Source organism: Idiomarina sp. UBA3162, assembly GCF_002364475.1.
Classification (GTDB): domain Bacteria; phylum Pseudomonadota; class Gammaproteobacteria; order Enterobacterales; family Alteromonadaceae; genus Idiomarina.
Genome location: NZ_DEYI01000003.1, coordinates 47,363 through 97,632 on the forward strand (window position 1 = coordinate 47,363; position 50,270 = coordinate 97,632).

Below are 50,270 nucleotides of genomic sequence, written 5' to 3' on the forward strand. Positions count from 1 at the left end.
CGGCTCTATTCGCTCCATCAAGGTTTGACTGAGCCTGCTACTGCACAACGGATTGAGCGATTGCAGGACAGCCGTCTTATTAGCGAACGTGACCGCCAGTCGTTACTCGAAGCTTGGCAGTTTTTAACGCAACTGAGGCTCGACCACCAGCTGCGCGTTTGGCATACCGATGAGCCTAAAAATGCCATTGACCCCGATAGTTTAAGCACACTGTCGCGGCGGCAACTCAAGACCGCGTTTAAAATTATAAAGCAAGCGCAACAGGGCGTAGGGCTTAAGTTTAGTCGGCAGGGGTATTGATGGGTAACCTGATGAGTATAAACAAGCTCCGTCAATCATGGACAAAGCACAGGCAGTTGCAGAAGCCCTGGCAGGATCATACCTATATAGCAATTGATATCGAGACCACGGGTCTTGATCCTATTAATGACCAAATCTTGTCAATCGCTTGGGTTCCAATAAAGCCGCCGATGATCTTAATTGGTGAAGCACAGTACCATGAATTTTGCGTAGACCCCGATGTCGATTTACAACAAAGTCCCACGATTCATGGATTAACAAAGGCTCAGCTAAGTAGCGGGGGTGATGTTAAAAAAGTCTTAAAAGACTTGGAAGAAAAACTTTACGGGTGTGTTATGGTGTGCCATCACAGAAGCCTTGACTGGTCTTACCTTCGTGACAACAGGTTAACAGAAAATTTACATTTTAAGCCTTTGGGCGTTTTTGACACGCTGAGTTTCGAAAAAAACAAAATGTCTTTTGACAATGAACTTCAATTGCACAACTCGTCGTTGACCTTAGGGGCCTGTCGGTCAAGGTATGGGCTACCAATGTATACAAGTCACCATGCGATGGATGATGCGATTGGGTGTGCTGAATTGTTTTTATCGCAAGCCATGAAAATCAAGCCTCACAACGAAAAATTACGCTTCCTACTGAAACAGGCCAAGTAATTAACATCAAAGCCAATTTATTTAAACATATTGTTTACATATGTTGCTTGTCTTGCTATGTTCGATTGACGTCAACAAGGCTTTTTCCTTGCGACGATAAAAAAATAATTCCAGGGAGTTATCAAATTATGAAATCTCAGTTTTTTAAACGCACATTGACCGCTGCAGCTGTTGCAGCGTCATTGACTGCTATCGCTCCGGCAATGGCACAGCAGCAGTCAAGTATTTTGGGTGAAGTGCAAGCTCAGAATGTTCAAGGTTTGACTGTAACGGCTACAAATCCAGAAACTGGATTCTCGCGCGAAATTGAAGTCCAAGATGGGAAATTCCGTTTTCCGGCAATGCCTACGGGTACTTACGAGCTGAAAGTTAGCCGCGGCTCAGAAGTCGTTGCTACTCAGACGGTTCGTGTATCGCTTGGTACTAACGCGACCCCAACAATTAATGTTGGCGACTCAGTAGAAACGATTCAGGTTTCTGGCGCACGCATTTCAAATGTCGATGTGACTACAACCAACTCTGGTTTAGTTGTTGGCGAAATGGAGTTTGACAAACTGCCCGTAGCTCGTAACTTGACGTCTGTTGCTTTGTTAGCACCGGGTACAGTTCAGGGTGACTCTGGCTTCGGTAATACTGCATCATTTGGTGGTGCATCGGTTGCGGAAAACTCATGCTACATAAACGGCTTAGAAGTAACTGATACTCGCCGTGGATTGGGTTGTGGCTCGGTGCCTTTCGAATTCTATAAAGAGTTCCAAGTTAAAACAGGTGGTATGTCGCCTAAATACGGTCGTTCTACTGGTGGTGTAATTAACGCTGTCACTAAGAGCGGTACCAATATGTGGGAGTTTGCAGCGGTTTCTTACTTTGAACCGTCTGGCCTACAAGAAGAAGGTGAGGTTTCGCGTGGTCAAGGTGGTACAGGTAATGTATTCCGTGACAACAGCGTTTCAGAGTCTGACGAATACAGCGTATCGCTGAGTGCTTCAGGCCCTATCATTGAAGACACCCTGTTCATCTATGCGTTAGTAAACCCAGGTTCGACTGAAAGCAAATACGCTGCAGCGACAGGTGGCGAGTTCGCTGCTGATACACGTTACAACGTTGATGATTCAAGTGGTGGCGATAACCTATTCTGGGGCGCTAAGATTGACTGGGATATCAACGCGAATCACCGCTTGAGCTATTTCGGTTATTCAAACGAGCGTACTGTAGAGCGTGAAACGTTCCAATATAATCCTAACACTGGCGTTATTGGTAACAATATCGGCACTACTATTCTTGAGAATGGCGGTACGGCTCATAGCTTAAGTTACACGGGTTATTGGACTGACGACCTGACTGTATCTGCTATGGCGGGTGAGTTAGAGACTCAATATGGTTCAGAACCATCAAACACCGAATGTTCTACAGTTATCGATACGCGTGATGTTGCAAACCCAGCGGTTTCATGTGGTCCTGGCGGCTCTATCGGTGAGAACTTCGATAAAAACACTCAGTATCGTTTAGACATCGAATATTATTGGGGTGACCACACAATCCGCGGTGGTTACGATTATCAAGAGCGTGATTCAACCAATGTTACTCGTCCTATCGGCGGTCATAGCTGGGAATACGCAACACTTGAGAATGGTGGCTCAGTCCAAGGCGACAACGGTGTATTGTTCACAAACAACTCCGGTGCTCCTATTGACTATGTATCCGACCGCATCTTCGAGGGTGGTGGTAAGTTCGGTTCAGAACTCTCTGCGTTCTACATCGAAGACGAATGGCGTGTTACTGAAAACGTGATGTTGAACATCGGTTTCCGTAAAGATAAGTTCGAAGGTTCAGGTACTACTGATCAAATCTTGTATTCATTCGATACTGACTGGGCGCCGCGTCTAGGTGCAAGTTGGGATGTATTTGGCACTGGTGAAACCAAGTTATACGCGACTTGGGGTGAGTACTACCTGCCAGTACCTAACAACACTATCTACCGTGCTGCGTCGGGTGTAAGCGATACAACTACGTATTATTACTTTGATGGTATCGACCCGAACTCTGGCGTTCCTCAAGGACTGGATCCTGTTAATGGTTCAGCTGCAAACAGTCAAACCACTAGCTCTGTTTCTGTAGTACCGACTAAACCGGTATTCCAATCACAAGAGGCTGACCCGTTTGCACGTCAGGAACTTATCGTAGGTTTCGAGCAGTCAATTAATGACGACCTCGCATTCTCATTACGCGGTACTTATCGTGACGTGACCAGCGCACTTGATGATTACTGTGGTATCTATGCATACCCGTACTGTGTGTTGATTAATCCAGGTGAAGATTCTTCTTGGTTCAAAGATGGTTACTATTGGGATGGCGAACAGCTAGACGAAAGCAAGTTACCGTTGTTTGATGGTCAGCCTGATGAGGGTTCGTTGACTACGCATCCAAACGATACAACTATCCAAATGCCTGATGCGAATAACGAGTACTTAGCATGGCAAACTGAGTTGAAGTATAATACAGAAGATTTCCGTATGAACTTCATCTACACTTGGTCGCGTAGTACTGGTAACTTTGAAGGTGCCGTTAAGTCTGATATCGACCAAGCGGATCCAGGTATTACTCAGGACTTTGACTTCCCAGCATTGATGGATGGTGCGCAAGGTTATCAAGCAAACGACCGTCGCCATGTATTCAAATTGTTCGGAAGTTATGACATCGATGAAAACTGGACTGTTGGCTTTAACAGTACGTTGTCAAGTGGTCGTCCATTGTCAGCGTTTGGTCAAGGCTATCCGAACAAGGATCCAAACATCTACGGTAGCTACGGTGACACGTTCTACATCGCTGATTGTGATGATGTAACTGGCGAATGTACTTATAATCGCATACCGCGTGGTACTGTAGGTCGTACGCCTTGGACCTTCAATGTTGATGCATCTATCGCATACAACTTCACTGCTGGTGGCGTTGATATGAAAGCATCACTTGACGTATTCAACGTGTTGAATACTCAAGAAGCTACTTCATTAAACGAGCACTATGAAGTAACTGAAGGTAATCGCAACCAATGGTATGGCGCTGCATACTCATGGCAGACTCCTCGTTATGTTCGTTTAGGTTTCGAAGCTCGCTTCTAATCTAAATTTACATGACACACAAAATCCGCGACTGGGAAACCAGTCGCGGATTTTTTTTCCTTTCTCCCCGGTAAAACCAAGCTTGTTAGTTGAAAAGAACTACTCGTTGTCAAAGATTATGCAATAATCTTAATTACAAAAAAGTCACAAAGTGTTTACAGAAAAATAACTTCTTGCTAAATTCAAATTGCCTCAAACATATTTTGAGGTAAAAAACAATAAAGTTCCGGGGAGTTTCAACTCATGAAAAGCACAACTTTTCGTAAAAGTTTGTTGGCTGCAACCATTGCAGGTGTATTTAGCATGCCTGCGTTGGCGCAGGACCAGCAAGATCCTGCTTCTGATGATCAACAAGCAGAAGAAGTAGCCGAGCGCATTCAGGTAACAGGTTCTCGTATTCCACAATCAGCAAACGTTGTGAGTTCGAGCCCAATTTCTCAGGTTACCTCCGAGGAATTCGAATTCTCGGGTAACGTGCGTACCGAAGACTTGGTGAACGACTTACCACAAGTATTTCCAGGTCAAACATCAACTGATTCAAACGGTGCTACGGGTACCGCAACTATTTCATTGCGTGGCTTAGGCTCTAACCGCACCCTCGTTCTAATGAATGGACGTCGTTTGGTAATGGGTTCTCCATTACAAGGCGCTATCGCACCTGACTTAAACCAAATTCCAGGCGCGTTGGTTGAAAACGTAGAACTGTTAACCGGTGGTGCATCGGCCACATACGGTTCTGACGCAGTGGCAGGTGTTGTTAACTTCATCATGAAAGATGATTTTGAAGGCGTGAAGTTAGACTATCAACACAGCTTCTATCAGTATAATAACCCGAATGATAACGATGTTGCGCAATCAGCCCGTGATGCGAACTTTGATTTAGCACCGGGTTCTGGCCGCGATGGTCATATGAACGACTTCTCAATTATTTGGGGTGTTAACGCAGATGACGGCAAGGGCAACATCACCGGTTATGCGACTTACCGCGACATTAAAGCCGTAACTCAGGACAACCGTGATTACAGTATCTGTTCGCTCGCCGGTGGTCCGGGTGCGTACTCGTGCGGTGGTTCAGGTACTATCCCTGATGGTCGATTAACGGACTTCGTCGATTACGACTACTACATCGATCAAGGTACTTTCCAAGAGTATGATGGCCGCTTGTATAACTTTGGTCCACGTAACTATTTCCAACGTCCAGATGAACGTGTCACTTTAGGTGCATTCGGTCACTATGAAATCAACAAAAACATGGAGTTTTTTGGTGAAGTTGGTTTTGTTAAAGACCGCAGCGTATCTCAGATTGCAGAATCAGGTGCGTTCTTCCCGCAGGTTGACTTAAGCTGTGACAACCCATTCTTGTCTGAACAACAAGCGGGTGTTATCTGTGGTCCTGGTGGTCCTGCAGGCGCATCGGGCGATCCGAATGTGTGGGAAGGCGTTTATATCGGTAAACGTAACGTCGAAGGTGGTCCACGTCAGAACGATATCCAACACTTGTCTTATCGCGGTGTGTTTGGTATCCGCGGTTACCTAAATGACACTTGGAGTTACGACGTATCCGCTAACTTCGGTAACGTAACGCTAAGTTCAACCTACCTAAACGACTTAAGTATCAATAACATTGGTCGTGCATTGAATGTCACCACTGATCCTGATACCGGTGAGGCTGTTTGTACCGCAGCACTGAGTGGCGTTGATCCAAACTGTGTGCCTTGGAATATCTTTGCACCGAACATCAGCCAAGAAGCACTCGATTACCTCACGCTGCCTCTGTACGCGAATGGTGAAACTAACTTACGCGAGTATACTGCGTATGCGATTGGTAACCTAGGCGACTACGGTGTGCGCAGTCCATGGGCTGTGGGCGGTGTCGAGCTACTTATTGGTGCAACCACACGTAGCGAAGAGCTCATTTTCCAACCGGATAGTGGCTTTACTTCAGGTGATGGTGCCGGTCAAGGTGGCCCTACCATCGGTGTTTCAGGTAGCTTGAGTGTTGATGAGATCTTCTCAGAAGCGAAAATCTACTTAGTAGAAGGCGCAGACTGGGCGGATACGCTAACCATGGACTTGGGTTATCGTTATTCTGAGTACTCTACTGCTAAAGAGACCGATACATACAAAGTAGCATTGGGTTGGGATATCAATGAAACGTGGAAAGTACGTGGTAGTTTCCAACGTTCAGCGCGTCATGCAAATATCCGTGAGTTGTATAGTGCACAATCAATTGGCTTGTATGACATGGATTCTGATCCGTGTGCGGGTGCGAACCCAGAGGCCACATTGGAACAGTGTCAGCGTTCTGGTGTCACTTCTGCACAATACGGCAGTATTCCGCAAAGCCCGGCTAACCAGTACAATGCTATCTTTGGTGGTAACCCAGACCTAGAGCCTGAAACGTCAGATACTATTTCTGCCGGTTTCGTTTATCGCACCATGGACGGCGACTTCGATGTGTCAGTTGACTACTTCGATATCAAGGTTGAAGATGCGATTGGTATTGTTGCTGCAGAAACTACGCTGGACCTTTGCTTAGACACTGGCGACGCACAGTTCTGTGACCTCATTAATCGTGGTCCGGATACAGGTTCTTTGTGGTTGGCTCAAGATAATATCGTAGCGACTAACGTGAACATTGGTTTTGAACAACGTTCTGGTTTCGATGTTAACTCAAGCTACACTCTGCGCTTTGATAACGACTTAGGTAAATTGAAGTTTAACTTGGTAGGTACTTACTTCACCAAGTTCGATACTCAGCCTGTCGTTGGTCTTCGTGTGTATGAATGTGCGGGCTACTGGGGTGGCGTCTGTGGCGCTCCAAACCCAGAATGGCAACACAACTTACGTACCACCTGGGAAAACAACGATGGTTTAGCGATTTCTGCTAACTGGCGTTATCTCGGTGAGACTGCGCAGTTGGATGGCGGCGCTCAAGATATCGAATCTGAAAGCTACCTTGATTTGACTGCTCGTTATCGTTGGGGCGACAACACGACTATCAGTGTTGGTGTGAACAACGTACTTGAGAATGATCCTCCGTACCTAACAGGTGCGCCAGGCAGCAACGGTAACACATATCCAGGTTACTTTGATGCATTGGGTCGTTACGTGTTTGCGAGCATCTCTTATCAATTCATGTAAGTTAAAATTAAACGTTCACTTAACAATAAAAGGCAGCCTTCGGGCTGCCTTTTTACATTGTTTAAACATCTGTTAATACAATATTAAACATTTGACCAACAAGTAAACATTTAGACCAAAAATTAGTCAAACAGATCATTATTTTTGGTCATTTAGTTGAATTTCCCCCCTGCTAGCGTTAAAAGTCATGCACGGTGTTTCTAAGACCTCAACTTAGCGACGCCCTCTAATTCAAGTCGCGAACTTGGTTCATGACAGAATAAGAACATACACCAGGGAGTAAAAACATGACTAACAGTACCTTCCGCAAGAGCCTTACCGCTCTAGCTGTGGCGGGCAGTTTAGCTGCACCAGCATTAGCCGTAGCTCAGGATAACTCGGATGTTGAAGCAAAAAACAACATTGAAAAGATTCAAGTAACGGGTTCACGCATTAAGCGTTCAGACCTAGAGAGCGCTTCTCCTGTAGAAGTTATTTCGGCCGAGCAATTGACTGACCAAGGTCGTCTGTCGGTATCAGAAGCATTGCGTAACTTAACCTCTAATTCTTTCGGTTCTTTTGTACCTAGCTCAGGTAGCACTGCGCAGTCTCAATCAACCGTGAACCTACTCGGTGTTGGCGCTAGCCGTACATTGGTATTATTAGACGGCAAACGTGTTGCAGGTTCACCATCGCTTGGCGGTTCTTCTGCAAACTTGAGCACCATCCCGATGGCTGCTGTTGAGCGTATCGAAGTTTTGAAAGACGGTGCTTCTGCGGTCTATGGTTCTGACGCTGTTGCAGGTGTTGTAAACATCATCTTAAAAGACGATTTTGAAGGTGTTGCAGTTAACACTCAAGTCGGTCGTCCAGAAGCTGAAGGCGGCGATAACGAGAGCTTCAGCATTACTGCGGGTACTTCTTCAGACCGCGGTAACCTGACCATGGTATTTGAGCACCAGACACGTGATGCGATTTATGATCGCGATCGTCCTTACACTGCGCCGCAAATGAACGACGAGAATGGCGACGGTTTGATCTCTATCTATGACGAAACCATCGGTATTTCTTACTACGGTGCAACGCTTGTAAACCCTCAGGGCAACTACGAAGCGTCACCGCTATGTGGTGACTTGGCAAACAACGTTGAAGGCTTCGTTGGTGTACTTGACCAAGGTACTTCGTTCGGCGGTGTTGGCGGTGGTACTGTCTGTGGTTATGCATTCGCTGGCGTATCAACTAACATGGCATCAACTGACCGTAATTCATTGATGGTAAATGGTAATTATCAAATTACTGATGATATCGAAATGTACATGCGCGGTTTGTTCGCTAAGAACAGTTCATTTGGCCGTTATGCACCCGCTGCTGCGCCTTGGGAAAACATCCCAGCATCTGCATCGCACAACCCATATGACGAAGAGCTTGAAGTAGGTTACTTCCGTTGGTACCCAGTGGGTAACCGTGATGGTTACGTTGATGACTACCAGCAGGACTATGTTGTCGGCTTCCGTGGTTTCGCACTTGATAACATCGACTGGGAAGTTTACTACCAGCGCGCTGAAATGGACTACAAAACAGTTGGCCGTGATTACTTAAGCAACTCAGCGCTTAACTGGTTAGCCGCTGAAGGTGAAGACCCGTTCTCAGAAGAAAATTCTGACAAAATCGGCATCACTACCTTGACTGAAGGTAAGACAATTTTCGATCACTACTATGCAGGCTTCGGCTTCAATGCAGGTGAATTACCTGGTGGTATGGTTTCTCACTACGTAGGTTGGGAAATGTATGACCAAGTATTCGAAAACAGCTATGACGCACAGTCTGAAGCGGGCTTAGTTGGCGGCGGCGCAGGTAACTCTGCTTCTGAAGACCGTAACGTTCAAGCGTACTTCTACGAAGTCGCTATGCCGTTCACTTATGATCTGACTGTAAGTGCTGCTTTCCGTTATGATGATTACAGTGACTTCGGTACTGCAACAACAAGCAGTTTGAAAGCCGAATATCGTCCAATCGACGACTTGTTGATTCGTGCATCATACAGCGAAGGCTTCCGTGCACCTTCACTTGAAGAGCTTTCTGCACAAGACCAGTACTCAGCAACTTATGCATACGACTACGTTGCATGCCAGACTGCCGGCGTTGAGTTGACTGAATGTCCTGAAATCCAAATTGATAACCAGATTCAAAGCAACCGTGACCTCGGTCCAGAAGAGTCTGAGTACATCAACGCGGGTATCGTTTATTCAGGTCTTGATAACTGGGACTTCCGTTTAGATTACTTCGATCTGCAAGTTGAAAACGTGATTTCTTCAGTGACTGTTCAAGACTTGATCAACATCGAGCTTGGCGGCAACTTAGACTCGTTCTTAGCGGCTAACCCTGCGTTCGACTTACAACGTCGTGCAAATGGTTCAATCGACGGTGACGTTTACACGCGTACTGAAAACGGTGCTATCTTAGCGCGTAAAGGTTTCGACTTTGAAATCGCCGCTGAATACCCACTTGGTGCGGGCTTGTTCAACGCGACCTTCGGTACTACGTACATGATGGAAGTTGAAGAAGACGTTTACTTTGGCGGTCCTAGCCAAGACATGGCGGGTTCTTCAGGTGCACCTGAGCTACGTTCACAGTTGATGTTGCAATACGCTATCAACGACTTCAACGTCACTTGGACGTCTGACTACATCGACTCAACGGGCGAAACAGACGTACTCGACACCTCATGTGGCGATGCTAACTGCTTTAACTACAACTTCGTTGGCGAGCTTGAGTCTACGACTTACCACAACGTTACTTTCTCGTACAACTTAGGTCAGTACGGTAAAGCAACATTGGGCGTTCGTAACTTGTTCGACGAAGAGCCAGTGCTTAACAGCAGCGGCGAATACACCAACCCTGAACTCTATGTTCGTGGTCACATCGGTCGTGAATTCGTAGCCGGATATCAAATCAAGTTCTAAACGAACTGATTGTTTTAAAAAAGGCTCCTTCGGGAGTCTTTTTTTATGCGTGATTATCGGGGTATGATAGGGACGTTTGTTTAAAACCATAACCACAAGAGCAGTATATGAACAAGAACACACAACAACAGCCCAACGCGTGGGATAGTTATTGGCGCTCGGGTGCAGAAGCAAGTTATTTAAACAAGAACACCTCACTGCAACGTTATCAAATGCGCAAGTTTTGGCGTGAACGTATGGAAGAATTTGAACCTAAGTCACCGATCGTGGATGTGGCTTGTGGCAACGGCGTCGTGCTCAACTGGCTTAACGAATATAAACAAGAAAAGAAAAAATCAAAATGGACCTTTATTGGCGTCGATAGTGCGGCACTCAAACCGCTTGATCCAGAGTTGGATATTCGCGAGCGTACCCCATATGAGACCTTTAAACTCGCTGGTAACAAGAAGATTGGTACTGTGGTTTCTCATTTTGGGCTCGAATACGGTCCCTTAAGTGAAGGCTTAAAACATTTACATGGCCAATTGAAAAAAGACGGCGCATTGGTTGCCTTAGTCCACTCACCGGAATCTTCATTGGTGCGCAACAATAAGGCTATTTACGAAGTGATGCCAACCCTCATTCGTCACCTCGAAAAGCACGTCTATACCTTGTACACCGCTATTTTAGAAGCGCGTGGTAAGCCACTGGGCAAACAAGCTGCGTTATCTCAACGTAAGCTTGACCAGCTGGCACACACTTATCGTAAAAACCCTGCGTTTGGGCGCAGCAATTTCGTGCCGGCTGTACGTCATATTTTACAAGCAGCCTCAAAAGGAAAGAAGCTCGAGGCTAGGCAGGTATACAATGACTATCTCAATAATCTTAAGTTTCACCATCAGCAGCTCAGTACTATGGTTGATGCTGTAACACAGGTAAAATCACCTGATCACCTTATGAAACTGGCGGAAGAAGCGGGCTATAAGCGTGTTGTGGTGCAGGATGTTGAATTTCCTGAAACCGGGTTAGTCGGTTATTGCTTACAAGCGATCAAATAACGATCTTTTTGTTTTTTAAGTGTTATAAAAAGGTTGCCTTACTTTTAAAAATATGTTCTTCTTCTCTCTGAGCGCAGCCTTATAGAGGGCTGCGTTGAATAACGACTCTATAAATAATGTTATTTTGTCGTAATAATAATAAATTATTCGGGGAGACTGAACATGAACGAACAGTCATTATTGGCTCGTTCTATCAGAACGATTCTAATGGCGGGTGTGAGCTCTGCATTTATCGCAGCACCTGCATTAGCACAAGACTCACAGCAAGACGTTGACGTTAATGGCGTTCAACAGACTCAACAAGAAGAGTCATCTGCTGAAGAGCAAGTAGAGCGTATTCAAGTAACGGGTTCTCGTATCCGTACTGATAGCTTTGCTAACGAAACACCAATCGACATCATTTCTGCTGAACAAGCAACTGAGCAAGGTCTTAACACCTTGGGCGAATTGTTGCGTACCAGTACCGTTGCTGCCGGTTCTAGCCAGATCACTTCTGCTTTGACCGTTGGTTACGTGACTTCAGGTGGTGCAGGTGCTGAAACAATCTCAATGCGTGGTTTGGGTGCAAACCGTACGTTGGTATTGTTAAACGGCCGTCGCGCTGGACCTGCAGGTACACGTGGTCAAGTATCATCTTTTGATATGAACGCATTACCGATCTCTGCGATCGAACGTGTTGAAGTACTTAAAGATGGTGCGTCTTCACTTTACGGTTCTGACGCGGTTGCGGGTGTTATCAACATCATCACCAAAAAAGGTGACGAGAGCTCGTTAACTGTTGACTTGAGCCAGCCTTTCGAATCAGGCGGTGAGCGTCAGCGTATCAACGCTTCAATCGGTGAAACCTTTGATAAGGGTTCAATCCGTTTCGTAGTTGACTATAACGTACAGCGTGAATTGAAGCGTGGCGACCGTGACTTCTTCGATTGTTCTGAGCGTTTATTGTACAACGAAGATGGTAGCCGTGCCGATCCGATCGATCCACGTACTGGCGACTATCACTGTAACGACGCAGGCTATGGCTTATGGTTGTACCCAGCAGGCGCAAGCAACGTATTCTCTGGCGGTAAAGCGTTCTTTGACTACGACGGCTTCTTGGCTGCAAATGGCTATGACAGCATTAACCAAACAGCTCAAGGTCCAGGCGACTTAATGGGTCCTGACGGTTTCTATCAAGGTAACTACAGCAAAGAAACAGTAGGCCTTTGGAACTTGCGTCACCCATTCCTTGATAATGAATCAATGGTTCCTGAAACCAAAACGGCTTCAGTATTTATTCAAGGTGATTACAGCCTGACTGACACTATCAATGCTTACGGCGAGTTGTTGCACAGTTCACGTAACACCGAAACCCAAGCATATCGTCAGTTCTGGACTGCTGATATTCCTGTACAGTTCGCAGACGCGTATGATGGCTGGTCAGGTAACGCAGGTATCATGCCTGTAGCATTGACTGATCACTATGGTAGCGATACTACTGTTGACTACACTCGTTTCGTAGGTGGTTTAGAAGGTAGCATCGGTTTCTGGGATTGGGATATCTCGTATCAGAACAGCTATAACAAAGGTACTTACGGAAACAAGGTTATCTTCCGTGACTCTATGTTGATGGCTCAAGGTCACGTAGCAAACGGCACTAGCTGTAATGGCGAAGTGACTGCTATCTCAGGCAAAACCTGTGTAGACGTTCCATGGACCGATCCACAGTTCTTGTATGGCAACCCTTCTGATGAAGTACGTAACTTCTTGTTCGGCTATGAAGAAGGCGAGACTATCTATAAGCAACAAACACTTGAAGCTTATATCACAGGTGATTTGTTCACTTTACCAGCGGGCGCTGTAGGTGCGGCATTCGGTGCATCATATCAACGTGATGAAATCGATGACCAACCGGGCGTACACAGCTCAAGCGGCAACTCTTGGGGTCTTTCAAGTGCAAGCCGTACCGCAGGTTCACAAAACTCACGCGCTGTATTTGGTGAGGTTCGTGTACCTGTCGTTGCAGACACCGCATATGCTAACCGCATTGACTTAACTGGTTCTGCACGTTGGACTGACGTTTCAACTTACGGCAGCGATACCACGTTTAAACTTGGTTTGAACTGGGAAATCAACGATGACTGGCGTATCCGTGCATCACGTGGTACTTCGTTCCGTTCACCTGCATTGTTCGAGCTATACTTAGCTGGTCAGACAGGTTTCGGTGGCCAGATGTCTGTTGACCCTTGTTATGACTACGGCAACCGTTACGAGCAAGGTACTGTAACTGAAACTGTTTACCAAAACTGTTTAGCTTCAGGCGTTCCTGAAACTTATGACGGTTCTAACAGCAGCAGTGCTACTTTGGTAACTTCTGGTGGTGCAGGCAACTTGTCAGCTGAAACTTCAGTTGCAGAAAGCGCTGGTATCGTTTGGACAAGCTCTGACGACGTATTCGCAGTGTCTGTTGATTACTACAACGTTGACATCAGCAACCAAATCACTTCACTGGGCGGTTCAGAAATCACTGGTACTTGTTACCGTTCACAAGACTTCCCGAACGATCCATTGTGTGACTTGTTCACACGTCGTGACGGTACTGACGGTGACTGGGGTATCGATGTTGTTAACGGCGGTTACGTGAACGTTGCTAGCCAAGGTACACGTGGCGTTGACTTCAACTTCACTTACCAAGATGACTTCGAGTTTGGTACTTTACGTTTCGATATCGAGCACACTGCTCAAATCGACCAAACTTACCAGTTGTTCTCAGACAGCGAAGTCAACCAGTACATCGGCGAAATCGGTTATCCGAAGCACGTTGGTTTGATTACTGCGACTTGGGCGCGTGATGACTGGAGCTTAACGTGGACTACTCGTTACGTTGATAAAGTTAACGACTACGAGTACTACGGCGACACTAACGAAACCACTTACTGGGGCGACCCTGTGACTTTCGTAGCTGACGTACCTCGTGTGTTCTATCACACATTGTCAGGTAACATGACCTTCGCAGACAACTTTGATGTGACTGTCGGTGTTGCTAACTTGTTTGATAAAGAGCCACCTAATGTATCTCCTGCATACGTACGTGCAGTAGGTAATGCGGTTCTTTACTCACAGTATGACAACCTAGGTCGTCGCGTATTTGCGAACGTAACTTATAACTTCTAATCATTCTTTAGCAATGATGAAGTAAAGGTAGAGCCTCCGCTTGCGGGGGCTCTTTTATTATTTCTAGGGTGAACTTATGAAAAAGCTCATTTCTTTTGTTGTCGCTGCGGCTGTGGCTTTGCCGGTTTCAGTGATGGCACAAGTAAAAGAGGACGTGCTTACCAAGTACGCAAAGCCTTCGCAGTTTTTGGATATCAAAATTTCACCAGAGGGCAATTATCTAGCCGCTACCTCACGTACGGATGAAGGTAAGGTTCGTCTGACAGTGCTTGATATCAACGATAAAAAAGTACTGTCGATGACAGAGGGACAAGGTAACGAGTCTGTCGCTAGCTTTAATTGGGCCAATGATGATCGTCTTGTTATGTCGATGGCACGAGAAGTTGGCTCGCTCGATGCGCCTATTCCAACGGGCGAAATCTTTGCGATGGATGCCGACGGTGGTAACCAGAAGATATTGACTGGACCGCGTTCTGATGATGGTGACTATCGTTTTGCTCAGATTATCGACTTTTTACCTGATGAGCCTAATCAGGTGATGATTTATAGTGTTCGTATGATGTCTAACGAACCCTACATCGACCTGTACCGAATGAAGCTTGATTCGGGACGTAAGCGCGCTGAAGGCCGTATTCCGCTGCGCCGATATAAAAGTACGAATGTCAGTGTCCTACTCGATGATGAGGGTGTATCACGTATTGCTGTAGGTACCGACCCGGATAATCGTAACCAGTTGGTTATGATGACTCGTGACGGTGCAAACGAGGAGTGGGAAGTCGCTAACAAGTACTTCGAAGAGGAAGGCCACTTCACTCCGATGGAGATCATGCCCGATGGACATACGGTGATCGGTACGTCGACTCGCTCAAGCGATACCTCCGCGATTGTGAGCTATGACCTGAACACGCATGAAAGCACAGTCATTGCTGAGCATCCTAAAACCGATATCGCGCCGATTTTCAGTTTGAAAAACGGACGTAATAACGAGTTAATTGGTGGTGCTTACGAGTACGATGCCATTGATGCGGTATTCTTCCAAGGCGTAAAAGATAAGCAGTTCGCTAATATTACGCAGAGCATTATTCGAGCATTTCCAAACCGTTCAGTCGGAATTCGTTCGGCAACGCTCGATAACTCTAAAATGGTGATTACCGTTTCGTCTGCTAATCATCCAGCTGAATTTTATCTATATGACGCAGAAAAAGGTTCGCTGTCGATAATCACTCAGGCGCGTCCTTGGTTAGACAAACAGGCCATGCCGGAAACGCAGATTATCACCTATCAGGCGCGTGATGGCTTGAAAATTCACGGCTTGCTGACATTGCCACCGGGTAAAGAGGCGAAAGACTTGCCGTTGATTCTTTTACCTCATGGCGGACCTCACGGTATTCGTGATTCACTGACGAACCTAGATACTGACGCGAAAGTATTGGCTGAGCATGGTTATGCAGTATTACAGCCAAATTTCCGAGGTTCAGGTGGTTACGGCAATGAATTTCTCACTAAAGGTTATAAAAAGTGGGGAACAACGATGATCGATGATATGACCGACGGTGTCGATTATCTTATCGAGAAAGGTATCGCAGATCCGGAGCGGATGTGTGTTTATGGCGCCTCGTATGGTGGCTATGCTGCGCTGATGAGCGTTATCCGTGAACCCAAAAAGTACAAATGTACCATTGGGTTTGTCGGTGTATATGACCTCAACTTGATGTTCCAAGAGGGCGATATCTCTGAAGCTAAAGCGGGTGTTAACTACTTGAGTAAAGTGTTGCCAACCGATAAAGCAGAGCGTGAATCTCAGTCACCTGTGCATCAAGTTGACAAACTCGAAGTGCCGGTGTTCATTATCCAAGGTGGACGCGATGTGCGTGTGCCGAAAGAACATGCGTTCCGTTTGCGTGACGCGCTTGAGAAGCGCAACCATACCTACGAATGGCTGCTTAAGCCAGGCGAGGGCCATGGTTTCTATAAGCCAGAAAATAACATCGAACGTTGGAACAAAATGCTCGTATTCCTTGATAAATATATCAACGAATAATCCGCTTTTCTCGTTCCATACAACAGCCAGCATTTGCTGGCTGTTTTTTCTTACAGACAAGACGGCATCGGCTTCTCGGCAGACTCACTGATATTGCTATATTGAGTTGGTTTAATCCCTGTTGAAGAGGTCTTTAATGGTGATACTGTCTTGTTAGTCACAAAATATCCCATCTTAAGCTGGGTGCCATACCATCATGTGCTAAACCTTTATGAGCCTGATGGATGCTGGCGTGCAATGGATAACGTATTTCCCGTAAGGATGGTCGGTAAAATCGTTTTTGTCCCCTTAAGTGATGTTATTTGTATCAAAGGGGCTGCCAATTACGTTGAGGTTCATACACCGCAAGAGCGTATGCTTCACCGCGACACCATGAAAAATGTAGCCGACACGCTCAGTGCCGCGGATTTTCATCGTGTTCACCGCAGCGTCATTGTTAACTTAAATCATGTAAGAGAGATCACCAGTGAGTTAGGAAGGCTGACTTTATTGGTGCTTAGTAACGGTGATGAAGTGCGTATTGGTCAATCTTACCGCGACAGTTTGTTTAAACGACTGGGAATTTCTTCAGCGAGCTAAACTCCTAAATTTTTTTCATCTCAAGCCGATAGGATACCATTACTCTTAATAACGAGATGTCCTATGCGTGTATTGGCTATTTTAGTCGGCTTAATGATTCTGCCGGCACAGGCACACTCAATTAGTCCCTATGATGAAATTGCTGATCGCTTGTCTCAGCAACTGGTGCAACAGTTAAATGACCATCCTGCCCGTCATGAACATGCTCAGTTAGGCATTACCCGTTGGGTGATGTCGGATACGCTGGCGTTGCCTCAACCTGAAAACGCGCTTTACTCAGTCAGCCATGAATTGAGCGAAGCGTTGTATAGTCATCTTGCCGAACGCAAGGTCAAGCTTATCGACTTTCGCGCTCAGAATGGTGTGACGCTGACATCCGCGGGTGCGACGATGCTGACCAATGATAAACAGCAGTTAAACCTTAATCCGAACTTAGACTGGGTATTAGTGGGAACCATGAGTCGAGAAGATGACGGTGTGATGCTCAGTGTGCGTGTGCTCGACCGTCGTTCGCAATCGGTGCTGGCCGCGGCAAATCACTATGTGCCTAAGCATTTGTACTGGACTAACAAGGGTGCCGAGATAGTTAATGGGCATTTGCAGAGAAGTCGTTAGGAGAGAGTTATGCGTTTTACGTTAATCGTCATGACAGCACTGACAATGAGCGCTTGTACGGTGTTGCCGAAGCCCGAGCCGAAAGCTGAGCTGACTGAAACAACATCGACCGCCTTGCCTGCGCCAACCAATACATTTAGTGTGCAACTGGCGGAGCAATTGGTAAACAACAGTCGCGTTGATTTAGCAAAGGCGCACGTGGCCGTTACCGACTTAGTCGGGGTCCAGTCGTCCTATAATAATGCGACACCGTTCGCGCAAGTGATGTCTGAGCAATTACGTGGAGAACTTGCTTATCGTCAGGTTCCGATTATCGACTACAAAACGACGGAATTTATCCGTGTCACACCGCAAGGGGATTTCGCTTTAACGCGCGACTACCTTGAGATTGACGAGATCCTACCCATTACCCATGTTGTTGTAGGTACCTATAGCCACTACCGTGATGGTGTGTTGGCCAGCGCGCGCTTGGTGGACATTAACAATAAACATGTGGTGAGCACAGGCTCTGTTTACATTCCAAGCTCTGTTATTGAGCGTTTGGACGAACCCAATACGCAACCCATTATTCGTTGATCTGGCTTAACCGCGCTTTCGTAGTCTAATATCTTATAAAACAATAATTTGTTCAGGACAGACTATGAAAGCGTTGCACTCCATTTTAATTTTTCTTGGTTTACTCTCTCTTGTTCTAATCGGCTTGTCCGGCCCGCTTTATCAACTCGAATGGCTCACTTTAGGTGGTGCCTTCACGTTGTTGCGTTGGGCTGTTTATCTTGCCATCGGTGCAGGTATATTAAACATTATTGCGTTATTCGTGCGCCGACCTAAAGGCGCTCGGGCAGGGCTCAGCGTTTTAGCTATTATTGCTTCATTTATCGCGTTTTATTTACCTTATACGCAGTACCAAACGGCAACCTCGGTGCCGCCCATTCATGATATCTCAACGGATACGGTTAACCCGCCCGAATTTGTGGCCATTGCACCGTTGCGTGCTAACGCGCCTAATCCTGTGGAGTACGCGGGTGAGGAAACGGCAAAGCAACAGAAAGAAGCGTACCCCGACATTACCACTTATGTCTCACCCAAATCACCGGATGAGCTCTATCAACAAGCATTGACCGTGGCTAAGAATATGGGCTGGGAAATTATCGATACGTCGGATGAACAACACCGGATTGAGGCAACCGCCACAACAACCTGGTTTGGTTTTAAAGACGATGTGGTGATTCGTATTCAGGCACAAAGTGATGAGACGCTGCTCGACATTCGTAGTAAGTCACGCGTGGGTCGCAGCGATGTGGGTAAAAATGCGGAACGTATTCGCTCTTTCTTAAGTCAGCTATAAAAAGGATTTCCCGATGAAGTACGCTTGGTTGGCATTGCTTCCGGTGTCTGTAATGGCACAAGAACCTATTGAAATTATCGAGGTCACCGGCGAAGGGGAGACTCTGGTATTGCCGAGTGAAGAACCGGTCGAAGGGGTGTTTGGCTTGTCCGATGCATTACAGGAAATCCCGCGCTCTGCCACCATGATATCGCGTTCGCTGATGGATCAAGCGGCGATTAATGATCTACATGATATCGCTCGGTTTGCCCCCAACAGTTTTGCTGCGGCGGGTTTTGGCAATCCTTCACTCCCGAGTATGCGTGGGCAACTCGGTGAGTTATTCGAGGCGGGTATGCGGCGTCAAGCCGGTAACAACGGCTTGGGTGTGCCAATGTCGTTTAATAGTATCGAAGGGATTGCCGTAGTGAAAGGAGCGCCACCGGTGATGCTGGGTACGACTCAGCGCGTCGGTGGCTTTGTTAATTTATTGCCGAAAAAGGCACTGACAGATAAAGAGCGCTCACGGGTTCGCGGTGAATGGGGTCAGTGGAGTCAATACCGTCTGCAACTCGATCATAATGAAGTGCTCAAGCGTGACAAGCATGGGTTACGAGTTAGCGCTGAGTTTGTCGACCATGATAGCTTTTACGATTATACCTCGACTCGCAGTGATGACGTATTTGTCGCCTATCGCTTTACGCCGAACAGCCGCACTGAGTGGGATATCGGGCTTGAGTACTATGATGTCGAGTGGACCGATAACGCGGGTATCAACCGGCCCACCCAAGCGCTCATCGATGACAACCTTTATATTACCGGACAAGGTGTACAGCCTAATGGTTCTACCGTGCCAAGTGCTTACGCGGTTGTCAGCCCGACGGGCCAAGTGGAAATTGATCGCAGTCGCGTACTGACCGATCCAGCGGATATCAATAATGCCAAAACGACGTTGGTTCATTCGACGTTTCAGCAGCAATGGTCTGACGCACTTATTTTTGTAAACCGCACGTATTATCAGTATTTAGAGCGTGAGGGGATTAACCAAAACAGCTTTGTTGAGATTATTGATGGCGCACATACATTCGAAAACCGTGCTGAATTGCATATTAACGATCGCTCTATTGTAGGCATCAACTTACGCATCAATGATGTGTTGGGTTACAGCCAGTTCAGTACAGAAGCCGATTTACCGACTGACCTCACCGGTCCTATTTCAAATCGCCGCATTCCGCTAACGGCAGCGCAACAAGCCCAATTAGTGGAGTTGCGCCCCGGCTTGTTTGTGTCACCAGGCACCAACTATGACAACGATGGCGACGGCGTGGGCGATTATATCTTATCGGATACCACCGACTCGCTAAGCCAACAGTGGGGTCTGTTCGCACAGCATGAGCTGGCACTGACTGAGCGTTGGCAAGTCACCGCAGGGGCACGGCTTGATTACTACGATGTGACCGCGAAGGATCCGCTGCCACCCGCTGGATTTGAAGCGGCTGAGGACAGTTACAATGACTGGTTGAGTGCGGTTAGCCTGTCGTCTCAGTATCAACTTTCAACGGCGGTGATGGTTTACGCATCAGCGTACGAAAGCGATTCGACTTCGAATTCAATGGCGGGCGGTACGGTATTAAATGCGAATCAAGTCATTGATTCACAGAATTTCGCCACCGAAAATACACTGTATGAGATTGGTATCAAAATTGCGCCGGTCAACAGTCGTTGGTATACCGATGTGGTGGTATTTGACCAAACACGTAGCTTGCGCAACCGCGACGGTTCTAATAGCGGTATTGCCACACAGGGTGTTGAGGCGCAGTGGAACTATCGTAATGAAAACGGCTTTTGGGCGACACTGGCTGCCAGCTATTTAGATGCGCACTATGATAATTCGGCTGCGTTTCAAGATACGCGTCAAGTCGCGGACTTGTTTGATAATTCACGACCGGACATTATCAATGGTACCGGTGTGGGGGCGCCTAACTTTGCGGCCTTTGCAGCCTCGAACCAACGTTTGCAAGGCGTTCCTGAGGTGCAAGCTTCTGCCGTCGCAGGTTGGCAGCTAACGCCTCAGTGGTCGGTGGGTGGTGATTTGAGTTATACCCAGAGCTATCCGCTTGATTACCTGCAGACTGTGATGATACGTGATCAGTATATGTTGAACTTAAATGCAACTTATCAAATTACTGCTCAACTGAGTGCGCGTTTAGATGTGTTCAACGCAACCGATGAAGAAAATTGGTCACCGGTGTTTGAGGGCGGCTATTTCGGCTCCACACTCGCCTTTCCATCACTTCCGCGCCACGCGCAGCTGACTGTTGATTACCGCTTTTAGAAGGAGCTGTTGTGTCTGTAAAAAAAATTCTGCTGGCGCTGGTGATTATCGCGGCCATTGTCGCTGCGGTGATGTTCGATGTTACGCAGTATCTCAATCTTGATACGCTAAAAGCGCAGCAAGCGCGTGTTAATGGCTGGTTTGAGACGGAACCGTTACTGACTTTTGCTATCTACTTCATCGCCTATGTTTTGGTCACTGCGTTATCGATTCCAGGTGCCACGATCCTAACCTTAGGTGCCGGTGCCATTTTTGGACTCGGCTGGGGGTTGCTACTAGCCAGTTTTGCTAGCTCGGTCGGTGCTTTGCTGGCCTTTTTAAGTGCGCGCTTTTTATTAAAAGACTGGGTGCAAAGTAAGTTTGGTCAGCGGCTCGAGGCGATCAATCGCGGCGTAAAGCGGGACGGCGCCTTTTATCTGTTGAGTTTACGGCTGGTACCCATTTTTCCGTTTTTTGTGATTAATCTGGCTTTAGGTCTTACACAGATTAGAACATGGACATTCTACTGGGTGAGCCAAGTCGGCATGTTGTTGGGTACCGTTGTTTATGTTAACGCAGGTACTCAGCTCGCAGAAATTGAACAAGTGGGCGATGTGGTCTCGGCCGATCTCATTGGCGCGTTTGTGTTGTTGGGTATCTTCCCTCTGATCGCCAAGTGGTTACTTACAGCTATCAAGCGTCGCCGGGCGTTTAAAGGTTTCACCCGCCCTCAACACTACGACAATAACCTTATCGTCATTGGTGCAGGCTCAGCGGGCTTAGTCAGTGCTTACATAGCGGCAACAGTGAAAGCCAAAGTGACCTTAATCGAACGCGACAAAATGGGGGGTGACTGCCTTAATACCGGATGTGTGCCTTCAAAAGCGTTATTGCACGTGGCTAATCAAGTGCATCACATGCGCCACAGCGAGCAGCTTGGTATTAAAGTTGACTCGGTATCTGTGGACTTTCAGCAAGTGCTTGCGCGAGTACAGCAAGTGATACAACGTATTGAGCCGCATGACTCGGTCGAGCGCTACCAAGGCTTGGGTGTTAATGTAGAGCTCGGTGAAGCGACCATCAAATCGCCGTGGGAAGTGGAACTCAAGCAAGACGGCGAGTCGCGTCGCTTAACTACCAAACATATCGTAGTGGCGACGGGCGCGCGGCCGCTCGTGCCGAACTTACCGGGCATCAATGAAGTTGACTACCTGACATCAGATAACCTGTGGCAGCTCCGCGAGTTACCTAAACGCTTATTGATTTTAGGCGGTGGACCGATTGGTTGCGAAATGGCACAAGCCTTTCAAAGACTGGGCAGTGAGGTACATCTGGTCGAGATGAGTGAGCGGTTATTGACGAACGAAGACCCGGATACGTCGACTTATGTTGCACGCGCGCTTCAAGATGATGGCGTTACGTTGCATTTGGGCACCCAGGCGAAAGCCTTTAGCCAAACCGAGCAGGGCGTTGAGCTCACGGTCGAAAGTGAGCAAGGAGAACAGTCATTGCACGCCGATCGGGTGCTGTTGGCGCTAGGCAGACAGGCGAATCTGGAAGGCTTTGGCTTAAAAGAACTGGGCATTGACCAGGGTAAAACCATACAGGTCGATGAGTTTATGCAAACCAGCCTGCCGAATATTTATGCCTGTGGTGATGTTGCCGGCCCGTATCAGTTTACTCACGTTGCTTCACACCAAGCGTGGTATGCCACGGTGAATGCGTTGTTTGGTCGTTTCAAACGCTTTCGTGTTGATTACTCGGTGATCCCCTGGGTTACCTATACCTCACCGCAAGTCGCCAATGTGGGTTTGACAGAACAGCAAGCAAAGGCACAGCAGGTTGATTATGAAACCACATGCTATGACATTGCCGAGCTGGATCGCGCCATAGCCGATGGCAATGCCAACGGACGTGTAAAAGTGCTGACTGAGCCGGGTAAAGACACGATCTTAGGGGTTAATATTGTCGGTCCGCAGGCAGGGGAGTTACTGGCCGAGTTTGTCTTAGCAATGAAGCATGGTATCGGACTGAATAAAATTCTTGGAACCATTCATAGTTACCCCACGTTGGCTGAGGCGAACAAGTATGCAGCGGGCGAGTGGAAGCGCGCGCATGCGCCCGAAAAACTGTTACAGTGGGTTGAGAAACTACACCGATGGTTACGTTCATGAAATATGTGTTTTTACTACTGACCGCGATATCAATAATGGGCTTTCCGACAAACAGTTCGGCACAAGGTAAGCCGACGCCCGTTTATTTTTATGCGTGGGGCGGTAATCCCGCCGTTAATGATTACATTCGCTGGGCCGCCAAGGAACTGCGACCGCAAGGTATTCAGTTACAACACGTGAAGGTGGCTGATATCGCTGAGGTGGTTAAGCAACTGGTTGATGGTCAGAGCAACGCCGATTTAATATGGATTAATGGCGAGAACTTTCATGCGTTGAAAGAGGCTGACCGCTTGATGTCGATACTCACCGAACTGAATATTAAAGATAGATTGAATGATCAACTGAGTTGGCAAAACGACTTTGGTGAAGCGGTCGCTGACCTTGAAGTACCGTGGGGCGTTGGGCAGTTTTACCTGTTAACCTGTGCAACATGCTTTGCAGCTGATCACATCAGTGCAGCTGAATTACTGGAGTATGCTGCCGAGCATCCCGGTCGTATTGCGTATCCGAAACCGCCGGAGTTTCATGGCACCACGTTTTTAAAATCATTATTGCTGTCGCTTTCTGAGCAAGATGAGGCATTTCGCAAACCAGTCGATGCGGTCGACGCTGAAAAACTAACAGCGCCGTTATGGGCCTATTTAGATGAGTTACAGCCGTTATTATGGCAGGGGGGCGAGAACTACCCATCCAGCGCTGCTCAGCAACTTAATTGGTTTGCTAACAAGCAACTTGATGTCGCGCCGTCGTTTAATCCTAATGAGGTTAAAACGCTCGTCAATCAGGGACGAGTGCCGCCGGACACCAAACGAGTTACCTTGGGTTCGGCAGCGATTAGTAATAGTCATTATTTAGCGGTTCCAAATAGCAGTGGTCATCCTCAAGCCGCGAAGCAGGTTGTTAAGTTCTTCTTATCTGAGGCTGCGCAACGTAAAAAAGCCGACTTATCGGGCTGGGGCGATCCGACGGTATTGGATATCACGCTACCCGATATGCCGGCGATGCTGCCAGTCGCGGCTGAGTTTCATGTCAGCTGGCAAGCCTACCTTGAGCAACAATGGCAACAACGTTACCCCCGTTAGCGATGCACCGTTTGGTGCGCACGGCGATAGCACTGTTGTGGCTGATAATACCGCTTGGGGTTGTCGTTTGGCACAATTCAACGACACCGTTTGGAGGATCGTTGGTTGGCGCGCTCAGCGCGTTAGGTAATAGTGCATGGCTAACTCTATCGGTGACATTAACCACCAGCGCCTTAGTGCTGCTTGCGGCTCTTGCTGGCGCACGGGGGAGGCACCTTAATGCGACTTGGGCTAGTTTTATTGCCGTGCCCCACGTCGCCTTTGCCATTGGCTTGTTGTGGCTGGTGAGTCCTTCGGGTTGGCTAGTACGCTTGGTTGATGGGTTATTACCCATGTGGCAAGGACCCATACAGTCCAGTGCGCTCAGCGGTAAGAGTACCTTTACCCTGATGGTTGTGCTCGTACTCAAGGAGTTGCCATTTTTATTATTAATGGCGCAGGCGAATGTTCAACAGATGCCGATTCAACCCTGGCAACAGCAAGCACAGGCGTTAGGCTATAGTCACCGCAGATTTTGGTGGTTAATTGTCGTACCGGCGTTACTTAAACGAATTCGTTTGCCGCTTTACATCATTGCCATTTACACGGTTTCTGTGGTCGATATTCCGTTACTTGTCGGACCCAATGCGCCTGCACTCCTTGCTCATGAGGTTTATCAACTTAATTGGCAGTTCACTAATAATACGCAGGGACTGGTCAGTTGGGGCTCGTTGTTTTTAGTCGTTATCGCTTTCGTCAGTGTACTGTTACTGCGCGGGCTAGAGTGGGTATTGCAACGATGGCTCGGGTACCTTGCTTTGACGGGAAAGCGCGCATGCGCTGCTAAAAGCAGCGTCAAACGTGCGACTACGCCTTGGTTTTGGGCCCTGTTAGCGATGAGTATTTTTATCAGCTTGTTACTTCAGTCAGGTCAGCAGTCGTGGTTTTATCCGTCACTATGGCCGCAAGGCTGGCAATGGTCGCGCTGGTTAACGGAGTGGCCTTATATTGCACCTTTGCTATACAACACCTGGATACTTGCCGCGCTCAGCGCCACGCTGGCTTGGCTGTCAGCCATCGCGTTACTGGAAGTGCAAGCTCAAAGCCAGCAACACACACTGAATGGTGGATGGTTAACCATGCTAATGATTCCACAGTTAGTCTTGGTTTTGAGCTGGCAGCAGACCATCGGACCCGATAACGGATTTATTGGGTTGTTATGGTCTCATACTGTGTTTTGTTTTCCTTATGCGTACTTAACATTGCACGGCGCTTACCACGCTTATCCCAGACGGTGGCTTTGGCAAGCGCGCAGTTTGGGCTATGGTCCTTGGGCGGCATGGTTTAAAGTGTTAGTCCCGATGTTAAAGCGGCCATTAGCGTTAGCTTGGGCGATGGCGTTTTCAATCAGCGTCGCTCAGTATTTGCCCACGCAATGGCTGGCACCGGTGACACACCCCACATTGACGACTGAAGCAGTCAGCATAGCATCAGGAGGGGACTGGCGGCTCGGTAGTGTCTATGCGCTGGCACAATGGGCGAGTGTTTGGAGCGTATTTATGTTGGTTTTATGGGGGACACGTGCTCGAAATTAATCATCTCACTATGGTGTTTAAACACCATCAATTGGTGATTCCTAAGCTCTTTGTAGCGGCGGGAGACGTCCTCACATTAACTGGGGCGAGTGGTATAGGTAAATCCAGCTTATTGCAGTGGATACTGGGTGTCGATCAGCCGGGTGTAACTATCGAGGGCCAACTGACGTTGGATGGTAATGACTTGGGGCAGTGGCCTATTGAACGGCGGCAAATTGGCTTGGTCACACAGCAGGCCGATTTATTTCCTCATATGACAGTTGCTCAGAATTTGCTTTTTGCGCTACCCAAAAGGCATGCGCACCGACACGACTGGGTCGCGCAACAATTGCAGTCAGTCGATTTAGCGCATTACGCAAAAGCCTATCCTGACCAGCTCAGCGGTGGGCAGCGCGCTCGAATCGCATTGCTACGTAGCCTAGCGGCAGCGCCGCGAAGTTTATTGCTGGATGAACCCTTTTCAGCGCTCGACGTAAAACTAAGGACGACCATACGTGAATTTACCTGGTCTAAACTGATGGCCGCCAATATGCCCGCCATCTTAGTCACCCACGATGCGGCTGATGCGCCGGGGAAAGTCGTGAACTTAGAACAGTATTATTATGATTGATCGCTATCTCATACCTCCTTTACAGCGACTTTTGGATAAGCCGGCGCGTCTGTTGGTTCGTCGTGCTGTGACGGCTAATCAGATTACTTTAGTCGGTTTTGTTATCGGCGTACTCGCACTACCATTATTGATGGCGGGCGCGTTTGAGCTGGCGCTTGTGGCAGTTTTGTTGAACCGTCTTGCTGACGGCCTAGACGGAGCTGTGGCTCGGCGCACCCAAACGACCGATGCCGGTGGCTTTTTAGATATCGTACTGGACTTTATTTTCTATCAAGCGGTGGTGGTTGGGTTTATTTTAAATAGTCCACACGAGCATCTGTTACCTGGGCTCTTCTTAATGTTGTCTTTCGTTGGCACCGGCACCAGCTTTTTAGCCTTTGCCGTGCAGGCGTCAAAACGGGGGCTGGATAACCCTCACTATCCGAACAAGTCGATGTATTACATGGGCGGACTCGCTGAGGGGTTTGAAACCTTTGCGGTTTTTGTTTTGTTGTGTTTACTGCCTCAGCATTTTGGCATCATCGCTTGGCTATTTGGTGCGGTGTGTTGGGTGACGACGGCGACCCGTATTTGGGCGGGGTTCAATACGTTAAAGGCACACGAGTAAAGCAATGGAAGCATGGATTCGATTAAGCATTTTTGTGGCGGTTTTAGCACTCATGCTCGTGTGGGAGGCGAAACGCCCTAAGCGCAGCGGACGGGTCAATCGTTGGCATCGGTGGCGCAGTCATCTTGGCCTGATTGTCACCTCGAGCGTGTTAATGCGCTTAGTTGTTCCATTGGGGCTGACGGGGATCGCCCTGTGGGCCTCCGAACACGGTTGGGGGGCCTTTAATCAATTTGAGTTGCCGCTATGGCTCGCCGTGATGGTCAGTATGATTGCATTGGATCTGGCGCTTTACTGGCAGCACCGTTTATTCCACCGAGTGCCTTGGTTATGGCGTTTACATCGCGTTCATCATGCCGACCCAGACTTTGATGTCACCACAGGCGTGCGTTTTCATCCAATCGAAATGATTTTAAGTTTAGCTATTAAAGCCGCAACTATTCTGATGTTAGGCGCCCCCGCAGCGGCTGTGATAATTTTTGAGATCATTTTAAACGCCTGCTCGTTGTTTAATCATGGCAACGTGCAGTTACCTGCGAAGCTTGAGACCGGCGTTCGCAAAGTGTTGATCACGCAAGAGCTGCATCGGATTCACCATAGCAGTGTTAAGCGTGAAACTAACAGTAACTATGGATTTAGTGTGGTGTGGTGGGATTGGCTGTTTGGTAGTTACACTGATCAACCGCATGCGGGCTCCGACAACGTCGATATTGGCTTGCGTGAGTTTCGCGAAGAGCAGCGCAATACCCCTTTTTGGACCCTACTTGCGCTCCCGTTTAAAGACAAATAAACGCTTGTCAATCAGCTAGTAAGCGTGATACTTCTAACGTAATGGATTACGAAAGATGTGCTCAAGGATTGAGAGATGGCAAGTATGAGTCCAAGGCGTTGGTTTGGTAAAACCAACATGGACGTTCCTCTGCATACAATACAACGGCTCTACGAGCCGCTTCAGTTAGCGATTATTTGTTTCGATCGGCAACGAAACTATTTATGGCATAACACGCATTTCGATACGCTGTTTAAAACGGCTTCTTCTCAGAAACCGCGTTGGCTTATCGAACCACTGACATCGATCCTCGACCGTGAGACCGCTTCACTTGAAATCGAACACCCGATTCAAGCTGGTAAGACACTTAATGTACACCAACATCGCGTCGCGCAATATCACCTGCTGAGTTTGAGTGATAATCAACAAACGTCAGTTGAGCACGAGTTGAGTCGCTTAGTCGGCGTATTCACACAGCGTTTAGCCGATCGTGCGTTAGAGCCAACGCGGCATTCGATTACAAAGGTGTTAGAAGAAAGCCACGGTCAGATGCCTGATTCTGTAGCCGAGTGTTTAAAAAATCAACGGGTCTATATAACACAGGGCTTAGAGTGGCTCTCGTTGATCAATGCTAAACTTAATTTACAACATATTCGTTGGTGCAACTTAATTGAGTCCGCTGAAGAGGCGTTCGCGTTTGAGCTTAGGCGTATTGGCGGTTCAGTCGTCAATGACTGTCAGCATTCAGCGCTCGTGGACGCAAAGTTAGCGACGACTCTAGTGTATGAACTGGTCGAAAATGCGATTAAGTTTCGTGATACGTGTGTACCGCTCAAAATTAGTGTTGTGACTGAAGTAACGGAGATGGGCCATTGTCGGTTGATAGTTGAAGACAATGGTATCGGCATTTATGCTGAACTGGACGAGAGAGCGATGCTGCCTTTTCAACGGGGTAATGATTTAAGTACGGCTGGCGTCGGCATTGGACTAGCTAAATGTGCGTTGATTGCGATCAGGCATCAAGCTGCTATTAGCGCTTTTCCGGTGGGTGAGCGCGGAACACGGATTGAAGTCACCTGGCGAACCAGAGCTAGAAACTAAAGGATTAGGCTATGGAATATACCTGTGCGCGTTATGAAATCTTCGATAAAAGCCGTATAGCGATTGTCATTGTTGACCGCGATTGCGCAATCACATATGCCAATCAGGGCGCCAAGCTATTACTCGGTGACCATGCGCATTTAGGTCAGCACTTGGCAATTCAGTTGCCATCAGACGAAAAGGAATTCCTATCGAGCTCTTTTCAGGTGGATGAGCGCAGTGGACAGCCTGTTTACTATTGTGCCATCAGCGTTACCGATGATGAGTGCCAACAGTATCTGATTTACTTGCACCCGTTCAACATGAAGTTGAGCCAATCTGAGCATCTGCCATTTTTATCGCAACATGACCCGTTAACTGGGTTACCTAACCGCACCCAATTTATTAAACGCCTGCAGCGGCACTGCTTATCGGAGAGTTGCGAGAAAACGCTCACTGCGGTTGTCTTTTTAGACTTAGACGGCTTTAAAGCGATTAATGATAGTTTAGGTCATGAAATGGGCGACAAGCTACTGCAAGTCGTCGCGGGGCGTATTCGCAACCAATTACGGAACTCGGATACGCTGACTCGTCTTAGTGGCGATGAGTTTTTAATGATCCTGACGGGGTTAGAAGCGCGTCAAGACGCAGCGATAGTAACGCAAAGGATTCTTGATGATATCGCGCGTCCTTATAAAATCGAAAGTACCGATATCTATATTACTGCCAGCGCCGGGGTGACGTATTGCAAAGAGCGTATGAATCGTGCGGAAGTCATGATCCAGCAAGCCGATATTGCGATGTTCGAGGCTAAGCGAGCGGGCAAAAACACCTTCCAATGGTTTGATAAATCCTTTAACGATGAGCTCAACCGCGCGTTGGCGATTCGGAACTCGGTGCAAAAAGGCATCGACAAAGATCAGTTTCATTTAGTGTATCAGCCGCAAATATGCTTAGCGTCGAATACTGTATGTGGCTTAGAGGCCCTTATTCGTTGGCGTCATCCGGACATTGAAAACTTATCGCCCGCAGAATTTATTCCTATCTTGGAAAGCTCGGGCCAAGTCATTCCGCTGAGTTACTGGATCATGCGGCAAGCATTTCGCGATTGGAAGCAGCTCAAGCCGTTGCTTGCTAAAGGTGCTCGTATGTCAGTCAACGTATCTACGGTTCATATCACTCGCAGTGATTTTGTCGAGCAACTGGAAAAAGTGATTATCGACACTGAAATAACGCCTTCAGAGATTAAGCTCGAGATTACCGAGTCAATGATGTTGAGAAATGCGCAGAGCGCTGTGGCTACGCTCGATAAGCTCACCGATATGGGGATAGCTATTGCGCTCGATGATTTTGGTACAGGTTTCTCTAACTTACGTTACCTAACACAAATGCCTATCAGTGATGTAAAGCTCGATCGTAGCTTTATTCGAGGAATTGATGCGAATAATGCTAATCAGGCAATCGTGCGCGGTATAATTGGTATGGCGCACGAACTGGGCTTAAATACCGTTGCAGAAGGGGTCGAGACGGTCGCCGAAAAAGCGATGGTACAGCAGCTTGAAACTGATGTGATGCAGGGGTTTCTCGAGGCAACGCCCATGCGTTTTGCGCCATTAGTTGAATTCTTAACACGCCGCTGAGGTCGTTGGACGTGCGTTGGCGTCCCCGGCAGGAGTCGAACCTGCGACCTGCCGCTTAGGAGGCGGCTGCTCTATCCTGCTGAGCTACGGGGACAACCGAATCGTGGCGGGGATTATGCCAGACCCGGAAGTTGCTTTCCAGCCACTCGGTGACTACTGCGCAACAGTTGTGTCAGACTCACTTGCAGGAACCACCCAGTCGTTTACCTGAACGTTGGTTAGCACATCAGGGCCGTTAATAGAGGCGACGGCGCTATCGGGTTGTACTTGTTCGACGGTGACGGTAAAACGGCTGACCTGCCAACGTTGACGGAAGTGACCTTGGTCGTCCACGTAGTTGCTTGGGTGTACGATCTTAAGTTTGTCCCCCACTTTAACACCATGTGACTCACCCAAGTTGACTTGTACCTGCTGGCGATCATGCCAGACCACACGACCGCGCACCGGTTTACACTGAACCTGCATTTGAATGCCCGAAGCGAGCTCTTCTAATGATGACGCTAGCGCCACACCGAACGGAGCATCCCAGAATGTCGTGGTGGCTACATCGACTTGGGCATTACGCGGAAAGGTCCAGGGCTCTGCGCCTTCGACTCGTGCGCGGGTGATCAAGTCGCCATTCATTGCATCAATTAAATAGAGCGTTAGTGCAAAGTGGCGAGTGGGTTGTTGTTCAAATACACCTAAAAATGAGCCTTGTTCTGTCACTGACAGATCATCGAAGATCCCCAGAATCACGAACTGACTGTCGTTGGCATAACCAATTTGTCGACCAATACGACCGACTTCGTTAAGGTTAAGATTGTCGAGCGCTGCTTGCAGACCCGCGTTACGGCGCAAGGTATGGGTTACGAATAATTGATCACTTTGGCTAGCAATATCGCGCGCTAAATGCTGAGCCGAAATATTACCTAGGGTCCAGATTTGTCCATAGGCGGCATGTTCGCGATTAGAGAACTCAAATGGGGCAATGGTTACACCGGCTTTATAGTGGCTGCCACGGCAAGATTGTTCGCGCTGCCAGATTTCTGTTTGAATCAGCACGTATAAACGTCCGTCGCGCATTTCTTCTCGCAACACATCAACCCGCTCAACATTGCCGGTGGCGGACACCTGAGTTTGATTGTTGTTGACTACACCGTTGACGATAGACTGGACCGAAGTAATAGAGCTGCCCGTCATTAACAGGGCTTGTTGTAGCGCATTTTCGATGGCTTGGCTGCGTGCCGCTTGGGTATCGCCGTTGACGATACGGGCACTGCCTTCGACTTCGATTACTCGAGCATGAATGCTCAGCGTCATAAATCCGACGATTACACCAATTAACAACTTACGCAGCATGTTTATACCTTTCATCAGCCAACCAAAGGGGTCTTCTACGTATACTTAAGCAAGAATCAGACCACCAAGCATGTGTTGGTTAGTAATAAACGACGCGCTTTATCTTCTGTTTACGGCTGGTGCTTTCGTACAGGTTATTCACTTTGGCAAAATCGAGGCGCAGCTCGGTCGCATAATATTCACCCACCGTGTAGGTACGAACAACTTCGGCACCGCGAATAACCCCATCTACAGAAGCCTGAAACTGATCGTTGCCTAAGGTCCAGTTTTGTACTGAGGTTCCACCCGAGATGCGTTGCCCATAGACTTGCTCAGCCAATTCACGATAAGCGGCGAGTTTAGAGGCGCGCATGGCGGCTAGATCTTTATGTTGCTTGGTTTCGCCCGGTTGCGCATCAATCGGCGCAAAGCCAGTGGCCGTTAAGACCGGGAAATGTTCCGGGGTTTCGGTTTCCCATTCGACATGTTGTTGATCGTAGACAGTATCGTAGACAGCGCTGCACCCGCTGAGCATCAGCAAACTAGAAAATAAAGATATGGTTAGAGCTGCACGTTTCATATCGACCTCAAGCCTAAATGAGTTATACCTGATAACTCATTAACGGCATGGATGATGAAATCTTTAGTGCTGTTTAGCGGATTTTGCCTTTGGCATTGTAGGTGAGTGCATCGCCGCGGGCATGGGATGCTTGTCGCACAATTTCATGCTTCAATTGGTCAATATTAGCGAGTGTGCGTGTCACAACGTGTTCGTTGACATCGCTCTGACGTTTGACTTCAGCCAAAGTAGAGCGCAGTTGCGCGACGCGTTCACTCAGCACTTCATCGGTGCTGAGTTGTTGTCGCTCTGGGTGCTCGGCAAGAAAGCTATCAAACTCAGCGAGCTGGCTGAGTAAGCTGGCTTTGACCTCTGCTAACTCAGCAACACTTTGATGCTGACGGTTAACGACAGCGGTCAATTCTTGTTGCTGGCACTGTTGCAGTTGCTCCAGTGCTTGCGACATTTGTTCGAGAACTTCAGTGATAGGCGTCATAAATTCCTAAGCGCGCGTTAAGCGTCTTTATCTGTGTCGATCGCTCCACCAAACAAGTCACCTTCAAACTGCGCAAGTTTGGAAGCCAGACGATCAACGTCGACTTTGTATGAACCGTTCTCGATAGCTGCCTTAATGCGATCCACTTTAGTTTGATCGATGCCGCTGCTGTTCATTGCTTTTTCCTGCAATGCTGAAAGGTTTTGTGCTTCAGAGGTCAGTGAAACTGAGTCTGAACCGCTTTTCGCTGTTGCACCGCTGTTGCTCGACTGCTCAGTCGATGTCTGACGTTGCGTTTGCTTGGTGTCGATTGAATTATTCTTAACACCGTTGTTGTTTATGTTAATTGCCATATCGCTCGCCTCACATGTTATAAGTTCTCGCTTTGTAATCGGCCGCAGAAAAAATAACTTTAATTCTTTTAGTAAAAAAAGTTTATAAATTAACCGTTACTTCGTTTAAGCCTGTCACGACGGCTTCGAGTGACTTGTTTGAACGAACATTTCGCACCGCCACTGACTCGCCTTGTAACCCGTCACCTAAGGCTTTACCGGATGCTGTGATGCGCAACGATTTATCCTGCGCCACTATTGTAACGCTTTCTCCTTCGCAAACAAGACAGGTATCGCGCGCCTCGATGGCGTCACCGGCAGAAATTCGCCGCTTTACGCGCGCCCCAACCAATAACGTCTTATCGGTAAATATGTTGGCACGCACTTGATTAATATCGACTTCAGCAATACGTAAATCATGCTCACTGATAAGGTGTCCTGGCGACATCGGGACCGCAGCAGACCAGACTTCTTGGTACTGATAAATCCGCACCGGTACATAAGTTCGCCAAGGCTGAGTGCCACTGGTGCACTGAATCTCGACGGTGGTATAACTTTCTAACCCCGAATTTCTAGCAAAGCCAATGCTCGGCTCAGAAGCACACACCTTGGGCGCCATGCGGGGATCGAGCGAATTTACGACCACTTCAACACGCCCGTTATCGGGCTGCGTCACTTGTTGCTGAACAAAGTTATTGGCTAATTGCTGCAATTTCTTGTAATTGTAGGATGAAGGTTCAGCTGAAAATGCTAAACTTGACGTCAATATGAGAAAGATCGAACTGATTATAGCGGTTTGCCGTATTATCATATTAACTCCACTTAAAGTTTTGGGTGCAATCGGCCGATTACCTTGGGGTAACCAGTACGACGTCAATCAATTGACATTTACACCTTTAATGACACTATTGGTGATAAAGCTAGCAAAGAACATGCCAGCAACGATAAGCGGCACACAGGAGATAACATGGCAAGCATCCTTGACTCGGTAAATCAACGCACCCAAATGGTGGGTCAGAACCGTCTGGAGCTTTTGCTGTTCCGCCTTAGTGGCCAGCAACGCTTTGGTATTAACGTCTTTAAAGTACGCGAAGTGCTGCAGTGTCCGAAGCTGACATCGATTCCACGACGCAATCGCCTGGTTCGTGGTGTTGCCCACATCCGTGGTCAAGCGATCTCGATTATCGATTTAAGTCTCGCGACAGGTGGGCCGGCGATTACCGATATCGAAAACCGGTTTATTATTATTGCCGAGTACAATCGTACCGTGCAGGGCTTTTTAGTCGGTGGCGTTGACCGCATTATCAATATTAATTGGGAAAACATCATGCCACCGCCGAAAGGCACAGGTCGCGATGCCTACCTTACCGCGGTCACTGAAATCGAAAACAAGCTTGTCGAAATTATTGACGTTGAGCGCATCCTTGCCGATATTACGCCGGTCAACACCGAATTGAGCGATGATGTTAAGAATCAGCCGATTACCGTCGAGAAAGAAAACCTTACCATTTTAATCACCGACGACTCAGCGGTGGCACGTGGCCAAATAAAGCGCGCCCTTGAATCCCTTGAGATACCACTTGAAGTAAAGAAAAATGGTAAAGAGGCGCTGGATTGGCTAAAAGAAAAGGCCAAGGAAGTGGATGGTAATGTACAACCGCACGTGCCCGTTTTAGTATCGGACGTGGAAATGCCTGTCATGGACGGTTATACATTAACCGCTGAGATAAAAGCGGATCCGAATTTGGCCGATGTTCGTGTTATATTGCATACATCACTAAGCGGCGTATTTAATCAGGCGATGGTTAAGAAAGTAGGGGCTGATGACTTTATCGCAAAATTTCATCCCGATGAGCTCGCCAGTGCCGTTAAAAAATGGCTCAATGCTGAAAACATTGTCGCCGAAGCCGAGTAATGGAATAGACGCAGTTAATGTCGAGTAACAAAGAACTCAATACACAAGAATACCAAGAGTTTAGGCAATTTCTGGAGCATCAGTGCGGGATCGTGCTCGGTGACAACAAACTCTATTTGGTAAAAAGTCGTTTATCACCGCTGATGAGTCATTTTGGTATCGACTCGTTAGCGGAGCTCGTCAAACGGTCAATGAAGATTAGCGAGCGTGCCTTACGTTCGGCTGTTATTGATGCCATGACAACCAATGAAACCTTGTGGTTTCGTGATACCTATCCCTTTGAAATCTTGGTAAACCGAGTGTTCGAAGAATACAAGAATGAAACTCGGCCGTTGAAGATCTGGTCATCCGCTTGCTCAAGTGGACAAGAGCCGTATTCGATTGCGATGTCGTATCTTGAGTACAAGGCAAAAAATCCGGGTGCGCTTAAAGGTGGTATCAAAATTACCGCCACCGATATTTCGAACAAGGTGCTCGAGCAGTGCGCTCGCGCTGAATACGATAGTCTCGCCATCGTGCGTGGCTTATCACCAGAACGGCGAAAGAAATTTTTCGATGAAGGCGTGAAGCCGGGTTCGTCGACTCTAAAAGATGAAGTGAAGCAGTTTGTTCAATTCCGTCACCTCAATTTGCTCGACAGTTACGCATTGCTGGGTAAATTCGACATAATTTTCTGCCGCAATGTATTGATTTATTTTTCGGCAAACATCAAGCGGCAAATCATTGCCCAATTTAGGCAAGCTTTGAACCCTAAAGGGTATCTCTTTTTAGGGGCTTCAGAATCGATATCAGGACTGACTGATGACTTCGAAATGATACGTTGCAACCCCGGTATCATCTACAAGCGCAAAAATTAACCTCACTCGAATAAGCTTGGCACAGATAATGCATTATTTTGTCCACCTGAAATGTGGGAGACAAAATTATGGCACTGACTATGGACAAGCTTATGGGTATTCAGCAGCACACGCTGGGTATTCGAACGCGTCGGGCCGAGGTAATTGCTAACAATATCGCCAATGCAGATACCCCCGGCTATAAAGCTAAGGGACTCGACTTTCAACAAGCGCTAGCGCAGGCTCAGCGTGGAATGGAGAGTTATAAGCTCGCGCGTACCCACGAAAAACACTTTTCTGTCGAAATCAAACCGCAAGGAACCGAGAAGTTCCGTATCCCAAATCAACCTGATACCGGTGACGGTAATACGGTGGATGTGCAAGTGGAACAAAACTTGTATGCAAAAAATGCATTGGAATATGAAATGACGATGAATTTCCTCAACGGCCGCATCAGTGGCGTTAAGAAAGCGCTAGGCGGCGGTCAAGCATAGGAATCTGAGCGATGAGTCTATTTAATATTTTTAATATCAGTGGGTCAGCAATGAGTGCACAGTCGGTGCGCTTGAACACCACGGCAAGTAATTTGGCGAACGCCAACTCGGTAAGCAGTAGTGTTGATGAGACCTATCGTGCACGTAATCCGGTGTTTGCTACCGCACTGTCTGATGCGCAAGGTAACTATCGTGGTAATAGTCTGACTAACCAAAGCCAAGCAGGCCAGTCTGCTGGAGTCAAAGTTATGGGTATTGTCGAGAGCGATAAGCCGTTGCAAATCGAATATGCCCCAAACCATCCGATGGCGGATGGTAATGGCTACATCTATCGCTCCAACGTCAATGTGACCGAAGAGATGGCCAACATGATTTCTGCGTCACGCTCATATCAAACCAATGTGCAGGTGGCGGATACAGCGAAAACCATGACTCAGCGGTTGTTGCGTCTTGGACAAGGGTAACGGGAGATAGCCCATGGATAATGTGAGTAACAGTAACCCGTTAATCAACGATCTCACTTGGAAAAAGGAAGAGGGCGCTAAATACGCTGATGGGTCTAATAATCAACAGTTAGAGCAGGAGGACTTCTTTAAGCTGCTGACTCAACAGTTGAATATGCAGGACCCTACCAAGCCCGTTGATAACGATCAAATGATTGCGCAAATGACCAGTTTCTCGATGGCTGAAGGTATCACTGGCTTGCAAGAGCAGTTTACCAAGTTCACCGAGAACATGTCATCGAATCAAGCGCTGCAGGCCTCTACGCTTGTCGGACGCAAGGTGTTGGTGCCGACCAGCAAGGCTTCGATCGATAGCGGTGGCACGGCGTCTGGCATGATTGCTGCACCGCAAACAGCGCAGAACGTAAAAATTACCATCAAGGATGAAAATGATGCGGTCGTGAGAACCATTGATATGGGCGATTTAGCTGCAGGTACCAAGGATTTTGAATGGGACGGCTTAGATAAAAGCGGCAATCCAGTGCCGGCTGGCAAGTATTCGTTTACTGCCAATGGCCAGCTAGGTAACTCCGCGGAAGATTTACCACTGCAAATGCACGCGACGGTTCAAAGTGTTAGCACAGGTGGTGACCGTGGCATCGTACTTAACTTGAAAGGTTTAGGTGGCATCAACTTTAAAGATGTCACAGAGATTGGCTAAATAGCGAGGTGACTTATGTCATTTAATATTGCACTGAGCGGCATCAACGCATCACAAAAAGATCTTGATACAACCGCGAATAACATTTCGAACGTAAAAACTACCGGTTTTAAACAGTCACGTGCGGAGTTCGCTGACGTGTATGCGTCGAGCATTTTTAACGCGGGTAATACAAAAGTCGGTGACGGTGTTTTGACTTCATCTGTCGCACAACAGTTCAGCCAAGGGACACTGGAGTTTACTGATAACTCGTTGGATATGGCGATCAGCGGCAACGGCTTCTTTGCCACCACCGATGGCTTAGGTTCTCGTGATTTGACCTACACGCGTTCGGGCGCATTCAAGCTCAACGATGATAAGTTTATCGTTGATAACCAAGGTAACTATTTGCAGGGTTATCAAGTTGACCGTAACAGCGGTGCGACGACGTCTACCAGTTTGGCGACTACCCAGCCAATCCGTATACCGGACGTGGCCGGTGCACCGCAGAGCACCAATAACATCTACACAGCATTTAACGTCGATGCGCGCTTAACACCGATTGATGGCACAGCGACACCATTTGATCCGAACACAGCCACCACTTACCACAGTTCAACATCGGCAACGGTATACGATTCACTGGGTGAGTCACACGTATTGTCGACTTACTACGTTAAACGTGGGCAGAATGATTGGGATGTCTATGCCACCTTTGATGGTCAAGAAATTGACTTAGCACCGACCGGCAGCGGCACAGCGTCTGCCACTAACTCGGTTAATGGTTTCTCGGGTCTGAACGTGCAGTTCTTAGGTAACGGTGAACCGGATTTACCGGCAGGACAAACCACTTTTGATCCAGGCACACTCGATTTAGCAGGTGCAGGTCCGAGCGGTCCATACCTCGATAACGGTGCCGATCCACAAACCATTCAGTTCAATTTCCAAGACCAAACCGGTACTACAACACCGACCCAGTTCGCTTCGGACTTTGAGGTTACAACGTTAGACCAAGATGGCACGACCGTGGGTCGTCTGACTAACGTTGATATCGGTAAAGACGGTTTGATTGCTGCAACCTACTCGAACGGTGACGTACAGTATTTAGGTCAGGTATCGGTCGTTCGTTTTGCTAACGAACAAGGTCTAACGCAAATCGGTGGTACTAAGTGGCGTCAAAGTATTGATTCAGGCGAGCCGCTTGCAGGTGAAGCAAACAGCGGTACGTTTGGCGCAATAGAGGCTTCTGCGTTAGAAAACTCAAACGTTAACTTAACTAAAGAGTTGGTTGACTTGATTACGGCTCAGCGTAACTTCCAGGCGAACTCGCGTTCGTTAGAAGTGAACAACACCATTAATCAGGCGATTCTACAGATCCGTTAACCTGCAACGCGAGAGCGATTGATTTAATAAAAGGCTTGCATCGGCAAGCCTTTTTTATTGGCTGTTCGAGGCAAAGGTTCGATATTGGCACGCTCCATGCATAGTCATTAGTTAGTAGAAGTATCTGACAAATTTTTGGCTGGAGGTCTGCATGGACAAGATGCTTTGGGTCGCAATGAGTGGCGCGAAAGAAAATATGAACGCGGTGGCATTGCGCGCGAATAACTTAGCCAACGCCAACACCACAGGTTTCAAAGCGGATTTGCAACAAGCGCGGTCGATGCAGGCGTTTAACGAAGGGCTGCCCACGCGTGTGTTTTCGATGACAGAAAGCCCGGGGCAAAATTTTGCCAGTGGCGCCATGGTAACCACCGGACGTAACCTTGATGTTGCCGTGCAAGGTCAAGGTTGGATCGCTGTACAAAATGCCAACGGCGAAGAACGCTACACACGTAACGGTAGTTTAGAGATTGGTGCCGATGGCATGTTAAAGAACGATCGCGGACAACCTGTCATGGGCGATGCCGGCCCAATATTTATTCCCATGCCGATTGATAATTTAACCATTGGGGCTAACGGTAATATTTCTATTCGTCCGCAGGGTGCGCCTGAAGACGCGATGGAAATTGTTGATCGCATTAAATTGGTCAACCCGCCCAACGGTAACGTCAAGAAGGATACCGACGGTTTGTTTTCCCTCAAGGATGGTCAACCGGCACTCGTGGATGCCAATGTGAAGCTATCCATCGGGGCACTTGAAGGCAGTAATGTAAACACGGTCGAAGAGATGACCAACATGATTGCACTACAGCGCCAATACGAAATGAACGTCAAAATTATGAAGACCGCCGATGAAAATGCTCAGCGCGCGGAATCGCTCATGCGCATGAGCTAAGCGGACGGAGAGGAGACGCATTATGAACCCAGCGCTTTGGATTAGTAAAACCGGACTCGATGCACAACAGCGCGATATCTCGGTAATTTCAAACAACTTGGCGAATGCCAGCACTGTGGGCTTCAAGAAAAGCCGCGCGGTATTTGAAGATCTGCTTTACCAAAACATCAACCAGCCAGGTGGCCAGTCGGCACAGGATGTTGAGTTGCCTAACGGGCTAATGATTGGTGCCGGCTCAAAAGTGGTCGCGACACAAAAGTCACATACCCAAGGTAATGTGCAAACAACCGATAACTCACTTGACGTGATGATTGATGGTAAAGGCTTTTTCCAAGTATTGATGCCTGATGGGACGTTGTCTTATACCCGCAACGGTCAGTTCTCCCTCAACGAAGAGGGTGAAATGGTGACGTCGGGCAATGGTTATCCTGTCGAGCCTGCTATTCAAATTCCAGAAGACGCTACTTCACTGAGTATTTCGCAAGAGGGTGAAGTCACCGTGCGTCAGCCAGGTAACGCAGACAACGTGGTGGTTGGGCAGATTAACCTCGCGAGCTTTATCAACCCCGCTGGTTTAGAGCCTATCGGACAGAACCTCTATAAGGAAACGGCAGTCAGCGGTGCACCGCTTGAAGCCGTGCCGGGTGTCGACGGTATGGGGAATACGATTCAAGGTGCACTGGAAACCTCGAACGTTAACGTGACCGAAGAACTCGTTAATCTGATTGAGGCTCAACGTGGTTACGAGATGAACTCGAAAGTGATTTCATCAGTGGACCAAATGCTGAGCTACATTAATCAGCAGTTGTAAAGGCTTGGAGGCAATTATGCGCTTATTTTGGATGAGTCTGGCCCTGCTTAGTTTGGCAGCCTGTAGTTCGAACCAACCAGCACCCATGCCGGATGATCCTTTTTATGCGCCGGTATTGCCCGAGGAGCGTGCACAACCTGTGGTGCCAACTGGCTCACTGTACGAAGCCAAATACTCTGACAACTTGTACTCGGATATTAAGGCGCGCCGTTTGGGTGACATTATTACCGTGACGTTGCAAGAGCGGACGACGGCGAGTAAATCAGCGAATACTGAAACCACCAAAGAGAGTAACGTCGATCTGCCGGTACCCAATATACTCGGACGGGCAGCGACCATTAATGGTAATCCACTGTCGGCGACATTGGGTGGAACACGTGACTTTACTGGCGACGCGACGGCCGACCAGAGCAACCAGTTGAGTGGTGAAATCACCGTGACGGTCATTCGCACGCTAGCCAACGGTAACCTAATTGTTCGTGGCGAAAAGTGGCTCCGTATTAATACCGGCGATGAGTATATCCGTCTAACCGGCATTATCCGTCCGCAGGATGTCAGTGCGAATAACACCATACCTTCAACGCGTGTTGCCAATGCGCGTATCGAATATAGCGGCACAGGCACCTTGGCGTCGACACAGGACCAGGGCTGGTTAAGCAAGTTCTTTAACAGCAGTTACTGGCCGTTCTAAGGTTAAGGAGTAGCAAGTGAAACAGTTAAAAGTCGGGTTATTGATTATTGCCATTATCAGTCAGTTGCTGGCGCCCGCTTATGCTTCACGCATTAAGGATATCGCGTCAGTGGCGGGGATTCGGTCGAACCAGCTGATTGGTTATGGGTTGGTCGTGGGTTTGCCCGGTACGGGTGAGCAAACGCCATTTACGGACCAAACCTTTCGCACTATGCTCGGTAATTTCGGCATCAATATTCCGCAAAACGAACGACCTAAGATCAATAATGTCGCAGCGGTCGCCGTACACGCGGAAATCCCTGCATTTGCAAAGCCTGGACAAACCTTAGATGTAACGGTGTCCTCAGTGGGTAGTGCGGATAGTTTGACTGGCGGTACGCTGTTACAGACCTTTTTAAAGGGGGCTAATGGCGAAGTCTATGCCGTTGCGCAAGGCAGTTTGATAGTTGGTGGCTTAGGCGCTGAGGGTAATGACGGCTCTAAAATCGTGATCAATACGCCCACCGTTGGTCGCATTCCTGGCGGTGCGATTGTCGAACGCGAGATACCGACTGCGTTTGCTCAAGGCGACTACTTCACCTTTAACCTACATGACTCCGACTTCACCACCGCTAAACGCGTAGCCAACACCATTAATGGATTGGTCGGTGATGGCATGGCACAAGCGATAGACGCAACCTCGATTCGGGTTAAAGCGCCAAGAGAATTAAGCCAGCGGGTGAGCTATATGTCCACGTTGGAAAACCTTGAAGTGGAACCAGCGATGTCCGCGGCGAAAATTATCATCAATGCGCGTACCGGCACTATTGTGGTGGGTCAAAATGTGGAGTTACGTCCAGCGGCTGTGGCTCACGGCAATATGCAGGTTACCATCTCGGAAAATGTGCAAGTCGACCAACCGAATCCGTTTGCGGGTGGAGAAACAGCTGTGACACCGCAGAGCATTATTGATGTGCAGCAAGATGATGCCCGTATGTTTGTCTTTGAACCCGGTACCACACTGAACGATCTGGTGCGCGCGGTTAACCAAATCGGCGCAGCACCTGGCGATATTATTGCGGTACTCGAAGCGTTAAAACACGCAGGAGCGATTTCTGGTGAGCTCATCGTTATTTAATACAGACGCAGCAAGCTTGTATGATCTTGCGCCTCAGGCGCAAGCTAAGGGTGCAGTGTTGGATAACCACTCACTCGATTCACTGCGCCAAAAAGCCTTTGGTGAGCATAAAGAGCAAGCGCTACGTGAAGCAGCACAACAGTTTGAAGCGATCTTTTTAAATATGGTCATGAGCAGCATGCGTAAAGCGAATGACGTATTTGCTAAAGATAATCCACTGAATTCACGGTACACCAGCATGTACCGTGATATGTATGACCAACAACTGACCTCTGAATTATCTAATAAAGGCGCACTTGGCCTGGCTGATCTAATGGTGCAGCAGTTGAGCCCTAATCAAGGTAAAGAACAATTCCAACGTAATGGCGGTAACTTGGGAGAGCAGCGCGTGCGCTCACCGAGTACAACGCTGTCCGATCAAGGCGGTGTACCGGTGGGATTGTACTATGGGCAAACACGAGTTAACCAAGCCAAAGTAGGTGAGCAGTCGGTTACCTTTGATTCGCCTGAAGCCTTTGTTGACGCGATACGACCCCATGCCGAAAAAATCGCTCAAGAGAGTGGCATGAATGCCAATGCCTTGATTGCACAAGCGGCGTTAGAGACAGGATGGGGGCAGCGTGTCGTGCCAGGCCGTCACGGCGGTTCGAGTAATAACCTGTTTAATATCAAAGCCGATGCGCGTTGGGGTGGTGAGCAATCGCAGGTAAGCACGCTCGAATTTGATGGTGAGGTGGCCAAGCGTGAGAAAGCCGCGTTCCGTAGTTATCAAAATGTGGAACAAAGCTTGCAGGACTATGTGACGTTTATTCGGTCGCATCCTCGTTACCAGCAAGCGCTGGCTGTCGCCGACGATCCGAAACAGTATGCACAGCAGTTGCAGCAAGCTGGATACGCGACTGATCCGAAGTATGCGGATAAGATCCAAGCCGTGATGAACCGACTAACACCGTAACTTACGTTGTGCCGCAAGACAAAAAAAAGCGGCAAAAAATTGCCGCTTAAGTTAAACATTTTCACGCCGCGGCCGATAACAGGTCACGAGCACTGGGGAGTAAAGAATGAGTTTCGACTTACTAAATATTGGTAAAAACGGTATTTTGGCGCACCAACAGAGCCTGCAGGTGACCGGTCAGAATATCAATAATGCGAATACTCCCAGCTATGTACGTGAACGTACAGAATATCTTGAGTCACAATACGGTGGCTTAGAACGCGTCCGTGTACAGCGAATGATTGATGAATTTTCGAATCGTCAGTTACGTACCGATATTTCGCGCGTAAGCTTCTATGAGGCGAATCTTGAGCAGGCCGAACAACTGGATACGTTACTCGGAGATAGTACGACCAACGTGTCCTCAACTATCGAAAGCTTCTTTAATACCTTGCAGGATGCGAACAACGATCCGGGTTCGGTGACTGCACGCCAGTTGGTGCTCGCCGAAGCCGATGGCATGGTCACTAAATTTAACGACTTTTCATCGTACCTTAATGATCAAGAAGACATCATTGACGAGCGACTGAAGCTGTCGACCGAACGCGTTAACTCGATCGCCGAAAATATCGGTGACCTTAACGAGCGAATTTTTGCCGCAAGCGGTAGCCAAAATGCTAACGGTGACGTCAACGCATTGAAAAACCAACGTGATGAGCAACTGCGTCAGCTTGCCGAACTGGTTGAGTTTTCTGTTGTTGAGCAGGACAACGGTGGGTTGAGCGTAAACCTTAAAAACGGTCAGCCGTTAGTGCTGGAAGATGGCCGGTTTAACTCGGTCGCCGTAAAGAACAACCCCAATACCGAACGCTTAGAGTTTGTGTTACGCAAAGATCATGGCGGCGGAAAGCAAAGTGAGTTTGTTGTTCGCTCTGACGAAATCGGTGGTTCTGTTGGTGGTTACCTTGAGTACCGTGATGATATTCTGATGCCGACTCAGCGTCGACTAGGCCAGTTAGCGGTCCGTATCACCGATACGCTGAACTCGCAGAATCAAAAAGGCATGGATTTAGATAATCAGTTAGGTCGTAAATTATTCGATCTTTCGCAAACCCAAGCCTCGGGTCTGGCTTACGAGGAAAACACCGGTAATGGCGAAGTGACAGTGGGTGTGCTGGAAGGCAATAGTGCGTCGTTCCCCTCAGAAAACTTGCAAGTCACCATGACCAGTGCAACTGATTATGAAGTGGTCGCGGTGGATAGCAACGGCCAACCATTAGAAGGTGCTGATGTTATCACGGGGACGGTCGATGGCGCTGGCAACGCGGACATCGAAGAGTACGGTATCACGCTCAATGTGGCTAATACGCCTGCTGCCGGTGACCGCTTCTTAGTTAAACCTGCGGAGAGTGCCGCATCAGAAATTGAACTCGTCGTTCGCCGTCCAGAAGACCTGGCATTGGCGAGTCCGATCCGCGTACAAAATAATATTGATAATCAGGGTGCCGCTGAAATTCAGATTAGCGAGATTAACGCACCTGACGACTATTATGACGCAGGCAATAACACGTTATTAGGCACGGCCCCGGCTCGTATCGAGGTGACCGGGAAAACCGGTAACGCTTATGACATTGAGCTGTTCGACAAAGATGGCAACTCCATGGGGACATTAGCCGGCACGACGGACCTGGAAAATATCGTGGGTCAGATCGCGGGCGGCGATCCCGATTATGATGTCAGCATTGTCGGTGAACCGTCTGTCGGTGACAGTTATTCAATTGAATACAACACGAACGGCTTTGATGATAACAGTAATGGTCAGGAACTGGCGGACTTGCAACGGCAACAATTAGTGCGTCGTGATGGTGCGGAAGCCGAAGATCCGACCATGACATTTAATGAGAGTTACGCGCGCTTGGTGTCGGATGTGGGTAGTCGTGTGAGTCAAAACCGTGTATTGCGCGATTCAGCCGAAGCGATTAAATCGCAGACCGAGGCACTCTATGAGTCGAAAGCAGGCGTGAATCTCGAGGAAGAAGCTGCGAATTTGATCCAGTACCAACAAGCCTACACGGCATCCGCTCGGATCATTACAACGTCGCAAACCATTTTTGATACGTTACTGCGCTCACTGGGCTAAGTAGCTGCATGATGAGCAGGAGTGAATTATGCGTTTAAGTACCAATTTGTTTTATCAGCGTGCGCAAGACAGCTTAACGCAGTCGCAGTCTCGCCTTGATAAGGTGCAACTGCAACTGACTAAGCAAACGCGCATTCTCAGCCCCGCTGACGATCCGATCGGTAATTCTCAGGTATTAGCGCTAGACGAGAAGCTGGCGCAAAATAGCCAGTTCGATCGCAACTCGGTGACGTTGGAAAACAACCTCAGCCGTGAAGAAAGCGTGTTGTCGAATATTGTCGGTTTCGTGCAACGTGCTCGCGTGCTCGCAAACCAAGCCGGTAATGGGAGCTACAGCCAAGAGAACCGCGAAGCTTTAGCATTGGAGTTGCGTAACATCGAAGATGCTATTTTTGATTTTACTAACGCGCAAGATGAGTCGGGTGAATATATTTTTGCCGGATATCAAAATCGTATCCAGCCGATGAACTATGACCAAGTCACACAAAGTTATAGTTATGATAGCGATGACGGTCAGCGCCAAATTCAATTATCGCCGAGCCTTTATTTACCGGCCGGAGACCCAGGGAGTAAAGTGTTCGGCACCTTGTCGAACCGCGTTGACGTGGAGTTCACTGGCGGCAATAACTTGGTGAATAGTTTGACTGCGAGTGACCGCGATGCGCTAGCAAACTATTGGGATGCGGGCGATGCCGCGACGCAATCGGCAACAATAAATTTTGTCGGCGGTAACTATGAAATTGTCGATGGCGGCGGTACAACAGTAGCAACTGGGGCCTATACTGCGGGTGATACCATCAGTTATCAGGGTCTAGAAATTAATACCAGTAATGATGTGGTCAATGGTGATTCAATTACGTTTGATATTAATGAGCCCGTATCACGAAACCTGTTAACGCAGATCGGCGATTTGGCGAGTGCGTTAGAGAATTCCGATGGCAATCAGAAATTCTCTTATCGTGAGGAAATTGCTTCGTCTTTGACAGCATTCGACGACGCGATTTCTAACCTGACCGACACGCAAGCTAAGGTCGGGGCGCGGTTGAATGTGTTAGAGAATACTCGGTTGAGCAACGCGGACCTGGAAATTGTTAACAAAAAAGCGCGGTCCGATATTGCCGATGTGGACTATTCGACAGCGATTACTGACCTTGTTAAGAACGAAACGATCTACTCGGCTGCTCAACAAGTGTTCACTCGGGTATCTCGTTTGAGTTTATTTGATTATTTATAAATAACTTATCATGTTGGCTGATAGTCAACAGTGACAAGGTATACAGAGATTTTATGAAGGGTTCAGTTGAGTGCTGAACCCTTTTTTTGTAAAAAAATTCAAAAAAGCGGCTAAAGTTTGCCGCTCCGTTGCCGTTAGCCTGAATGACGGCTAAATTTTGCCGTTTTATCGGCAGGTTTAGCCAAAACAAAGCTAAGGAGCAGAATTATGCCTTTATATGTGAATACCAACGTCAGCTCGTTGAACGCACAGCGCCAATTGATTAACTCAGGTAATAAATTGGATACTGCGTTTGAACGTTTGTCGTCAGGTTTCCGCATCAATAGTGCATCAGATGATGCCGCTGGTTTGCAGATCTCGAACCGCCTTGAGTCTCAGGTAATGGGCTTGAACCAAGGTAACCGTAATGCGAACGACGGTATTTCATTGGCACAAACAGCGGAAGGCGCGTTAGACGAAGTGACTAATACCTTCCAACGCGTACGTACCTTGGCGCAGCAAGCGGCGAACGGTTCTAACACCGGTGAAGACCGTTTAGCGATTCAAGAAGAGATTCGCGTATTGATGAGCGAAGTGAATCGTATCGCAGAAGACACTACATTTGGTGGTCAAAGCCTGCTTGACGGTTCTTACAGCGCGTCTTTTCAGGTTGGTGCAGATGCTAACCAAACCATCAACTTCGACATGCAAACTGTTGGCGGTACTGCAAACTCAATGACTGCGGCAGGTGGTTTCACTTTGTCGGGTATCGCGAGTGTTGCATCCGCTGTATCGGGTGAATCTTTGTCAGCGATTTCTGGCACAGCAAACACTAATAGCTTCGCAGGCGCATTCGTTGCTTCAGCGATTTCTGTATCGACTCAAGATGCAGCACAAGAAGTGTTGGCGGGTATGGATAACCTGATCGCTGTGGTTGATAAGAAACGTGCAGAGTTGGGTGCGGTACAAAACCGTTTCCAATCAACGATTCGTAACCAAGGCAACGTTTCTGAAAACCTAGAAGCTGCGAAATCGCGTATTAAAGACGCGGACTTTGCTGCTGAAACTGCAAAACTGACTCAGTCTCAGATCTTGCAACAGGCTTCACAGACTATCCTTGCCCAGGCTAACCAGCGCCCACAGGCAGCGCTTCAGTTACTTGGATAAGTTATTGAATTTATTAAAAAAGCCGGGCTTATGCTCGGCTTTTTTTATTTTTATTCTAAAGTAACGATTGGCATCGCCGATACCCTTTTTAGTCACAGAGTTTAACTAAGCGTCAACGACGCTCGATGCAAAGAAAGGGGAATGTTATGCCTTTATACGTAAATACCAATGTGAGCTCACTGAACGCTCAGCGTCAGTTGATCAACTCAGGTAACAACTTAGACCAAGCTTTTGAACGTCTATCATCTGGTTTTCGTATCAATAGTGCATCTGACGACGCTGCCGGTTTACAAATTTCAAACCGTCTTGAATCGCAGGTGATGGGTCTTAACCAAGGTAACCGTAACGCTAACGACGGTATCTCACTTGCACAAACCGCTGAGGGTGCATTGGACGAGGTTACTAATACGTTCCAACGTGTACGTACTTTGGCACAGCAAGCGGCGAACGGTTCTAACACCGGTGAAGACCGCTTAGCGATTCAAGAAGAAATTCGCGTATTGATGAGCGAAGTGAACCGTATCGCAGAAGACACCACCTTTGGTGGCCAAAACCTGCTTGACGGTACTTACTCTGCAAGTTTCCAAGTTGGTGCCGACGCTAACCAAACCATCGACTTCACGATGCAGTCAGTGGGCGGCACTGCAAACAGTATCACTGCCGCAGGTGGTTTTTCATTGTCAGGTATCGCGAGTGTGGCATCTGCCGTAACTAACGACACGATTGAAGCTATCGCGGGCACGGCAATTGCCGCAGCTGCGACCAACGGCTCAACGTTCGCTGACTTGTTTACCGCAACAGGCATCTCTGTATCAACCCAAGACAACGCGCAAGCAGTATTAGCGGGCATGGACTCACTGATTGCTGTAGTGGATAAGAAGCGTGCAGAGCTCGGTGCGGTGCAAAACCGTTTCCAATCAACGATTCGTAACCAAGGTAACGTTTCGGAGAACTTGGAAGCTGCGAAATCACGTATCAAAGATGCTGACTTTGCTGCTGAAACGGCGAAACTGACTCAGTCTCAGATTCTCCAGCAGGCGTCACAAACTATCTTGGCGCAGGCCAATCAGCGTCCACAGGCGGCAATCCAGCTTCTTGGCTAAATGAATTAAATTTCATTTAATTACTAAGCTGTTGAAAAACCGAGCAATTTTGCTCGGTTTTTTGTTTAAAGATTATACAAAAGGGGCCGATATATTAAGTAAGCAAGAACGTATGTCACTGACCGGGTGTTTTGTGTAAGTGACACAGTGGATTTAACAAGAGGGGTGCATAACCATGCCTTTATATGTAAACACAAACATCAGCTCACTTAATGCTCAGCGTCAGTTAATCAACTCAGGTAATAAACTTGACCAAGCTTTTGAGCGCCTTTCATCAGGCTTCCGTATTAACAGTGCATCTGACGATGCGGCGGGTCTACAGATCTCTAACCGCTTAGGTTCTCAGATCATGGGTCTTAACCAAGGTAACCGTAACGCGAACGACGGTATCTCTTTGGCACAGACCGCTGAAGGTGCTTTGGACGAAGTAACAAACACCTTCCAACGTGTACGTACTTTGGCGCAACAAGCAGCCAACGGTTCAAACACCGGTGAAGACCGCTTGGCAATCCAGGAAGAAATTCGTGTATTGATGAGCGAAGTGAACCGTATCGCCAAAGATACTACCTTTGGTGGACAGAACTTGCTCGACGGAACTTACTCTGCGAGCTTCCAAGTAGGCGCGGACGCTAATCAAACCATCGACTTCACTATGCAGTCAGTGGGTGGCACTGCCAATAGTTTGACTGCTGCTGCGGGTTTTACTTTGTCAGGTATTGCATCAATTGCATCAGCTGTTACCGGTGATGCGTTGACATCAATCTACGGTACCGCAACGTTTACTGGTAGTACCAACGGTGCGACTGCACTTGATTTCGCTACCGTGTTCGTGGCTTCAACGCTTTCTGTGAGCACCCAGCAAGACGCGCAAGCAGTGCTAGCGGGTATGGACTCATTGATTGCTGTAGTGGATAAGAAACGTGCCGAGTTGGGTGCTGTGCAAAACCGTTTCCAATCAACG

General features: G+C 48.0%; 42 protein-coding genes and 1 tRNA gene. 37 read left to right on the forward strand and 6 right to left on the reverse strand.

Going from position 1 to position 50,270, the window contains the following annotated elements; genetic code table 11:
• From B2X00_RS00210 to B2X00_RS00310, 21 genes are all read left to right on the forward strand, one after another.
• Nucleotides 1-300: putative nucleotidyltransferase substrate binding domain-containing protein (locus B2X00_RS00210; RefSeq protein ID WP_290485627.1), on the forward strand; the 300-nt coding region annotated here is incomplete at its 5' end.
• Nucleotides 300-953, forward strand: coding sequence for a 3'-5' exonuclease (locus B2X00_RS00215; protein ID WP_290485628.1), 654 nt, complete (start codon nt 300-302; stop codon nt 951-953). The genes B2X00_RS00210 and B2X00_RS00215, both read left to right, overlap by 1 nt.
• 128 nt (nt 954-1,081) lie before the next feature.
• Entirely contained in the window at nt 1,082-4,072 is a 2,991-nt protein-coding gene (locus B2X00_RS00220; RefSeq protein WP_290485629.1) for a TonB-dependent receptor, read from the forward strand.
• A gap of 243 nt (nt 4,073-4,315) precedes the next feature.
• Nucleotides 4,316-7,216 (forward strand): TonB-dependent receptor plug domain-containing protein, encoded by a 2,901-nt coding sequence (locus tag B2X00_RS00225; protein WP_290485630.1) that lies wholly within the window; start codon nt 4,316-4,318, stop codon nt 7,214-7,216.
• Between the two features lie 287 nt (nt 7,217-7,503).
• The gene (locus B2X00_RS00230) at nt 7,504-10,158 is read left to right on the forward strand and encodes a TonB-dependent receptor domain-containing protein (protein ID WP_290485631.1); all 2,655 of its coding nucleotides are present in this window, start codon (nt 7,504-7,506) and stop codon (nt 10,156-10,158) included.
• 107 nt (nt 10,159-10,265) lie between these two features.
• The gene (locus tag B2X00_RS00235; protein WP_290485632.1) at nt 10,266-11,195 is read left to right on the forward strand and encodes an SAM-dependent methyltransferase; all 930 of its coding nucleotides are present in this window, start codon (nt 10,266-10,268) and stop codon (nt 11,193-11,195) included.
• A gap of 162 nt (nt 11,196-11,357) precedes the next feature.
• Complete coding sequence (locus B2X00_RS00240) at nt 11,358-14,348, forward strand: TonB-dependent receptor plug domain-containing protein (RefSeq protein WP_290485633.1); 2,991 nt, start codon at nt 11,358-11,360, stop codon at nt 14,346-14,348.
• A gap of 76 nt (nt 14,349-14,424) precedes the next feature.
• Entirely contained in the window at nt 14,425-16,389 is a 1,965-nt protein-coding gene (locus tag B2X00_RS00245) for a S9 family peptidase (protein WP_290485634.1), read from the forward strand.
• Between the two features lie 237 nt (nt 16,390-16,626).
• The gene (locus B2X00_RS00250; protein WP_083405072.1) at nt 16,627-16,968 is read left to right on the forward strand and encodes a LytR/AlgR family response regulator transcription factor; all 342 of its coding nucleotides are present in this window, start codon (nt 16,627-16,629) and stop codon (nt 16,966-16,968) included.
• 63 nt (nt 16,969-17,031) lie between these two features.
• A complete protein-coding gene (locus B2X00_RS00255; protein WP_290485635.1) occupies nt 17,032-17,583 on the forward strand; it encodes a FlgO family outer membrane protein in 552 nt (183 codons plus the stop codon).
• 9 nt (nt 17,584-17,592) lie between these two features.
• Entirely contained in the window at nt 17,593-18,159 is a 567-nt protein-coding gene (locus B2X00_RS00260; protein ID WP_290485636.1) for a FlgO family outer membrane protein, read from the forward strand.
• Between the two features lie 64 nt (nt 18,160-18,223).
• On the forward strand, nt 18,224-18,931 hold the full coding sequence (locus B2X00_RS00265; protein ID WP_290485637.1) for a DUF1499 domain-containing protein: 708 nt from the start codon (nt 18,224-18,226) through the stop codon (nt 18,929-18,931).
• A gap of 13 nt (nt 18,932-18,944) precedes the next feature.
• The gene (locus tag B2X00_RS00270; RefSeq protein WP_290485638.1) at nt 18,945-21,245 is read left to right on the forward strand and encodes a TonB-dependent receptor; all 2,301 of its coding nucleotides are present in this window, start codon (nt 18,945-18,947) and stop codon (nt 21,243-21,245) included.
• 11 nt (nt 21,246-21,256) lie between these two features.
• Nucleotides 21,257-23,398 carry a dihydrolipoyl dehydrogenase gene (gene lpdA / locus B2X00_RS00275; RefSeq protein ID WP_290485639.1) on the forward strand — a complete coding sequence of 714 codons (2,142 nt, stop codon included), beginning with the start codon at nt 21,257-21,259 and terminating at the stop codon, nt 23,396-23,398.
• The gene (locus B2X00_RS00280) at nt 23,395-24,480 is read left to right on the forward strand and encodes an ABC transporter substrate-binding protein (protein WP_290485640.1); all 1,086 of its coding nucleotides are present in this window, start codon (nt 23,395-23,397) and stop codon (nt 24,478-24,480) included. Before lpdA ends, B2X00_RS00280 begins: the two co-directional genes overlap by 4 nt.
• Nucleotides 24,456-26,054 (forward strand): ABC transporter permease, encoded by a 1,599-nt coding sequence (locus B2X00_RS00285; protein WP_290485641.1) that lies wholly within the window; start codon nt 24,456-24,458, stop codon nt 26,052-26,054. The genes B2X00_RS00280 and B2X00_RS00285 overlap by 25 nt, the downstream gene beginning before the upstream one ends.
• On the forward strand, nt 26,041-26,664 hold the full coding sequence (locus B2X00_RS00290; protein ID WP_290485642.1) for an ATP-binding cassette domain-containing protein: 624 nt from the start codon (nt 26,041-26,043) through the stop codon (nt 26,662-26,664). The genes B2X00_RS00285 and B2X00_RS00290 overlap by 14 nt, the downstream gene beginning before the upstream one ends.
• Nucleotides 26,657-27,271 (forward strand): CDP-alcohol phosphatidyltransferase family protein, encoded by a 615-nt coding sequence (locus B2X00_RS00295; protein WP_290485643.1) that lies wholly within the window; start codon nt 26,657-26,659, stop codon nt 27,269-27,271. Before B2X00_RS00290 ends, B2X00_RS00295 begins: the two co-directional genes overlap by 8 nt.
• A gap of 4 nt (nt 27,272-27,275) precedes the next feature.
• Complete coding sequence (locus B2X00_RS00300; protein WP_290485644.1) at nt 27,276-28,061, forward strand: sterol desaturase family protein; 786 nt, start codon at nt 27,276-27,278, stop codon at nt 28,059-28,061.
• Nucleotides 28,062-28,136: 75 nt separating this feature from the next.
• Nucleotides 28,137-29,141, forward strand: a complete 1,005-nt coding sequence (locus tag B2X00_RS00305; RefSeq protein ID WP_290485645.1) for an ATP-binding protein — start codon at nt 28,137-28,139, stop codon at nt 29,139-29,141.
• Nucleotides 29,142-29,152: 11 nt separating this feature from the next.
• Nucleotides 29,153-30,760 carry a sensor domain-containing protein gene (locus B2X00_RS00310; protein WP_290485646.1) on the forward strand — a complete coding sequence of 536 codons (1,608 nt, stop codon included), beginning with the start codon at nt 29,153-29,155 and terminating at the stop codon, nt 30,758-30,760.
• A 17-nt stretch (nt 30,761-30,777) separates the two neighbouring features.
• On the opposite strand, the gene B2X00_RS00315 is transcribed toward B2X00_RS00310, so the two are convergent.
• The 6 genes from B2X00_RS00315 to flgA all read right to left on the reverse strand — a co-directional run bounded on the left by B2X00_RS00315 (nt 30,778) and on the right by flgA (nt 34,278).
• Nucleotides 30,778-30,854: transfer RNA gene (locus B2X00_RS00315), tRNA-Arg, on the reverse strand.
• A gap of 59 nt (nt 30,855-30,913) precedes the next feature.
• Nucleotides 30,914-32,101 carry a flagella assembly protein FlgT gene (locus tag B2X00_RS00320; protein ID WP_290485647.1) on the reverse strand — a complete coding sequence of 396 codons (1,188 nt, stop codon included), beginning with the start codon at nt 32,099-32,101 and terminating at the stop codon, nt 30,914-30,916.
• A gap of 79 nt (nt 32,102-32,180) precedes the next feature.
• Nucleotides 32,181-32,660 carry an LPP20 family lipoprotein gene (locus B2X00_RS00325; protein ID WP_290485648.1) on the reverse strand — a complete coding sequence of 160 codons (480 nt, stop codon included), beginning with the start codon at nt 32,658-32,660 and terminating at the stop codon, nt 32,181-32,183.
• 73 nt (nt 32,661-32,733) lie between these two features.
• Complete coding sequence (flgN, locus tag B2X00_RS00330) at nt 32,734-33,135, reverse strand: flagellar export chaperone FlgN (RefSeq protein ID WP_071463269.1); 402 nt, start codon at nt 33,133-33,135, stop codon at nt 32,734-32,736.
• Between the two features lie 17 nt (nt 33,136-33,152).
• Complete coding sequence (flgM, locus tag B2X00_RS00335; RefSeq protein WP_071463270.1) at nt 33,153-33,488, reverse strand: flagellar biosynthesis anti-sigma factor FlgM; 336 nt, start codon at nt 33,486-33,488, stop codon at nt 33,153-33,155.
• Between the two features lie 82 nt (nt 33,489-33,570).
• Nucleotides 33,571-34,278, reverse strand: a complete 708-nt coding sequence (flgA, locus tag B2X00_RS00340; protein ID WP_290485649.1) for a flagellar basal body P-ring formation chaperone FlgA — start codon at nt 34,276-34,278, stop codon at nt 33,571-33,573.
• A gap of 156 nt (nt 34,279-34,434) precedes the next feature.
• Here flgA and B2X00_RS00345 point away from each other — a divergent pair, with 156 nt between their 5' ends.
• From B2X00_RS00345 to B2X00_RS00420, 16 genes are all read left to right on the forward strand, one after another.
• Nucleotides 34,435-35,382 carry a chemotaxis protein gene (locus B2X00_RS00345; RefSeq protein WP_290485650.1) on the forward strand — a complete coding sequence of 316 codons (948 nt, stop codon included), beginning with the start codon at nt 34,435-34,437 and terminating at the stop codon, nt 35,380-35,382.
• A gap of 17 nt (nt 35,383-35,399) precedes the next feature.
• A complete protein-coding gene (locus tag B2X00_RS00350) occupies nt 35,400-36,239 on the forward strand; it encodes a CheR family methyltransferase (protein WP_290485651.1) in 840 nt (279 codons plus the stop codon).
• 68 nt (nt 36,240-36,307) lie between these two features.
• Nucleotides 36,308-36,712: a flagellar basal body rod protein FlgB gene (gene flgB, locus B2X00_RS00355; RefSeq protein ID WP_290485652.1), complete on the forward strand. Its 405-nt coding sequence runs from the start codon at nt 36,308-36,310 to the stop codon at nt 36,710-36,712.
• An 11-nt stretch (nt 36,713-36,723) separates the two neighbouring features.
• Entirely contained in the window at nt 36,724-37,176 is a 453-nt protein-coding gene (flgC, locus tag B2X00_RS00360; RefSeq protein ID WP_071463275.1) for a flagellar basal body rod protein FlgC, read from the forward strand.
• Nucleotides 37,177-37,189: 13 nt separating this feature from the next.
• Nucleotides 37,190-37,876, forward strand: coding sequence for a flagellar hook assembly protein FlgD (gene flgD / locus B2X00_RS00365; RefSeq protein ID WP_290485653.1), 687 nt, complete (start codon nt 37,190-37,192; stop codon nt 37,874-37,876).
• 15 nt (nt 37,877-37,891) lie between these two features.
• Entirely contained in the window at nt 37,892-39,238 is a 1,347-nt protein-coding gene (flgE, locus tag B2X00_RS00370) for a flagellar hook protein FlgE (RefSeq protein WP_290485654.1), read from the forward strand.
• A 151-nt stretch (nt 39,239-39,389) separates the two neighbouring features.
• Nucleotides 39,390-40,133 (forward strand): flagellar basal-body rod protein FlgF, encoded by a 744-nt coding sequence (gene flgF / locus B2X00_RS00375; protein WP_071463278.1) that lies wholly within the window; start codon nt 39,390-39,392, stop codon nt 40,131-40,133.
• Between the two features lie 22 nt (nt 40,134-40,155).
• On the forward strand, nt 40,156-40,944 hold the full coding sequence (flgG, locus tag B2X00_RS00380; protein ID WP_071463279.1) for a flagellar basal-body rod protein FlgG: 789 nt from the start codon (nt 40,156-40,158) through the stop codon (nt 40,942-40,944).
• A 16-nt stretch (nt 40,945-40,960) separates the two neighbouring features.
• Nucleotides 40,961-41,635, forward strand: a complete 675-nt coding sequence (flgH, locus tag B2X00_RS00385) for a flagellar basal body L-ring protein FlgH (protein ID WP_071463280.1) — start codon at nt 40,961-40,963, stop codon at nt 41,633-41,635.
• A gap of 16 nt (nt 41,636-41,651) precedes the next feature.
• Complete coding sequence (locus B2X00_RS00390) at nt 41,652-42,752, forward strand: flagellar basal body P-ring protein FlgI (RefSeq protein WP_071463281.1); 1,101 nt, start codon at nt 41,652-41,654, stop codon at nt 42,750-42,752.
• On the forward strand, nt 42,733-43,707 hold the full coding sequence (gene flgJ, locus B2X00_RS00395) for a flagellar assembly peptidoglycan hydrolase FlgJ (protein WP_290485655.1): 975 nt from the start codon (nt 42,733-42,735) through the stop codon (nt 43,705-43,707). The genes B2X00_RS00390 and flgJ overlap by 20 nt, the downstream gene beginning before the upstream one ends.
• A 106-nt stretch (nt 43,708-43,813) precedes the next feature.
• Complete coding sequence (gene flgK, locus B2X00_RS00400) at nt 43,814-45,826, forward strand: flagellar hook-associated protein FlgK (RefSeq protein ID WP_071463282.1); 2,013 nt, start codon at nt 43,814-43,816, stop codon at nt 45,824-45,826.
• A 28-nt stretch (nt 45,827-45,854) separates the two neighbouring features.
• Complete coding sequence (flgL, locus tag B2X00_RS00405; RefSeq protein WP_071463283.1) at nt 45,855-47,060, forward strand: flagellar hook-associated protein FlgL; 1,206 nt, start codon at nt 45,855-45,857, stop codon at nt 47,058-47,060.
• A gap of 207 nt (nt 47,061-47,267) precedes the next feature.
• Entirely contained in the window at nt 47,268-48,206 is a 939-nt protein-coding gene (locus B2X00_RS00410; RefSeq protein WP_290485656.1) for a flagellin, read from the forward strand.
• 146 nt (nt 48,207-48,352) lie between these two features.
• Complete coding sequence (locus tag B2X00_RS00415) at nt 48,353-49,309, forward strand: flagellin (protein WP_290485657.1); 957 nt, start codon at nt 48,353-48,355, stop codon at nt 49,307-49,309.
• Nucleotides 49,310-49,484: 175 nt separating this feature from the next.
• Nucleotides 49,485-50,270, forward strand: a 786-nt coding sequence (locus tag B2X00_RS00420) for a flagellin (protein ID WP_290485658.1), incomplete at its 3' end; no start/stop codon positions are given.

Bases quoted from the DNA above. Each gene is read 5' to 3' on its own strand.
- B2X00_RS00325 (WP_290485648.1), bottom strand. From the start codon at position 32,660: ATGAAACGTGCAGCTCTAACCATATCTTTATTTTCTAGTTTGCTGATG.
- B2X00_RS00225 (WP_290485630.1), top strand. From the start codon at position 4,316: ATGAAAAGCACAACTTTTCGTAAAAGTTTGTTGGCTGCAACCATTGCA.
- B2X00_RS00220 (WP_290485629.1), top strand. From the start codon at position 1,082: ATGAAATCTCAGTTTTTTAAACGCACATTGACCGCTGCAGCTGTTGCA.
- B2X00_RS00345 (WP_290485650.1), top strand. From the start codon at position 34,435: ATGGCAAGCATCCTTGACTCGGTAAATCAACGCACCCAAATGGTGGGT.
- flgF (WP_071463278.1), top strand. From the start codon at position 39,390: ATGGACAAGATGCTTTGGGTCGCAATGAGTGGCGCGAAAGAAAATATG.
- B2X00_RS00280 (WP_290485640.1), top strand. From the start codon at position 23,395: ATGAAATATGTGTTTTTACTACTGACCGCGATATCAATAATGGGCTTT.
- flgB (WP_290485652.1), top strand. From the start codon at position 36,308: ATGGCACTGACTATGGACAAGCTTATGGGTATTCAGCAGCACACGCTG.
- flgM (WP_071463270.1), bottom strand. From the start codon at position 33,488: ATGGCAATTAACATAAACAACAACGGTGTTAAGAATAATTCAATCGAC.
- B2X00_RS00250 (WP_083405072.1), top strand. From the start codon at position 16,627: ATGGATAACGTATTTCCCGTAAGGATGGTCGGTAAAATCGTTTTTGTC.
- flgC (WP_071463275.1), top strand. From the start codon at position 36,724: ATGAGTCTATTTAATATTTTTAATATCAGTGGGTCAGCAATGAGTGCA.
- flgK (WP_071463282.1), top strand. From the start codon at position 43,814: ATGAGTTTCGACTTACTAAATATTGGTAAAAACGGTATTTTGGCGCAC.
- B2X00_RS00285 (WP_290485641.1), top strand. From the start codon at position 24,456: ATGGCAACAACGTTACCCCCGTTAGCGATGCACCGTTTGGTGCGCACG.
- B2X00_RS00235 (WP_290485632.1), top strand. From the start codon at position 10,266: ATGAACAAGAACACACAACAACAGCCCAACGCGTGGGATAGTTATTGG.
- B2X00_RS00415 (WP_290485657.1), top strand. From the start codon at position 48,353: ATGCCTTTATACGTAAATACCAATGTGAGCTCACTGAACGCTCAGCGT.
- B2X00_RS00295 (WP_290485643.1), top strand. From the start codon at position 26,657: ATGATTGATCGCTATCTCATACCTCCTTTACAGCGACTTTTGGATAAG.
- flgG (WP_071463279.1), top strand. From the start codon at position 40,156: ATGAACCCAGCGCTTTGGATTAGTAAAACCGGACTCGATGCACAACAG.
- flgE (WP_290485654.1), top strand. From the start codon at position 37,892: ATGTCATTTAATATTGCACTGAGCGGCATCAACGCATCACAAAAAGAT.
- B2X00_RS00265 (WP_290485637.1), top strand. From the start codon at position 18,224: ATGAAAGCGTTGCACTCCATTTTAATTTTTCTTGGTTTACTCTCTCTT.
- B2X00_RS00240 (WP_290485633.1), top strand. From the start codon at position 11,358: ATGAACGAACAGTCATTATTGGCTCGTTCTATCAGAACGATTCTAATG.
- B2X00_RS00350 (WP_290485651.1), top strand. From the start codon at position 35,400: ATGTCGAGTAACAAAGAACTCAATACACAAGAATACCAAGAGTTTAGG.
- flgH (WP_071463280.1), top strand. From the start codon at position 40,961: ATGCGCTTATTTTGGATGAGTCTGGCCCTGCTTAGTTTGGCAGCCTGT.
- B2X00_RS00300 (WP_290485644.1), top strand. From the start codon at position 27,276: ATGGAAGCATGGATTCGATTAAGCATTTTTGTGGCGGTTTTAGCACTC.
- B2X00_RS00410 (WP_290485656.1), top strand. From the start codon at position 47,268: ATGCCTTTATATGTGAATACCAACGTCAGCTCGTTGAACGCACAGCGC.
- B2X00_RS00305 (WP_290485645.1), top strand. From the start codon at position 28,137: ATGGCAAGTATGAGTCCAAGGCGTTGGTTTGGTAAAACCAACATGGAC.
- B2X00_RS00310 (WP_290485646.1), top strand. From the start codon at position 29,153: ATGGAATATACCTGTGCGCGTTATGAAATCTTCGATAAAAGCCGTATA.
- B2X00_RS00245 (WP_290485634.1), top strand. From the start codon at position 14,425: ATGAAAAAGCTCATTTCTTTTGTTGTCGCTGCGGCTGTGGCTTTGCCG.
- B2X00_RS00255 (WP_290485635.1), top strand. From the start codon at position 17,032: ATGCGTGTATTGGCTATTTTAGTCGGCTTAATGATTCTGCCGGCACAG.
- B2X00_RS00215 (WP_290485628.1), top strand. From the start codon at position 300: ATGGGTAACCTGATGAGTATAAACAAGCTCCGTCAATCATGGACAAAG.
- B2X00_RS00230 (WP_290485631.1), top strand. From the start codon at position 7,504: ATGACTAACAGTACCTTCCGCAAGAGCCTTACCGCTCTAGCTGTGGCG.
- flgN (WP_071463269.1), bottom strand. From the start codon at position 33,135: ATGACGCCTATCACTGAAGTTCTCGAACAAATGTCGCAAGCACTGGAG.
- flgD (WP_290485653.1), top strand. From the start codon at position 37,190: ATGGATAATGTGAGTAACAGTAACCCGTTAATCAACGATCTCACTTGG.
- flgA (WP_290485649.1), bottom strand. From the start codon at position 34,278: ATGATAATACGGCAAACCGCTATAATCAGTTCGATCTTTCTCATATTG.
- flgL (WP_071463283.1), top strand. From the start codon at position 45,855: ATGCGTTTAAGTACCAATTTGTTTTATCAGCGTGCGCAAGACAGCTTA.
- B2X00_RS00260 (WP_290485636.1), top strand. From the start codon at position 17,593: ATGCGTTTTACGTTAATCGTCATGACAGCACTGACAATGAGCGCTTGT.
- B2X00_RS00320 (WP_290485647.1), bottom strand. From the start codon at position 32,101: ATGCTGCGTAAGTTGTTAATTGGTGTAATCGTCGGATTTATGACGCTG.
- B2X00_RS00270 (WP_290485638.1), top strand. From the start codon at position 18,945: ATGAAGTACGCTTGGTTGGCATTGCTTCCGGTGTCTGTAATGGCACAA.